The sequence below is a fragment of the Massilia sp. IC2-477 genome, from assembly GCF_020707265.1.
In the GTDB taxonomy this organism is placed as follows: Bacteria; Pseudomonadota; Gammaproteobacteria; order Burkholderiales; family Burkholderiaceae_D; genus Telluria.
The window spans coordinates 1-57,278 of sequence record NZ_JAJFEQ010000017.1 but is presented as its reverse complement, the minus strand read 5'-3'; the positions used below and the strand labels follow the sequence as shown (position 1 = coordinate 57,278).

At 66.6% G+C, this 57,278-nt stretch carries 48 protein-coding genes, 2 pseudogenes and 1 riboswitch (1 of these 51 running past the window's edge); of the genes and pseudogenes, 24 read left to right on the top strand and 26 right to left on the bottom strand.

The features are described 5' to 3' along the window. From LK542_RS23560 to LK542_RS23515, 10 genes are all read left to right on the top strand, one after another. Positions 1-629, top strand: partial view of a PilT/PilU family type 4a pilus ATPase gene (locus tag LK542_RS23560; RefSeq protein WP_227813819.1) — the 3' portion only. Its footprint begins 520 nt before the window's first position; the window shows 629 of its 1,149 coding nt (coding positions 521-1,149); the start codon falls outside the window, past its left edge; it ends in the stop codon at positions 627-629. After that, positions 630-1,514, top strand: a complete 885-nt coding sequence (locus LK542_RS23555) for a LysR substrate-binding domain-containing protein (protein WP_227813818.1) — start codon at positions 630-632, stop codon at positions 1,512-1,514. A gap of 147 nt (positions 1,515-1,661) precedes the next feature. Further along, complete coding sequence (locus tag LK542_RS23550; protein ID WP_227813817.1) at positions 1,662-2,732, top strand: porin; 1,071 nt, start codon at positions 1,662-1,664, stop codon at positions 2,730-2,732. Positions 2,733-2,900: 168 nt separating this feature from the next. Further along, on the top strand, positions 2,901-4,187 hold the full coding sequence (locus tag LK542_RS23545) for an MFS transporter (protein WP_227813838.1): 1,287 nt from the start codon (positions 2,901-2,903) through the stop codon (positions 4,185-4,187). Between the two features lie 33 nt (positions 4,188-4,220). Beyond that, positions 4,221-5,561 (top strand): glucarate dehydratase, encoded by a 1,341-nt coding sequence (gene gudD / locus LK542_RS23540; protein WP_227813816.1) that lies wholly within the window; start codon positions 4,221-4,223, stop codon positions 5,559-5,561. A gap of 146 nt (positions 5,562-5,707) precedes the next feature. Beyond that, positions 5,708-6,634: a tripartite tricarboxylate transporter substrate binding protein gene (locus tag LK542_RS23535; protein WP_227803404.1), complete on the top strand. Its 927-nt coding sequence runs from the start codon at positions 5,708-5,710 to the stop codon at positions 6,632-6,634. Positions 6,635-6,800: 166 nt separating this feature from the next. Further along, a complete protein-coding gene (locus LK542_RS23530; RefSeq protein ID WP_227813815.1) occupies positions 6,801-7,160 on the top strand; it encodes an ArsC family reductase in 360 nt (119 codons plus the stop codon). Next, complete coding sequence (dapE, locus tag LK542_RS23525) at positions 7,157-8,293, top strand: succinyl-diaminopimelate desuccinylase (protein ID WP_227813814.1); 1,137 nt, start codon at positions 7,157-7,159, stop codon at positions 8,291-8,293. Before LK542_RS23530 ends, dapE begins: the two co-directional genes overlap by 4 nt. Positions 8,294-8,315: 22 nt before the next feature. Then, the gene (prmB, locus tag LK542_RS23520) at positions 8,316-9,206 is read left to right on the top strand and encodes a 50S ribosomal protein L3 N(5)-glutamine methyltransferase (protein ID WP_227813813.1); all 891 of its coding nucleotides are present in this window, start codon (positions 8,316-8,318) and stop codon (positions 9,204-9,206) included. Between the two features lie 123 nt (positions 9,207-9,329). After that, positions 9,330-11,309 carry an ATP-binding cassette domain-containing protein gene (locus LK542_RS23515; protein WP_227803408.1) on the top strand — a complete coding sequence of 660 codons (1,980 nt, stop codon included), beginning with the start codon at positions 9,330-9,332 and terminating at the stop codon, positions 11,307-11,309. A 4-nt stretch (positions 11,310-11,313) separates the two neighbouring features. Here the strand turns inward: LK542_RS23515 and LK542_RS23510 are convergent, their stop codons facing one another. The 4 genes from LK542_RS23510 to LK542_RS23495 form a co-directional block, all read right to left on the bottom strand. Beyond that, positions 11,314-11,781: a chemotaxis protein CheW gene (locus tag LK542_RS23510; RefSeq protein WP_227803409.1), complete on the bottom strand. Its 468-nt coding sequence runs from the start codon at positions 11,779-11,781 to the stop codon at positions 11,314-11,316. 71 nt (positions 11,782-11,852) lie between these two features. Further along, on the bottom strand, positions 11,853-12,323 hold the full coding sequence (locus LK542_RS23505) for a hypothetical protein (RefSeq protein ID WP_227813812.1): 471 nt from the start codon (positions 12,321-12,323) through the stop codon (positions 11,853-11,855). A gap of 85 nt (positions 12,324-12,408) precedes the next feature. After that, the gene (locus LK542_RS23500) at positions 12,409-13,035 is read right to left on the bottom strand and encodes an NUDIX hydrolase (protein ID WP_227813811.1); all 627 of its coding nucleotides are present in this window, start codon (positions 13,033-13,035) and stop codon (positions 12,409-12,411) included. 26 nt (positions 13,036-13,061) lie between these two features. Next, complete coding sequence (locus LK542_RS23495) at positions 13,062-15,965, bottom strand: PAS domain-containing protein (RefSeq protein ID WP_227813810.1); 2,904 nt, start codon at positions 15,963-15,965, stop codon at positions 13,062-13,064. Between the two features lie 209 nt (positions 15,966-16,174). Here LK542_RS23495 and LK542_RS23490 point away from each other — a divergent pair, with 209 nt between their 5' ends. Together LK542_RS23490 and LK542_RS23485 are read left to right on the top strand one after the other, a co-directional pair. Beyond that, on the top strand, positions 16,175-16,984 hold the full coding sequence (locus tag LK542_RS23490; protein WP_227813837.1) for a DUF817 domain-containing protein: 810 nt from the start codon (positions 16,175-16,177) through the stop codon (positions 16,982-16,984). A gap of 70 nt (positions 16,985-17,054) precedes the next feature. Then, positions 17,055-17,555 carry a nuclear transport factor 2 family protein gene (locus LK542_RS23485; protein ID WP_227813809.1) on the top strand — a complete coding sequence of 167 codons (501 nt, stop codon included), beginning with the start codon at positions 17,055-17,057 and terminating at the stop codon, positions 17,553-17,555. Here LK542_RS23485 and LK542_RS23480 read toward each other — a convergent pair. Together LK542_RS23480 and LK542_RS23475 are read right to left on the bottom strand one after the other, a co-directional pair. Further along, positions 17,552-19,471, bottom strand: coding sequence for a flagellar assembly protein A (locus tag LK542_RS23480; protein ID WP_227813808.1), 1,920 nt, complete (start codon positions 19,469-19,471; stop codon positions 17,552-17,554). The genes LK542_RS23485 and LK542_RS23480 overlap by 4 nt on opposite strands. Before the next feature lie 165 nt (positions 19,472-19,636). Continuing rightward, positions 19,637-20,026 carry a hypothetical protein gene (locus LK542_RS23475; protein WP_227803415.1) on the bottom strand — a complete coding sequence of 130 codons (390 nt, stop codon included), beginning with the start codon at positions 20,024-20,026 and terminating at the stop codon, positions 19,637-19,639. Between the two features lie 274 nt (positions 20,027-20,300). Here LK542_RS23475 and ompR point away from each other — a divergent pair, with 274 nt between their 5' ends. Genes ompR through LK542_RS23460 form a run of 3 tightly spaced genes read left to right on the top strand, consistent with a single transcriptional unit; the run spans position 20,301 to position 22,985 of the window. Next, positions 20,301-21,002 (top strand): two-component system response regulator OmpR, encoded by a 702-nt coding sequence (gene ompR / locus LK542_RS23470; RefSeq protein ID WP_051306146.1) that lies wholly within the window; start codon positions 20,301-20,303, stop codon positions 21,000-21,002. Next, entirely contained in the window at positions 21,002-22,369 is a 1,368-nt protein-coding gene (locus tag LK542_RS23465) for an ATP-binding protein (protein ID WP_227803416.1), read from the top strand. Before ompR ends, LK542_RS23465 begins: the two co-directional genes overlap by 1 nt. A gap of 10 nt (positions 22,370-22,379) precedes the next feature. Then, on the top strand, positions 22,380-22,985 hold the full coding sequence (locus LK542_RS23460) for a class I SAM-dependent methyltransferase (RefSeq protein ID WP_227813807.1): 606 nt from the start codon (positions 22,380-22,382) through the stop codon (positions 22,983-22,985). Here the strand turns inward: LK542_RS23460 and LK542_RS23455 are convergent. The 3 genes from LK542_RS23455 to LK542_RS23445 are packed head-to-tail and all read right to left on the bottom strand — an operon-like array spanning position 22,960 to position 25,350. Beyond that, on the bottom strand, positions 22,960-24,390 hold the full coding sequence (locus LK542_RS23455) for a TIGR01777 family oxidoreductase (RefSeq protein ID WP_307728997.1): 1,431 nt from the start codon (positions 24,388-24,390) through the stop codon (positions 22,960-22,962). The two genes, LK542_RS23460 and LK542_RS23455, sit on opposite strands and share 26 nt — an antisense overlap. 10 nt (positions 24,391-24,400) lie before the next feature. Further along, positions 24,401-24,814 (bottom strand): DUF393 domain-containing protein, encoded by a 414-nt coding sequence (locus LK542_RS24915; RefSeq protein WP_307728996.1) that lies wholly within the window; start codon positions 24,812-24,814, stop codon positions 24,401-24,403. Further along, positions 24,811-25,350 carry a GbsR/MarR family transcriptional regulator gene (locus tag LK542_RS23445; protein ID WP_227813806.1) on the bottom strand — a complete coding sequence of 180 codons (540 nt, stop codon included), beginning with the start codon at positions 25,348-25,350 and terminating at the stop codon, positions 24,811-24,813. The genes LK542_RS24915 and LK542_RS23445 overlap by 4 nt, the downstream gene beginning before the upstream one ends. A 146-nt stretch (positions 25,351-25,496) precedes the next feature. Here LK542_RS23445 and LK542_RS23440 point away from each other — a divergent pair, with 146 nt between their 5' ends. The 3 genes from LK542_RS23440 to LK542_RS23430 all read left to right on the top strand — a co-directional run bounded on the left by LK542_RS23440 (position 25,497) and on the right by LK542_RS23430 (position 27,316). Then, on the top strand, positions 25,497-26,474 hold the full coding sequence (locus tag LK542_RS23440) for a threo-3-hydroxy-L-aspartate ammonia-lyase (protein WP_227813805.1): 978 nt from the start codon (positions 25,497-25,499) through the stop codon (positions 26,472-26,474). After that, positions 26,474-26,848, top strand: a complete 375-nt coding sequence (locus LK542_RS23435) for a RidA family protein (protein WP_227813804.1) — start codon at positions 26,474-26,476, stop codon at positions 26,846-26,848. The genes LK542_RS23440 and LK542_RS23435 overlap by 1 nt, the downstream gene beginning before the upstream one ends. Positions 26,849-26,944: 96 nt before the next feature. Then, positions 26,945-27,316 carry a DUF4124 domain-containing protein gene (locus LK542_RS23430; RefSeq protein ID WP_227813803.1) on the top strand — a complete coding sequence of 124 codons (372 nt, stop codon included), beginning with the start codon at positions 26,945-26,947 and terminating at the stop codon, positions 27,314-27,316. 14 nt (positions 27,317-27,330) lie between these two features. On the opposite strand, the gene LK542_RS23425 is transcribed toward LK542_RS23430, so the two are convergent. The 4 genes and pseudogenes from LK542_RS23425 to LK542_RS23410 all read right to left on the bottom strand — a co-directional run. Continuing rightward, positions 27,331-30,213 (bottom strand): EAL domain-containing protein, encoded by a 2,883-nt coding sequence (locus LK542_RS23425; protein WP_227813835.1) that lies wholly within the window; start codon positions 30,211-30,213, stop codon positions 27,331-27,333. Positions 30,214-30,376: 163 nt separating this feature from the next. Continuing rightward, positions 30,377-31,165: a hypothetical protein gene (locus LK542_RS23420; RefSeq protein WP_227813802.1), complete on the bottom strand. Its 789-nt coding sequence runs from the start codon at positions 31,163-31,165 to the stop codon at positions 30,377-30,379. A gap of 242 nt (positions 31,166-31,407) precedes the next feature. Continuing rightward, complete coding sequence (locus LK542_RS23415) at positions 31,408-32,256, bottom strand: PhzF family phenazine biosynthesis protein (RefSeq protein ID WP_227813801.1); 849 nt, start codon at positions 32,254-32,256, stop codon at positions 31,408-31,410. Between the two features lie 68 nt (positions 32,257-32,324). Continuing rightward, positions 32,325-32,441 (bottom strand): annotated as a pseudogene (locus LK542_RS23410) (VOC family protein); the annotation flags it as partial. 3 nt (positions 32,442-32,444) lie between these two features. Between LK542_RS23410 and LK542_RS23405 the strand changes: the two are divergent. Further along, positions 32,445-32,588, top strand: a pseudogene (locus LK542_RS23405) (IS1595 family transposase); the annotation flags it as partial. 24 nt (positions 32,589-32,612) lie between these two features. On the opposite strand, the gene LK542_RS23400 reads toward LK542_RS23405, so the two are convergent. Continuing rightward, a complete protein-coding gene (locus LK542_RS23400; protein ID WP_227813800.1) occupies positions 32,613-33,509 on the bottom strand; it encodes a LysR family transcriptional regulator in 897 nt (298 codons plus the stop codon). Positions 33,510-33,615: 106 nt separating this feature from the next. Here LK542_RS23400 and LK542_RS23395 point away from each other — a divergent pair, with 106 nt between their 5' ends. Both LK542_RS23395 and dkgB read left to right on the top strand, forming a co-directional pair. Beyond that, complete coding sequence (locus LK542_RS23395; RefSeq protein ID WP_227813799.1) at positions 33,616-34,821, top strand: MFS transporter; 1,206 nt, start codon at positions 33,616-33,618, stop codon at positions 34,819-34,821. 21 nt (positions 34,822-34,842) lie between these two features. Beyond that, positions 34,843-35,643: a 2,5-didehydrogluconate reductase DkgB gene (gene dkgB, locus LK542_RS23390; RefSeq protein ID WP_227813798.1), complete on the top strand. Its 801-nt coding sequence runs from the start codon at positions 34,843-34,845 to the stop codon at positions 35,641-35,643. 3 nt (positions 35,644-35,646) lie between these two features. On the opposite strand, the gene LK542_RS23385 is transcribed toward dkgB, so the two are convergent. Further along, positions 35,647-36,354 (bottom strand): glutathione S-transferase, encoded by a 708-nt coding sequence (locus LK542_RS23385; protein ID WP_227803431.1) that lies wholly within the window; start codon positions 36,352-36,354, stop codon positions 35,647-35,649. A 349-nt stretch (positions 36,355-36,703) separates the two neighbouring features. Here LK542_RS23385 and LK542_RS23380 point away from each other — a divergent pair, with 349 nt between their 5' ends. Beyond that, positions 36,704-37,660 carry a DUF535 family protein gene (locus LK542_RS23380; RefSeq protein ID WP_227803432.1) on the top strand — a complete coding sequence of 319 codons (957 nt, stop codon included), beginning with the start codon at positions 36,704-36,706 and terminating at the stop codon, positions 37,658-37,660. A 7-nt stretch (positions 37,661-37,667) separates the two neighbouring features. Then, the gene (locus tag LK542_RS23375; RefSeq protein ID WP_227813797.1) at positions 37,668-38,135 is read left to right on the top strand and encodes a hypothetical protein; all 468 of its coding nucleotides are present in this window, start codon (positions 37,668-37,670) and stop codon (positions 38,133-38,135) included. On the opposite strand, the gene LK542_RS23370 is transcribed toward LK542_RS23375, so the two are convergent. Both LK542_RS23370 and LK542_RS23365 read right to left on the bottom strand, forming a co-directional pair. Continuing rightward, a complete protein-coding gene (locus LK542_RS23370; RefSeq protein ID WP_227813796.1) occupies positions 38,098-38,499 on the bottom strand; it encodes a PAS domain-containing protein in 402 nt (133 codons plus the stop codon). The two genes, LK542_RS23375 and LK542_RS23370, sit on opposite strands and share 38 nt — an antisense overlap. Positions 38,500-38,517: 18 nt before the next feature. Next, on the bottom strand, positions 38,518-40,107 hold the full coding sequence (locus tag LK542_RS23365; RefSeq protein WP_227813795.1) for a methyl-accepting chemotaxis protein: 1,590 nt from the start codon (positions 40,105-40,107) through the stop codon (positions 38,518-38,520). A 185-nt stretch (positions 40,108-40,292) separates the two neighbouring features. After that, positions 40,293-40,401: riboswitch (TPP riboswitch) on the top strand. Between the two features lie 94 nt (positions 40,402-40,495). Here LK542_RS23365 and LK542_RS23360 point away from each other — a divergent pair. Continuing rightward, the gene (locus LK542_RS23360; protein ID WP_227813794.1) at positions 40,496-42,625 is read left to right on the top strand and encodes a TonB-dependent siderophore receptor; all 2,130 of its coding nucleotides are present in this window, start codon (positions 40,496-40,498) and stop codon (positions 42,623-42,625) included. Positions 42,626-42,792: 167 nt separating this feature from the next. On the opposite strand, the gene LK542_RS23355 is transcribed toward LK542_RS23360, so the two are convergent. From LK542_RS23355 to LK542_RS23315, 9 genes are all read right to left on the bottom strand, one after another. Next, the gene (locus LK542_RS23355) at positions 42,793-43,755 is read right to left on the bottom strand and encodes an HDOD domain-containing protein (RefSeq protein ID WP_227813793.1); all 963 of its coding nucleotides are present in this window, start codon (positions 43,753-43,755) and stop codon (positions 42,793-42,795) included. A gap of 94 nt (positions 43,756-43,849) precedes the next feature. Further along, positions 43,850-44,392, bottom strand: a complete 543-nt coding sequence (locus LK542_RS23350) for an AAA family ATPase (protein ID WP_227813792.1) — start codon at positions 44,390-44,392, stop codon at positions 43,850-43,852. Then, positions 44,389-44,982 carry a nicotinamide riboside transporter PnuC gene (gene pnuC / locus LK542_RS23345; RefSeq protein WP_227803439.1) on the bottom strand — a complete coding sequence of 198 codons (594 nt, stop codon included), beginning with the start codon at positions 44,980-44,982 and terminating at the stop codon, positions 44,389-44,391. The genes LK542_RS23350 and pnuC overlap by 4 nt, the downstream gene beginning before the upstream one ends. A gap of 88 nt (positions 44,983-45,070) precedes the next feature. Beyond that, the gene (locus LK542_RS23340; protein WP_374040248.1) at positions 45,071-47,212 is read right to left on the bottom strand and encodes a S46 family peptidase; all 2,142 of its coding nucleotides are present in this window, start codon (positions 47,210-47,212) and stop codon (positions 45,071-45,073) included. Positions 47,213-47,331: 119 nt separating this feature from the next. Next, on the bottom strand, positions 47,332-48,162 hold the full coding sequence (locus LK542_RS23335) for a PEP-CTERM sorting domain-containing protein (protein ID WP_227813791.1): 831 nt from the start codon (positions 48,160-48,162) through the stop codon (positions 47,332-47,334). A gap of 135 nt (positions 48,163-48,297) precedes the next feature. Further along, positions 48,298-49,704 carry an efflux transporter outer membrane subunit gene (locus LK542_RS23330; RefSeq protein ID WP_227813790.1) on the bottom strand — a complete coding sequence of 469 codons (1,407 nt, stop codon included), beginning with the start codon at positions 49,702-49,704 and terminating at the stop codon, positions 48,298-48,300. A 9-nt stretch (positions 49,705-49,713) separates the two neighbouring features. Continuing rightward, the gene (locus LK542_RS23325; RefSeq protein WP_227813789.1) at positions 49,714-53,037 is read right to left on the bottom strand and encodes an efflux RND transporter permease subunit; all 3,324 of its coding nucleotides are present in this window, start codon (positions 53,035-53,037) and stop codon (positions 49,714-49,716) included. Then, the gene (locus LK542_RS23320) at positions 53,034-56,132 is read right to left on the bottom strand and encodes an efflux RND transporter permease subunit (protein ID WP_227813788.1); all 3,099 of its coding nucleotides are present in this window, start codon (positions 56,130-56,132) and stop codon (positions 53,034-53,036) included. Before LK542_RS23320 ends, LK542_RS23325 begins: the two co-directional genes overlap by 4 nt. Before the next feature lie 13 nt (positions 56,133-56,145). Next, the coding region (locus LK542_RS23315; RefSeq protein WP_227813787.1) for an efflux RND transporter periplasmic adaptor subunit at positions 56,146-57,278 on the bottom strand (1,133 nt) is incomplete at its 5' end.

Below are 57,278 nucleotides of genomic sequence, written 5' to 3'. Positions count from 1 at the left end.
ACCAGCGCGAGATCGGCAGCGACGCGACCAACTTCGCCACGGCGCTACGCAACTCGATGCGCCAGGCACCGGACTGCATCCTGATCGGCGAGATCCGCGACCGCGAAACCATGGCCGCGGCGCTGGCTTACGCCCAGTCCGGCCACCTGGTGCTGGCCACCCTGCACGCCAACAACAGCTACAACGCGCTGAACCGCATCATCAGCTTCTACCCGATCGAGAACCGCGCCGCCCTGCTGCAGGATTTGTCGTCCGCAGTGAAGGCCATCGTGTCGCAGCGTCTGGTGAAATCGAGCGCCGGCGGCCAGCGCCAGGCCGCGGTCGAAGTCATGCTCAACACCCGCTACATCGCCGACCTGATTGAAAAGGGCGAGATCGGCCAGATCAAGGATGCGATGGACAAGAGCCTGTCGCCGGGCTCGCAATCCTTCGAGACCGCCCTGCTCAAGCTGGTCAAGGATGGGCTGGTGACGCAGGAAGAAGCGCTGGCCAACGCCGATTCGGCCACCAACCTGCTCTGGCTGCTCAACAACGGCCCGGACAGCCAGGTCCAGCCGGAAGAAGAGCAGAACAAGCCGGGGTCCGAACCGCCGGGCACGTCCTTCACCGAATTCACGCTGAATTCCTGAGTGTTCGAACTCAGCCAGCTGCGCTGCTTCGTGGCGGTCGCCGAAGAACTGCACTTCGGCCGCGCGGCCGAGCGCCTGAACATGACCCAACCGCCGCTGAGCCGCCAGATCCGGCTGCTCGAGCACCACGTCGGCGTCCAGCTGCTGGCGCGCAGCAGCCGCAGCGTCCACCTCACCGCCGCCGGCAAGGCCTTCTTCCCGGAAGCTGCGCGCATCCTGCGCATCGCCGAGGAAGCCACCTTCGCCGCCCGCCGCGCCGCCAAGGGAGAACTGGGCAACCTGGCCATTGGCTTCACCTCGGCCTCCGGCTACAGCCTGCTGCCCGAGCTGGTGCGCCGCTTGCGCGAATGCGCGCCCGGGGTCTCGCTCACGCTCAAGGAGCTGGTCAGCACCACCCAGGTGGAGGCCCTCAACGCCGGCGAGATCGACCTCGGCCTGCTGCGCCCCCACCCCATGAACGCCGAGCTCGAAAGCCGCCTGATCGCCACCGAGTCGCTGATGCTCGCCATTCCCGAAAGCGAGGCCGACGCGTGGCCGCTCGAGCCTGCCCTCGCGAGCCTGCACGGCAAGCCCTTCATCATGTACTCGCCCTACGAGGCCAGGCCCTTCTACCTGATGCTGACCGAGCGCTTCGCGCGCGGCGGCGTGGTGCCGGACGTGGTCGAGCACATCGGTCAGGTGCATACCATGCTGGCGCTTGTCAGGGCCGGTGTCGGCGCTGCCCTGATCGCCGAAGGCGCGTCGCGCCTGAAGTTCGACGGCATCGTCATGCGCCGGCTCCAGACCGAGCCGGTGGAAATGGTCTGCGCCTACCGCCGCGACAACGACAACCCCGCCCTGGCGCTGTTCAAGCGTGAAGTGCTGCCGAGCTTCCACTCCACTTAGCCGTCCGAACCGATCACTTCATTGATTCAAACATTGAATTGATCACAATACTCTTTGATTTGGTCGTGAATCGATCCAGGCATATGATCGTTTCAAACAACACCACGCCGCCAAGACGGCTGGGACGACAACATCAACGGAGACAGCATGAGCAAGACCGCACGCATGATGCTGGTCCTGGCCGGCAGCGCAGGACTGGCCTCGACCCCTACCCACGCCCAGACAGCCGTCGAGATCTATGGCATCGTCGATGCCGCCATCGTCGTCGACCGCGGCGGCATGGAGGGCTCGCTGACCAAGATGAGCGGCGGCGCCGCCTCCACCTCCCGCATCGGCTTCAAAGCCAGCGAGAACCTGGGCAAGGGCCTGTCGGCCTTCTTCATCCTCGAGACCGGCATCAGGCTCGATACCGGCGCCACCGATGTCGCCGGCAGCATCTTCAACCGCCAGGCGCTGGTCGGCCTGAAAGGCGGCTTCGGCACGGTCGCACTCGGACGCCAGTACACCCCCTACCACAATGCCCTGGTGCAGATCGTCGACCCGTTCGGTACCGGCTACGCGGGCACCGCCAAGAACCTGTTCCCCCACTCCGGCAGCAATATCCGAACCAGCAATACGCTCACCTGGGCCTCGCCAAAGTTCAACGGGGCCGACGTGGAACTGGCCTACAGCGCCGGTGAACAAAGCGATTCCTCGGCACGGCGCCAGTTCGGCGGCGCCATCGGCTACGCCGGCGGTCCGCTGAGCGTGCGATTGGTCTATAACAGCAAGAACGGCGATGCCGCGACCGGTTTCGCACGCAGCCGCAACACCCTGCTGGGCGCCCAGTACAAGCTGGGCAAGGTGACCCTGCATGCCGGCTACGGCATCGACCGGGGTCCGGAATCGTCCCCGCTCGCCAACACGGGCAATCCGTATGGCGGCATTGCCCCCACCGCATCGAGCGACGGACGCGAAGCGCTGCTCGGCGTCAGCGCGCAGATCGGCCCGGGCAAACTGATGGCTTCCGTCATGCACAAGGACGACCGCAGCGCCTTCAACCAGGACGCCAGCGCCTGGGGCATCGGCTACCTGTACGGACTGTCGAAGCGCACCGGGCTGTACGCGGCTTATGGACATGTCCGCAACCGCAACGGCGCGGGCTATACGGTCAACAACAATACCGACACCGGGACCGGCAACACCGGCTACAACCTGGGACTGCGCCACACTTTCTGATCCGGCGCCGGGAACGGCATTCGGAAGGCGGACGTGGCAATTGCAGCAGATATTTGATAGGAGACAGCTTTGAAACAAGCGCAAGCAAGCCTGGCCGCGCCCCCGGCTACCCCCTTGGACGCCTCGCCTGCCGCCCCGCGGACGCGCACCCGCTGGCTGATTCTCGCCATGTTGTTCGCGGTCACCACGATCAACTACGCCGACCGGGCCACCATCTCGATCGCCGGCCCCGACATCAAGAAAGAGCTCGGCCTGAGTGCGGTCCAGATGGGCTTCGTGTTCTCGGCCTTCGCCTGGTCCTACGTCCTGGCCCAGCTGCCAGGCGGCTGGCTGCTGGACCGCTTCGGCTCGAAGATCACTTACTTCTTCAGCATCTTCCTGTGGTCGCTGTTCACCTTCTTCACCGGCGCAGTCGGCTTCTTCACCGGCGGCGCGGCGGTGGCCCTGCTGTTCGCGCTGCGCCTGGCGGTCGGGGCGGCCGAAGCCCCTTCCTTCCCAGGCAACAGCCGGATCGCCTCGAGCTGGTTCCCGACCCATGAGCGCGGCCGCGCCGCCGCCATCTTCAACTCGGCCCAGTATTTCGCCACGGTGCTGTTCGCACCGATCATGGGCTGGCTGGTCCATGCCCATGGCTGGCACAGCGTGTTCTACGTGATGGGCGCACTCGGCATGCTGGTGTCCTTCGCCTGGCTCAAGACGATCTACAGCCCGAAGGACCACCCTGGCATCAACGCCGGCGAACTGAAGTACCTCCAGGAAGGCGGCGCCCTGGTCGACCTCGAGGGTAGCGCGCGCACTGCAAAGCCGGCACAGGTGAACACCCTGTCCTGCATCAAGGAGCTGCTGTCGAACCGCATGCTGTTCGGCATCTACCTCGGCCAGTACTGCATTACCACCTTGACCTACTTCTTCCTGACCTGGTTCCCGGTCTACCTGGTGCAGGAGCGCGGCATGACCATCCTGAAGGCCGGCTTCGTCGCTTCGCTTCCTGCCATCGCCGGTTTCCTGGGCGGGATCGCCGGCGGCTGGATGTCCGACCGGCTCAGCGCGGCAGGCTACTCGCTGTCGGTGGCGCGCAAGCTGCCGATCGTGCTGGGCATGGTGCTGTCGATGAGCATGATCGCCTGTAACTACATCGAGACCGACATGCTGGTGGTCGCCGTGATGTCGCTGGCCTTCTTCGGCAAGGGAATCGGCGCCCTCGGCTGGGCAGTCGTGTCGGACACCTCGCCGAAGGAGGCCGGCGGCCTGAGCGGCGGCCTGTTCAATACCTTCGGCAATACCGCCGGCATCACCACCCCGATCGTGATCGGCTACATCGTCCAGAATACCGGTTCCTTCGCCGGCGCCCTGGTATTCGTCGGCGCCAACGCGGCTGTGGCGATTGCCTGTTACCTGTTCATCGTCGGCGACATCAAGCGCGTCACCCTGGTGAAGTCGCTCTGCGCCAAATAAACTCTTTCACTCACCTTTCCTATCAGGCTGCATATGAACACTACCGTCTCCGGCGCTCCCCTCGTCACCGACCTGCGCGTCATCCCCGTCGCCGGCCAGGACAGCATGCTGCTCAACCTGAGCGGCGCCCACGGCCCTTGGTTCACCCGCAACATCGTCATCCTCACCGACAGCGCCGGCAACACCGGCCTGGGCGAGGTGCCGGGCGGCGAAAAGATCCGCCAGACCATCGAAGATGCACGCCCGCTCGTGGTCGGCAAGACCCTGGGCGACTACAACAATGTGCTGAACGCGATGCGCAAGGCCTTCGCCGACCGCGATGCCGGGGGCCGCGGCCAGCAGACCTTCGATCTGCGCACCACCATCCACGCGGTCACCGCGGTGGAGTCGGCCATGCTCGACCTGCTGGGACAGTTCATGAACGTGCCGGTCGCCGCCCTGCTGGGCGAGGGCCAGCAGCGCGACGCGGTCGAGATGCTCGGCTACCTGTTCTATGTGGGCGACCGCAAGAAGACCGACCTGGCCTACCGCAGCGAACCGGATGCCGGCAATGCCTGGTTCCGCCTGCGCAACGAAGAAGCCCTCACGCCGGACGCCGTGGTGCGCCTGGCCGAAGCGGCGCGCGAGCGCTATGGCTTCAACGACTTCAAGCTCAAGGGCGGCGTACTGAGCGCTGACGAAGAAATGGAAGCCATCGTGGCCCTGCACGAACGCTTCCCCGAGGCGCGCTGCACGCTCGATCCGAACGGCGGCTGGCTGCTGAAGGACGCGGTCCGCGTCTGCCGCGACAAGCACGGCATCCTGGCCTACGCCGAAGACCCTTGCGGCGCCGAAGACGGTTTCTCGGGCCGCGAAGTGATGGCCGAGTTCCGCCGCGCCACCGGCTTGCCGACCGCCACCAACATGATCGCCACCGACTTCCGCCAGATGGCGCACTCGATCCAGCTGCAGTCGGTCGACATCCCGCTGGCCGACCCGCACTTCTGGACCATGCAGGGGTCGGTGCGCGTGGCCCAGCTGTGCCAGATGTTCGGCCTGACCTGGGGTTCGCACTCGAACAACCACTTCGATATCTCGCTGGCCATGTTCACCCACGTGGGCGCCGCCGCGCCGGGCAAGGTGACCGCAATCGATACCCACTGGATCTGGCAGGACGGCCAGCGCATCACCAAGGAGCCGCTCAAGATCGAAGGCGGCATGGTGCACGTGCCGAAGAAGCCGGGCCTGGGCATCGAGATCGATCTGGAGCAGCTGGAACAAGCCCACCAGGCCTACAAGAACATGGGCCTGGGTGCGCGCGACGACGCCGTCGCCATGCAGTACCTGGTGCCGGGCTGGAAGTTCGACAACAAGCGCCCCTGCCTGGTGCGCTGACGGGACCCTGCGTTGGGGGGGGCGAACACCGCCCGCCCGACGAACCGCGACGCCGGACGCAAGCCATCGACTTCACTTGATAGCAGACTAAAACGCAGGAGACCAAGTTGAAAGCTACTAAATTACTGTTGGGTATGACCCTTGGCATGTCGGTGCTTCTCAGCGCACACGCCGCCTATCCCGAGAAGGCCATCACCGTCGTCGTGCCTTTCCCGCCTGGCGGCTCGACCGATGCGATCGCCCGCGCGATCGGCCCCAGGATCACTGCACGCCTGGGCCAGCCCTGGATCATCGACAATCGCCCTGGCGCCACCGGTGCGATCGGGGCCGCGATGGTCAAGCGCGCGGCTCCCGACGGCTATACCCTGATGGCGGCGTCGATCGGCGTCTACGCCATGAACCAATGGCTGATCAAGAAGATCTCCTACGACCCGGCCAAGGATTTCGACCTGTTGACCGTGGCGGTGCGCGCACCGAACGTGCTGGTTGCCAACCCAAAGGTGCCGGTGAATACGGTGCCGGAACTGATCGCTTACCTGAAGAAGCAGCCGGGCAAACTCACGTTTGCATCGTCGGGCAACGGCAGTTCGGACCACCTGACGGCGGAGCTGTTCTGGCAGAAAAGCGGCACCAGCGGCCTGCACGTGCCCTACAAGGGCGGCGCCCCCGCCATGACGGATTTGCTGGGCGGGCAGACCGACGTTTCCTTCGTCAACATCAATACCGCGCTGCCCTACATCAAGGCCGGCAAGCTGAAGGTGCTGGCAGTGACCGGCGAACGGCGCGCGGCGGTCCTGCCCGCGGTGCCGACCTTGGGCGAGGCGGGGGTCGCGGGCGTGGACATCTACTCGTGGCAGGCGTTTGCCGCACCGAAGGGCTTGCCGAAGGACGTGAAAGCAAAGCTCCACAGCGCGATTGTCGCCGCGCTGAACGACCCGCACATCAGGAACGGCTTGACGGCTCAGGGCTTCGAGGTCGTCGCCAATACGCCGGAGCAGTTCGCACAGTTCCAGCTTGCCGAGCAGGCCCGCTGGAAGAATGTCATCGAAGTCGGCAAGATCACGGCGGACTGAGCCCGGCCGCCATCCTCATCCACGCTTCTGCTTGTCCAGCGGGCCACCCACGCGGCCCGCTTTCCCCTTCTGTGTACAATCTTCGCTTGCGACGCTTGTGCTATCCTCGCGCGTTTCTTAAATTCAATAGACACCCGCACCACGCGGGTGCAAGAACCGACGCTCCATGACTACGACCCTCTTCGGCATCCCCAACTGCGACACCGTCAAGAAAGCCCGCACCTGGCTGGCGGAGAACGGCCACGATTTCACGTTCCATGACTTCAAGAAACAGGGATTGACGCGCGAGCTGGTCGCCGGCTGGCTCGAGCAGCTCGACTGGGAGACCCTGGTCAACCGCAAGGGCACGACCTGGCGCAATCTGAGCGACGAACGCAAGGCGCTGGTAGCAGACAAGGCCAGCGCGCTCGAGCTGATGCTGGAAAACCCGTCCGTCATCAAGCGGCCGGTATTGCAGGGTGTGGGCCCGGTGTCGGTCGGCTTCTCGGCCGACGCCTATGCCGCCAAGTTCAAGGACGCTGCATGAAACCATCGCGTACCCTGCTGCTCACCGAAGAGCTGATCGCCCTCGATTCCATCACCCCGCACGACAAGGGCTGCCAGCAGCGTCTGAAGGAACTGCTGGCGCCACTGGGTTTCATCTGCGAGACCATCGAATCGAACGGCGTCACCAACCTGTGGGCGCGCAAGGGCACGACCTCGCCGGTGTTCGTGTTTGCCGGCCACACCGACGTGGTGCCTTCCGGTCCGGAGCATCAATGGGCATCGAGCCCCTTCACCCCCACCCGCCGTGACGGCAAGCTGTACGGCCGCGGCGCCTCGGACATGAAGACCTCGATCGCGGCCATGGTGGTCGCCTGCGAGGAATTCATCGCCGCCCACCCGGACCATAAAGGGTCGATCGCCTTCCTCATCACCAGCGACGAGGAAGGCCCGGCGGTCGACGGCACCGTGGTGGTGTGCGAACGCCTGGAAGAACGCGGCGAGACCCTCGACTATTGCGTCGTCGGCGAACCGACCTCGAGCCACGTGCTGGGCGACATGATCAAGAACGGTCGGCGCGGCTCACTGTCCGGCCACCTGGTCATCAAGGGCATCCAGGGCCACATCGCCTATCCGCACCTGGCGCGCAACCCGATCCACCAGGCCGCGCCTGCGCTGGCGGAACTGGCGGCCGAAGTCTGGGACGAAGGCAACGAATACTACCTGCCTACCAGCTGGCAGATCTCGAACATCCAGTCCGGCACCGGCGCCACCAACGTGATTCCGGGCCACCTCACGCTCGACTTCAACTTCCGCTTCTCGACCGCCAGCACTGCCGACGGCCTGGAAGCGCGGGTGCACGCCATCCTCGACCGCCACGGCCTGGATTACGAACTGCAGTGGACCCTGTCGGGCCAGCCCTTCCTGACCCCGAAAGGCCTGCTCTCGGACACGCTGTGCAGCGCGATCTTCGACGAGCTGGGCGTGCAGACCGAACTGTCGACCACCGGCGGGACCTCGGACGGCCGCTTCATCGCCCGCATCTGCCCGCAGGTGATAGAATTCGGGCCTCCGAACGCCAGCATCCACAAGATCGACGAACACATCGAGCTGCGCTACATCGATCCCCTCAAGAACATCTACCGCCGCACGCTGGAACAGCTGCTGGCCCAGTAACAGAACACTCCGGGAGAAGGCCATGACCAACACCACTTTCAGCACGCCGCGCGACCTGCTGCGCTATGCGATCACCCGCTTCAACGGGGCCAAGCTGTTCTTCGGCCACGGCAGCGCCGAAGCCTTCGACGAAGCGGCCTACCTGGTCCTGCATACCCTCAAGCTGCCGCTGGACCGCCTCGATCCCTTCCTGGACGCCAGGCTGCTGCCCGAGGAAGTGATCCAGGTGATGGAAGTGATCGAACGCCGCGTCACCGAGCGCGTCCCGGCTGCCTACATCACCAAGGAAGCCTGGCTGGGCGAATACCGCTTCTACGTCGACGAGCGCGTGCTGGTGCCGCGTTCCTTCATCGCCGAACTGATCCCGCAGACTTTCGCACCCTGGGTGCAGGATCCGGACGCCGTGGAAAACGTGCTGGAACTGTGCACCGGCAGCGGCTGCCTGGCGATCATGATGGCGGACGCCTTCCCGAACGCCGTGGTCGACGCGGTCGACATCTCGAAGGACGCGCTGGCCGTGGCTGAGCACAACATCCGCGAATACAAGCTTGGCGGCCGCGTGAACCCGATCGAGTCGGACCTTTACGAGCACGTGCCGTTCAAGCGCTATGACCTGATCGTGACCAACCCGCCCTACGTGAACAGCGTCTCGATGGGCAAGCTGCCGCCGGAATACCTGCGCGAGCCGCAGATCGCCCTGGCCGGCGGCGAGGACGGCATGGACCTTGTGCGCAAGATCGTGGAAGGCGCGGCCGAACGCCTGACGCCGGAAGGCATCCTGGTGGTCGAGATCGGCAACGAACGCGACTACGCGGAAGCCGCCTTCGGCCACCTCGGCCTGACCTGGCTCACCACCAGCGCCGGCGACGACGCCGTGTTCCTGCTGACCGCCGAACAACTTCAATCGCAGTAATCCGTAGGGTGGTCGGCTTGTCCGACCGCGCGTTCGACAACATCGCGCGCAGCCACAGCGCATCCGCAAGTTGAACGCGCGGTCGGCGGAGCCGACCACCCTACCCAACATCAGAAACCCGCAATGATCCGCTTCCAGAACGTCAGCCTGATGCGCGGCACCAAGCCGCTGCTCGAAGACGCCGACCTTACCCTCAACCCGGGCGACAAGATCGGCCTGATCGGCGCCAACGGCGCCGGCAAATCGAGCCTGTTTGCCATGCTGCGGAACGAATTGCACCCCGACCAGGGAGCGATCGACTTCCCCGCCAAGTGGCGCATGGCCTACGTCGCGCAGGAGACCCCGGCGCTGGACCGTCCGGCGCTGGAATATGCCATCGACGGCGACGCCAACCTGCGCCGCCTGCAGGCCGAGCTGGACGAACTGGAAGCGCACCCGGATGCCGACGCCCACGGCATGCGCCTGGGCGAGCTGCACAGCGCATTGGCCGATGCCGATGCCTACACCGTGCAGTCGCGCGGCGAGCAGCTGCTGCTGGGTCTTGGTTTCTCGCTGGAGCAGATGCAGCAGCCGGTGGCGAGCTTCTCGGGCGGCTGGCGCATGCGCCTGAACCTGGCGCAGGCGCTGATGTGCCCTTCCGATTTATTGCTGCTGGACGAGCCGACCAACCACCTGGACCTGGACGCGATCATCTGGCTGGAGGATTGGCTCAAACGTTATCCGGGCACCCTGATCATCATCTCGCACGACCGCGACTTCCTCGACGAGATCGTGAACGTCATCGTGCACATCGACGAGCGCAAGCTGAAGCGCTACAGCGGCAACTACAGCGGTTTCGAGCGCCAGCGCGCGGCAGCCCTGGTGCTGGCCGCAGCGGCCTTTGAAAAGCAGCAGCGCCAGCGCGCTCACCTGCAGTCTTTCGTCGACCGCTTCAAGGCCAAGGCCACCAAGGCGCGCCAGGCCCAGAGCCGCATGAAGGCGCTGGCCAAGATGGAAGAACTGGCGCCGCTGCGCGCCGCCGCCGAATTCTCCTTCGAGTTCCGCGAGCCGCTGTCCGCCCCGAATCCGCTGCTGGTGCTGGAAGACGTCGATGCCGGCTACCCGCTGCTGGACGAGCATGGCGACAAGGTCGGCGGCAAGCCGATCGTCAAGCGGGTGAACTTCTCGCTCCAGATCGGCCAGCGCATTGGCCTGCTGGGCGTGAACGGCGCCGGTAAGTCCACCCTGATCAAGACCGTCGCCGGCGACTTGACGCCGCTGGAGGGCACGGCTACCCTGGGCAAGGGCCTGTCGATCGGCTACTTTGCCCAGCACCAGGTCGAGATGCTGCGCCACGACGAGTCGCCGCTGTGGCACCTGCTGAAGATCGCGCCCAACGTGCGCGAGCAGGAGCTGCGCAACTTCCTCGGCGGCTTCAACTTCCCGGGCGATATGGTGACCAGCCCGATCGCGCCCTTCTCGGGCGGCGAGAAGGCGCGCCTGGCGCTGGCCCTGATCGTGTGGCAGCGCCCGAACCTGCTGCTGCTGGACGAACCGACCAACCACCTCGACCTCGAGACGCGCGAGGCGCTGACCATGGCGCTGGCGCAGTTCGAGGGGACCGTGGTACTGGTCTCCCACGATCGCCACCTGCTGCGCGCGACCACCGACGAATTCATCATCGTCGCCGACGGCAAGCTGCAGCCGTTTGATGGCGACCTGGACGACTACAAGGAGTGGCTGTTCCAGACCAAGCTCGGCAAGGGCACCGCTACCTTGCCCCTGCCTTCCGCCTCGAAGGAGAGCAAGGCCGCCACGCCGGTCGCAGCCCCGGTCGACCGCAAGGAACAAAAGAAGCTGGAAGCGGAAGAGCGCCAGCGCCTGGCCGCGCTGCGCAAACCCCTCGAGAACCGCGTCAAGCGCCTGGAAGAGCAGATGGCCAAGCTGAACGCGAAGAAGGCGGACATCGACGCCCGGCTGCTGGAGCCGAGCATCTACGAGGCGGAAAACAAGGAACAGCTCAAGACCCTGGTGGCCGACCAGGCCTTTGCCTCGCGCGACCTGGAGCAGCTGGAGTCGGAATGGCTGGAGCTGCAGGAGCAGCTCGAAGGGCTGGCCGCCTAAGGCATCACGCCACCTGGCGCGGCTCGGCGGGCGCCAGCGACATCAGGCGCTCGATGTCGAGCAGGATCAGGCGCCGGCCCTTGGCCAGTCCGAGGCCGATCAGGTAGTCGGCCTCGCCCCTGGCGCCGGGCAGCGGCGCCACCTGGTCCGGGCGCAGGCGCACCACCCCGGTCACGCGTTCCACCACCACCCCCACCACCCCGGCCGCCACCCGCACGATGACCACGTCGGTGTCCGGTGCGGGCAGCGACAGACCGGGCGCGAACGCGGCCCGCAAGTCCATCACCGGCATGATCACCCCGCGCGACAGCGCCACCCCGCCGATGATCTCGCCGTCGCTGGAAAAACGCTCGAGCGAGCGATAGACCTTCAGTTCCTGCACCGCGGCGTAATCGAGTCCGTATTCGACGCCGCCCAGGGTGAAACACAGATACTGCCGGGCGGTGGGGAGCTGGGAGAGTGGCTGGGACATGGTGGTTCCTTTCATCGGCACCATCTATCCTAAGGGCGAGCTCCCCGCGAACGGTTGACTGTAGTCAACTGTTACACGGTGCAATGCAGGTCTGCACCGTCCTTGTCCCGATGCTCGTCCTGTCCGACGGCCAGCAGGGCCCGCGTGACCGCACGGTCGTCCCGCACGGCGCGCAGCACGACGTACGCCAGCGCCATCAGGAACAGCGCGGTGGCGACCGCAGCCAGCCAGGAGCCGCCCAGCAGCAGGCTGCCGATCACGAACAGCGGGCCGAACAGGAAGAAATCCAGGACTTGGATCAGGAGTGCGCTCCAGGTGAGCTGCCTGAAGACCACGGACGAAGCCAGGTCGCGGCTGCCCAACACGATGCTCCAGTCGCCCGGTTTGCCGAAGGCGACGGCATACGTGGATCCGGCCCGGGGGACCACGCGGTTGCCCAGGTTGACGCCATACTGCGGGTGGCCCTGCGAGCGGAAACTGAAGTCGCCGCGCGCGGCCTGGACGTCGAACACCTCGTCGAAGTAAATCCGCTCGATATACATATGCTATCTCCAGATTGGACACCTGCTGACTGTACGCCAGGCCGGGCACGCCATGCTTCGGTTTTCTGGAAGCGTCCGGCCGGAGTCAGGAGCGCAGCATGGCCACCAGCGGCGCATCGTTCGGGTTGACCAGCAACTTGCCCAGCTGCGCGCGCGGCACCAGCGACACCGCCTGGCTCTCCCAGCCCATGTCGGAGGGGCAGCCGCCCACGCGCCGGCCCAGGTAGTAGCGGGTCCGGCTGCGGCTGCGCGTGAGGTCGGCCAGGAAGCCGGTCAAGACTACCCGCAGGCCGCTCTCTTCCCAGGCTTCGCGAATTGCCGTGGCCGGTAGCGGCATGCCCGCATCCACCGTCCCCTTCGGGAAGGTGGCCGGATAGCCGCCGAAGGCGTTCGAGGGGTGCACCACCCAGATCCGCCCGTCGTCCTCGAGGATGACGACACCCGCCGCCACCCGCTTGCCCGGCGCCGGCACGAAGGGCGGCTCCTCGAAGCCTTGCTGGCCCGCCAGCCGCGCCCAGCCGGCATCCATGCGCGGGGCCGCGCGCCAGGGCTGGAAGGCGATGCCGTTCAGGCTTGCGGGCAGCGGGCCGGCGGGCAGCACGGTGGCCGTGCGGGCCGGGTCGGTCCAGCTGTCGAGACTTGTGGCCTGGCTGGGAGCATGGAGGGCCAGGCGCTCGCCGTGTTCGTCGGGTTTCGGGTGAAAGCTTGTCATCCCGGCATTCTACGGCAGCTGTCCGCTCACGCGAGCAAGGCCAGGAGCTCGTGGATGTCGACCGGTTTCACCAGGTGCTGGTCGAAGCCCGCCGCCAGCGCGGCCTCGCGGTCCTGGGCCCGCCCGTAACCGGTGACGGCCACCAGCAGTGCGCCGCGCATCTGCGGCAGCGCGCGCAGCCGGCGTGCCAGCTCGTTGCCGTCCATGACCGGCAGGCCGATGTCGAGGATGCAGGCGTCGGGCGCGCGCTCCGCACCCTCGACGTAGTCGAGCGCGCTGTGCGAATGGTGCTCGATGTGCACCTGGTGGCCCGCCCCTTCCAGCATCATCCCCAGCAGCTCGGCCGCATCGACATTGTCGTCGACCACCAGCACGCGGCGCCCGCCGCCCGCCGCCGCCAGGCCCTGCGGGCTGCTGTCCTCGTCCTGCGCGCGCGCCGCCGCCGGCATGCGCGGCAGCGACACGGTGAAGCGGCTGCCCTGCCCCGGCCCCTCGCTGTGCACCGCCACCGTGCCGCGGTGCAGCTCGACCAGGCTCTTGACCAGGGCCAGGCCGATCCCGAGTCCGCCCTGCGAGCGGTCCGAGGTGCGCTCGGCCTGGGTGAACAGGCCGAACACGCCGCGCTGCACGTCCTGCGTCATGCCGATGCCGTTGTCGATCACCTCGAGCAGCACGCGCCCGTCCTCGACCTCCATCCGCACCACGATGCGGCCGCCGTCCGGCGTGTACTTGGCGGCGTTGTTCAGCAGGTTGGCCAGCACCTGCACCAGGCGCTTGCGGTCGCCCTCGACGGTCGCGTCGTCCGGCGCCAGGTGCACCTCGAGCCGGTGGCGGCGCGCTTCGACCAGCGGGCGCACCTGCTCCACCGCGTCGGCCACGGCCAGCCGGGCGTCGACCGGGGCGCAGTCGAGCGCCACCAGCCCGCGCGTCACCCGCGAGACGTCCAGCAGGTCGTTGATCAGGCTCGTCATGTGGCCGACCTGGCGCGCCACGATGGCGCTGGTGCGGCGCACGCCCTCGGCGTCCAGGCGCCCCAGCGCCAGCAGTTCGGCCGCCGCGCCGATCGGCGCCAGCGGGTTGCGCAGCTCGTGCGCCAGCATGGCCAGGAACTCGTCCTTGCGCTGGGCTTCCAGGCGCAGTTGCTCCTGGGCGTTGCGGCGCCTGGTGATGTCGCGGAAGAAGATCGCCAGCCCGCCGTCGAGCGCAGGATACACCCGCACATCCATCCACAGATGTCCACCGTGAGGCAGCGGATAGGCGTATTCGACGCTGCCGGCCACGCGCGTCGCCATGACACCGCGACAGATGCGCTCGATGTCGCTGCCGACCGCCTCCGGGAAGGCCTCCCAATGGTCATGCCCGACAATCTGGTCCGCCTCGCGCTGGATCATCTGCAGCCCGGTGGCGTTCATGCGCGTCACCTTCCAGGAGGGGTCGATCAGGCCGAAACCTTCGGTCATGGTGTCGAAGATGTATTGGGACTGGTCGCGCTCAGAACGGAGCGCGGCCTGGGCCGCGGCGGTTTCGACTGCGGCCCAGGTGCGCTCCGCCATGTCGCGCGCCATATGCACCTCGTCCTCGGTCCAGACGCGCGGCACATCGCTGTGCATGCTCAGCACGATGCGCAGCGCCCCGGCCTTCAGCAGCGGCAGGGTCAGGTGCGCGCGCACGCCGATCGCTTCATACGCGGCCAGGTCGGCGCGCGTGCGCGGATCCTGGGCTGCGTCGGCCACCATGACGTCGCGGCCGTCCCGCAGTTCCCCTGCGATGTCCTGCCCGAACGCACCAAGGGTGGTGACGATGCCCGCGACACTGGCCACGCCGGCGCGGCACCAGTCGCGCCGCACGGTGACGGCGCCACCCGGCTCGGATACCTCGGCGAACAGCACGCGCGCCAGGCCCAGCGTCTCGCCCAGCGCCGCGCTGGCGACGCCGACGATCTCCTCGACGCCGGCCAGCTGCCGCAGGCTGTCGCCCAGGGTCAGCTGGAAAGCCTGCTGGCGCTCGATGAGCGTCAGCTGCTCCACCTGCCGTTCGACCATGCGGCGCGCCAGGTGCTGCTCGGTGACGTCGGTGCCGACCGCGAAGATACCGGCGACTTCGCCGTCCTCGCGGATCGGCTGGTAGATCACGTTGATATAGCGCCGTTCCAATTCGCCGGCCGCGACGCGACGCACCTGGATCGGAATGTCGTAGGCCAGGTATTCCCTGCCCGTTGCATACACCGTATCGAGTACTTCGAACAGGCGTTGGTCCGCCAGCTCGGCCAGCGCCTCGCGCACCGAGCGGCCGATGTAGTCGCGCGGCCCGAGCATCTCGACCATGGCCTCGTTGACGAACTCGAACACGTGCAAAGGGCCTTTCAGCACCGCCATGAAGCTCGGCGCCTTGAGGAACAAGGACTCCAGCCGCGCGACATCGGCTTGCAGGTGCAGATTCGCTTCATAGGCATGGCGGGCGCGGTCGATCAGGCCGGCCTGTTTTGCAAGCATCGCCGCCTGCTCCCCTTCGACGGCTCCGGCCTGCTGGCGCAACAGCTGGACCTCGGTGACATCGATCGGGTTCTGCAGCACCATCTCGACTTCGCCCGATGGGCCAAGTACGGGCGTATGGTTAATGGTCCAGTAGCGCGTCTCGAAGCCGCCGCCCTCCTGCTCCGGACGGGGAATGTCGAAACGCAGCAGTGCCATGGTGTCCGGCTGGCCGGTGTCCAGCACCCGTTGGAAGGAAGCGACCGCCTGTCGCAGGGTGTCCCGGTCGGTCGGGAAGGCATCCCAGGCCCAGCGTCCGACGATGTCGTCGAGTGTGCGGCGGGTGGAGGCCAGGTAGGCCCGATTGGCCGTGACGATGTGCAGCTTCCGGTCGAGAACCAGGTAAAAATTCGGCGATGCGTCGAACAGTGCGCGGAAACTGGGGTCGGAAAGGTCCATGGCCGGTCGAAATGATGGAGGCAGTAGCCATTCTACCGAGGTCTATTCCCGCATGGTTCCCTTACCTTGTGGCACTAACATGCGCCCCTGCATTGATTCATCGGGGCTTCTATGACAAGATCGGCGAAGCTACCTGACCGAACGACAATATGAACAAGACGCCCGGTTCCGCCCCCATCACTCTTGCGCTCGACAACGTCCTGCTCGACATGCGGCCACGCCGGCTTGCCGGGTGGCGCCGCCCACTGGTCGAGTTCCTGTACTTCGGTTTCAAGAACGCGCGCGCCTGCCTGTTCGTCGGCCTGTTCTTCGCCGCCATGATGCTCACCCCGCGCGGCGGCGTGTTCGGCGTGCCGCGCTACGACCTGTTGCTGCTGGTGGCGCTGGCAATCCAGCTGTGGATGGTGCGCTCGGGACTGGAGACGATGGACGAACTCAAGGCGATCTGCCTGTTCCACGCGATCGGCTTCGCGCTCGAGGCCTTCAAGGTCTCGGGCGCGATCCAGTCGTGGAGCTATCCGGATTTTGCCTACACAAAGGTGATCGGCGTGCCGCTATTCTCGGGCTTCATGTACGCCGCCATCGGCAGCTATATCGTGCAGGCCTGGCGCCTGTTCGACCTGCGCATCCGCCACCATCCGCCGCACTGGATGGCGTGGACGATCGCGATCCTGATCTACCTGAACTTCTTCACCCACCACTACATCGGCGACTACCGCTGGTACCTGGCCGCCTGCGCGCTCGGCTTGTACTCGCGCACCACGGTGGTGTTCCGGCCGCTCGACCGCGACCGCAAGATGCCGCTGCTGCTCTCCTTCGTACTGATCGGCTTCTTCATCTGGCTGGCCGAGAACATCGGCACCTTCTGGGGCGTGTGGCGCTATCCGAACCAGCTGGGCGCCTGGTCGGTCGTGCACGTCAGCAAGTGGAGTTCGTGGTCGCTGCTGGTCATCATGACCTTCACCATCGTGGCGAACCTCAAGCACATCAAGCAAAAGATCCACGTCGCGCGCGCCTAGCGCCACATTTGCAGTGTGCAGGCTATCATGGCGCCAGCACGCTTGCGTCCGCTTGATTGAAGGAACCGCCATGAAGCCGCTCTTCCTTGCCCTCCTGGTATCCGCCCTGCTGCCGGCGCTGCCGCTGCACGCCACCGGCTACCAGAGCGAACGGGCGATCGCGGCCGGCGAGGTCGATGTCGAGGCCATGCTGGCCGGGCTGGAACGCCAGCGCGCCCGCGCCATCCTGCAGCGCGACGTCGCCACCCTGCTGCACCTGATGGACCGCCAGTACCACCACATCGACAGCCGCGGCCGGGTGCGCAGCAAGACCGAGCTGATGACGGCGCTGGAGCGCGACGCCTTCCGCTTTCGAGTGTACGAGATCGAATCGAACGAGGTGCAACTGCTCGACGGCGGAACCACGGCCCTGTCCACCGGCATCTTCCGCTCGCAGCAAGTTGGCGCCTCCGCCAGGCCCTTCCGCGGGCGTTACGTGCATGTCTGGGTGCGCCAGCCGGACGGCTGGAAGAACAGCTTCCACCAGGCCACCGCGATCAGGCCGGCGCAGGACAGCTGTTCCTGCGACTAGGCTGCGGGCGGATCCGACGCGGCCGCGGCGGCGTCCAGGGTCGACCAGCTGAAGCTGCCCGTGCTGCCGGCAAACAGCAGCTCGGCGCCGCTGGCGTCGCGCAGCCGCGCCTTGATCTCGCGCGGCGGCAGGTTGTGGATGCTGCTGCGTTCGGCCGCCGCGGTATCCGGCTCGACGTTCAGCGCGCGCACCGTGACGTCGCCGCTGACCTGCCCGATCGACACGCTCACCGCGCCGCTGTGCTCCGCACGCTGCTTTTCCAGGCGCGCCAGCAAGGCCGTGCCGGATTGCTGCTCGGCTTCGATATTCTTGATGTCCTGCGACAGCTGCGACATCTGCTTGAGCGCCGGCGCGGCGCTCGCCGTCAGCTTCTTGAAGGCCGGCTGCTGCTCGGGCGTGAGCACCAGTTCGCCCTTGCGCACGCGCCCCGCCAGCTTCACGTAGCTGGCCACCTCGGGCTGCGCCGCCAGCGCCGCCATTGCAGCGCGGCGCTGCTCGACCAGCTGGCCGAACTGGCCGACGCGCTCGTGGATCATCCCGATCGCCGCGTCGATGCGGGTGCAGTCGGGACGCAGCACGAAGACCCGCATCTCGCTGTGCCCACGCGGCGCGGCGCACTCGATGGCGATGCGCTTGGCGGCGATGGCGCAGCCTTCGGCCTGGCCGAGTTCGACCACGTCGGCGATGATGTCGCAGTTGACCGCCGCTTCCACCTTGACCCGGGTACCGGAGATGGTGCAGTTCTCGGCGCGCTGCAGGCTCACCTCGCCGTTCGCGCTCTGGATGGTGGCGCTTGAAGCGACACCGGCCACGATGATGGGGCCGTCGGCATTGCGCGCGCTGCCGCCGATCAGGTTGCGGTTCAGGCGCACCACGCCGCCGCGCGAGACCACGTTGCCGAACACGTCGGCATGCACGGTGATGCTCTCGCCCTCGACCACGCGGTTTTCCTGGACCTCGCCGAACTCCTCGTAATCGCCCTCGAGCTGCAGGTTGCCGGTGGTCCTGGCGCTGACGCCGTCGTGGCTGACGATCTTGTCGCCCACCGACAGCCGGTTGCCTTCGACGTTCAGGAAACCATCCTGGATCGCGGTCACGAACTCGCCCTCGGCGATGCGGTCGACGACGGTCCCGGGACCGCTCCACTCGTTCAGCTCGAGGTCGGCGGGAATCTCCGGCGCCAGCGCGATGCCGGAGAGGTCGAAGCCGGGCTCGCCCTGCACGCGCGGGAGCTTCTGCAGCAGGCGCACGCCGCGCTGGACCTGCGGGAAGCGGTTCTGGAAGCTCATCAGGTCGAGCTTGCCGTTGGCGAGCTGGCGCGGGGCGTCGCTGCGGTGCAATTCGTTCGATACCTCGACCACGCTCGCATCCTGGCCGGGACGCGGCGGCAGCCGGCGCGCGACCGTCATGCGGCCGGCGGCATTTGACGTGATCGCGCCCGTCACCGCCTCGACATCGATGCCGAAGCGGATGCCCTTCATCCACATGTCGGCGATGAATTCATCGATGTCGAGCCGGGTCGGCTGCTCGACGCCTTCGGCGTCCAGCAGGAACACGGGCTCGAAATAGTATTCGGCCTGGCCGTCGGCGATCTTCACCGCGCGGTACAGGCTGCGGCGCACGGGATCGAAAGGCTGGATGTCATCGGCCAGGCGCACCACGGTCTCGCCGCGCGCATTGCGCGGCAGCTCGGGACCATGGCCGAACAAGGCCTTGATCATGACCGGGTAGTCGAGTCCGACGAAGTACTGGTTCCTGAGCAGGATGCTGTCCACCGCCGCCACCAGCGCGGGACCGAGGGCCGCAGCGTCGCAATACACGCCGTCGGGCTGGCGAACGATGGGGCCATCGGCGCCGGGCGCGACAGCACGTGCCGGCGGCGTCGGCGCAGCGCTGGGTACGACGGAGTTGGACACGGCACACTCTCCCGATTAATCAGTGTGCATTAAGATAGCATGTTGCGCCACGCAAATAAACATATGGCAACAAGATTTCTTTAAAGAAACCTAGTTCGGGGAAGCAGGGTGTCAACGACAACGGCGCCCGCAGGCGCCGTCGATGTGGTGTGAGGCTCGCCGGGCTCAGCGGCGGCGTGCGTTCGGGTACAGGTCCACGCCCGCCTCGTTGATCTGGCGGCGCAGGTCGCGGCGCTCGTCGGGCGTCATGCGGCCGCCGCGGCGGTTTTCCTCGCGCTGCTGTCGCTCGATACGAGTCTGTTCGTCACGGCGCATGGCTTCCTCGCGCATCTGCATCTCGTAGGCGCGCTGGTCGTAGCGCGGCTCCTGCGCACGGCTGTCGAAACGCTCGCGCATCGATTGCTGCTGCATCTCGTCGCGACGCGGACCACGATCCTGTCCGGCTGCCATGGCACCGGCGGCGGTGCAGGCCAGCATGCATGCCACGACACCGTGCCTGACGAAACGCGCCAGCCGGTCGTTTACTGCCTGGTTTTTGGTAAGCACGTTGTTCATGGTGTCCCTCTTCCGTGATGCCATATAAACAGATAAGCTGTGATTTCCACTTGCCGCCAGTGTATGTGCATACCGTCCGGGGAGTAAGACCGATTGGGTAAAGTTTGTAACACAATGTAATGGCTGAGCCATCAGAACGAGATGTTCAACTAATAAGACGTTACCATAGCGACATGCTTCTGACAATTCTGGATTTCATATGAACGCGACGAACAACACAGGCACCGCCGGCAACGGCACTCCGGGTAACCAGGGCGGCCATTCCGCCAAGATCATGGTCGTGGACGACGACGTGCGCCTGCGCGATCTGCTGCGCCGCTACCTCACCGAACAGGGCTTCCAGGTAGTGACGGCGGAAAGCGCGCCGGCCATGAACAAGCTGTGGCTGCGCGAGCGCTACGACCTGCTGGTGCTGGACCTGATGCTCCCCGGAGAAGACGGCCTGTCGATCTGCCGCCGCCTGCGCGGCGCCGGCGACCAGACCCCGATCATCATGCTGACCGCCAAGGGCGAGGACGTGGACCGCATCGTCGGCCTCGAGATGGGCGCCGACGACTACCTGCCCAAGCCTTTCAACCCGCGCGAACTGGTGGCGCGCATCGGCGCGGTCCTGCGCCGCAAGGGCCCGGACGAGATTCCGGGCGCACCGAGCGAAACCCCGCAGACCTTCGAGTTCGGCGACTTCGTGCTCGACCTGGGCACCCGCACGCTCAAGAAGAACGGCGAGACCGTGCCCCTGACCACCGGCGAATTCTCGGTGCTGAAAGTGTTCGCGCGCCATGCGCGCCAGCCGCTCTCGCGCGAAAAGCTGATGGAGCTCGCACGCGGCCGCGAATACGAAGTGTTCGACCGCTCGCTGGACGTGCAGATCTCGCGCCTGCGCAAGCTGATCGAGCCCGATCCTTCGAGCCCGCTGTACATCCAGACCGTCTGGGGCCTGGGCTACGTGTTCATCCCTGAAGGACAGCCGCGCTAGTGTTTGCCCCGTTCTCGGCGGCGCGCCGCGCCGCGCGTTTCGCCTGGTACCGCAGCGGTCTGTTCTGGCGCACCTTCCTGCTCATGTCGCTGCTCACCGCGGCCTCGATGGGCTCGTGGATCGGCATCATCAGCGCGTTCCAGCGCGGCCCGCAGGTGGAACAAACCGCCCAACTGGCGATATCGGCGGTCACCATTACCCGCGCCGCCCTGGTCCACTCGGCGCCCGCGCAACGGCGCGAACTGCTGCTCGAACTGGTCCTCAACGAAGGCATCCGCGTCCTGACGAAGAACGAGGACGACCTGGTCGAGCCGCCCACCAATCCCCTGATGCCGGAGATCTCGGCCATCGTGCGCGAGCGGCTGGGCAAGCAGACCCGCTTCTCGAGCGGCGTGAACGGGGTGCCGGGCTTCTACATCAGCTTCAACATCGACGAAGACGAATACTGGCTGATGCTCGAGCGCGAGCGCCTTTCCCCATCGGGAGTGCAGTGGCTCGGCTGGGCCACGCTGGTCGGCCTGCTGTCCCTGATCGGCGCCGCCTTCATCTCCTCGCTCGTCAACCGTCCGCTGGCGCGCCTGACGGCCGCGGCGCGCGCGATCGCCAAGGGCGAAAAGCCCGCGCCACTGCCCGAAAAAGGCTCGCAGGAGATCATCGAGGCCAACCGCAGCTTCAACCAGATGGTCGAAGACCTGGCCCAGGTCGAGAAGGACCGCGCCGTGATCCTGGCCGGCATCTCGCACGACCTGCGTACGCCGCTGGCGCGCATGCAGCTCGAAGTCGAGATGGCGCATTTGCCGCAGGATGCGCGCGAAGGCATCCAGTCGGACATCAACCAGATGGACGCCATCATCGGCCAGTTCCTCGACTACGCCAAGCCGACCGACGCCGCCACCTTTGTCGCGGTGAATCTATCCGAGATGCTGTCCGAGGTCGGGCGCGAAGCGGGCCGCATCCGCGACCTGCGGGTGCAGGTCGACCTGATGCCGGGCGTGCACGTGATGGGCAACGCGACCGACCTGCGGCGCGTGGTCAACAACATCATCGAGAACGCCCGCAAGTACGGCAAGACCCCTGGCCAGGACTACACCGAGATCGCGATCGTGTTGCGGGTCAAGGCGACCGGCCACGGACGGCGCGCGGTGATCGAGATCTGCGACCACGGCGTGGGTGTGCCGGAAGACCAGATCAACCAGCTGCTGAAACCCTTCACGCGTCTGGACAGCGCGCGCGGCCAGGCGAATGGCGCGGGCCTCGGCCTGGCGATCGTCGAGCGCGTGCTTACCCGCCACAATGCCGAGCTCACGGTCAGCAACCGCGAAGGCGGCGGCCTGCTGCTGCAACTGGCCTTGCCGCTGGCCGGGTAAGCCTGCCGCGATGAGCGACACTGCCGCCGCCTACGACCTGCTTGCCGAGCGCTGGCTCGACGCGGCCTTTGACCCGCTCAACGGCTTGGCGCAGCACGAACGCGCCCTCGCCTTCCTCAACCAAGCTGTCGGCGGCTGGGCGCTGAATGCGGGCTGCGGCTGCAATACCCGCTTCAACGCCGCGATGCGCCTGCATGGCCTGCAGCTCGAAGGCATCGATCTATCGGCGCGCATGCTGGCGCTGGCGGCAGAAGCCGATCCCGACATCGTGCTGCACCAGGCCGACCTCTGCGACTGGCAGCCGGCGCGTACCTACCGCTTCATCAGCGCTTGGGACAGCATCTGGCACGTGGGTCTTAACCAGCAGCGCCCGCTGATGGAGAAGCTGCTGGGAGCGCTGGACGATGGCGGCGTCATGATCTTCAGCGCCGGCGGACTGGACGCGCCGGGCGAACACGTGGACGCGAGCATGGGCCCGCCGCTTCGCTACAGCACGCTCGGGATTCCCGGCCTGCTCGCGCTGCTCGCCGCTGCCGGATGTGCGCTGCGGCACCTGGAATTCGACCAGTACCCGCAGAAGCACGTCTATCTCATCGTCCAGCGGCTGCCTCTCTAGGCGCCTGCCTGAGGCTTTGCAGGGCCGACGCCAGCGTCGGATAGCGGAACACGAAACCTTCGCACTCCAGCCGGCGCGGCACCACACGCTGGCCCTCCAGCAGCAGGTCGGCCTGCTCGCCCAGCGCCAGGCGCATCAGCCAGCCGGGCGTGGGCAGGAAGCTGGGGCGGCGCCAGGTACGCGCCGCGATGCGGCTGAATTCCGCCTGGGTGACGGATTCGGGCGCGGTGAAATTGGTGGCGCCCGCCTCCGCCACCGCCGTGTCCACGAGCGCCCGGCGCCAGCGATGGGCGATGGCATGCAGCGCGTCGTCCACATGGATCCACGACAGCCACTGGCGCCCGCTTCCCAGCCTGCCGCCGACACCCAGCAGGATCGGCAGCAGCATCATGGGCAGCGCGCCGCCCTTGCCGAGCACCAGTCCAAAGCGCATGCATTCGACCTGCACGCCATAGTGGGTCGCCTCGCCCGCCGCCTCTTCCCACTCGCGGCACAGGTCGGACATGAACACCGGCTGCGGCGGCGCGGCCTCATCGAGCTCGGTCGCGTCGCCGATCTTCTGGACGCCGTAGTAGCCGATCGCGGAAGCGTTCAAGAGCAGGAAGGGCTTGTGCTCCGCGCTAGAAATCCAGCCGACGAGCTGGCGCGTGAGCGTGACGCGGCTGCGGCGCAGCGCTTCCTTGCGCGCCGCGCTCCAGCGTGGACCGAGGATGCGCGCGCCCGCCAGGTTAATGACGACGTCGACGCGGGTGGCCGGCGATAGCGCGTCCATGGACGCGATGCAGCGCACCTGGCCATCGAAAGTCCACGCGGCCTGCCTAGGCTGCCGGCTCAGCGCAATCACCTCGTGACCGTCACGCAGCAGCGCGCGCACCAGGTTCTGCCCGATGAAGCCGGTGGCGCCGGTCACCAGCACGGTGCGCTTTTGCGTGTCGAAGGAGGTCACCACTTCCGTGGCATCCTTGCGGCCGGCCCGGTCACGCTGCCACAAGTACAGGAGCGGCGGCACCAGCACCAGCAGCGCGAACAGGTCGATCCACAGGTGCGGCCACACATTTGCGCGCAGCGAGACCAGGATGTCCTGCGGCGCCCACAGCAGCAGCCCGGCCGCCATCCACAGCCAGACCTGCGGCTGGCGCAGGCGGTCCGCCAGGTGGATCAGGGCGATCATGAACAGCGCCATCAGCTGCACGGTCGGCCCGAACAGCGAGATCCACCATACCTGCAAGCCACGCGCCTCGAGCGGCGCGCCGGCCTGCCAGAAGGCGTTCTCGATGCCGCCGTGGTAGGCGCCGAAGACCTGGGCGCCGGCAAACCACGGCAGCAGCGCCCCGACCAGTACGTGCCCTGCGGCGACCGCGTACAGCCAGCGGATGGTCCAGCTGCGTAGCGCATTGTCGTTCATCGTGTTCCTATTATTTCATGAATGGATTGCCGACGCTGCACACACCGTCCTCGCACCTGGCCGGCAGGCGCAGGCCCAGGCGACGCGAGATCGCATAGCGGTGGCGCGCGAACCAGCGGTAGGCGCTGGCAAGCAGCGGACGCAGCGCGCGCACGCGCAGCGGCCACACCATCCAGCCGCGCCCGGCGAGGGTATAGGCGGCGAGCATGCAGTCGATGCCGACCAGGACCTCCCCCGCGCGGGTCATGCCGTGCAGTTCGCGGTTCAGCGCCGCCATATCGGCGCCCAGCGGCGAGGGGTCGAAGCCGGGCTGCGCGATGTCGACGAAGGCGAGTTGCCGCTTACGGTCCCAGTCGTGCAGCCGGCGCATGCTGCCCACGCAGAAGGGGCAACGGCCGTCGTAATAGAGGGTCAGGTCGCTCATGGCTTTTCCTTGCCGGCCGGGAGGAAGCGCGCCAGCGTGCCGCCCATCGCAAGCATGCGCTGCAGGGTCTGCGGCGGCAGGTGCTGGTAGTCCTGGAAGGTGGTGCTGAGCATCTCGAGGAACTCGAGCACGGTCTGCATGCGCGCCAGGGTCGCGCCATCGAGTTCCTTGTCTTCTTCGCCTTCGATGGCGCACTCGCGCAGCACGCTCAGGGTAGGATCGATTTCGCGGCGCTTCCTCTCTTCCAGGATGACCCGGAAGATTTCCCACACGTCCTGCAGGGCCTGGAAATGGTCTCGCCGGTCGCCCAGCACGTGGGTCACGCGCACCAGCTTCCAGCTCTGCAGCTCCTTGAGGCTGTTGCTGACGTTGGAGCGCGCTACGCCGAGCGTGTCGACGATGTCGTCGGCGGTCAGGGGGCGCTCGGCCAGATAGAGCAGCGCATGGATCTGCGCCACGGTGCGGTTGACGCCCCAGCGGGTGCCCATTTCGCCCCAGTGCAGGACGAATTTCTGTGCCGTCGGACTCAGGCTCATGATTTTCTCTTATTTCTGTGATTACAGAAATTAAAGAACAAAATGAAGAAAAACGCAAGCGCGCGTTTGATTCCATGCGGGGAGGATGGACCGTGGGCGTCCCGCGGTTCGCTATACTGTCGGCTTTCGACTTTCGCGAGCCCGCCATGACCCAATCCGCCGCCCTCTCCTACCGTGACGTCGAACTGGCCGCCGAGCGCCTCCTTGGCGCTGCGCACCGCACGCCGGTACTGACCTCGACCACGGCCAACAAACTGTCCGGCGGCACGCTGTTCTTCAAGTGCGAGAACTACCAGCGCATGGGTGCGTTCAAGTTCCGCGGCGCCTATAACGCGATCGCGAAGTTCGACGATGCCCAGCGCGCCGCCGGCGTGCTGACCTTTTCGTCGGGCAACCACGCGCAGGCGATTGCCCTGTCGGCGAAGCTGGCCGGCATCAAGTCGACCATCATCATGCCGCAGGACGCGCCGGCCCTGAAGGTCAAGGCGACCAAGGAATACGGCGGCGAAGTCATCACCTACGACCGCTATACCGAGAATCGCGAAGAGATCGGACGCCGCCTCTCGGAAGAGCGCGGCATGACCCTGATTCCGCCCTACGACCATCCCGACGTAATCGCCGGCCAGGGCACGGCAGCCAAGGAACTGTTCGAGGAAGTCGGCGAGCTCGACATCCTGCTGGTGTGCCTGGGCGGCGGCGGCCTGCTGGCCGGCTGCGCACTGGCCGCGCGCGCACTGTCGCCGAATTGCAAGGTGATCGGCGTCGAGCCGGAAGCCGGCAACGATGGCCAGCAGTCATTGCGCAAGGGTGAAATCGTGCACATCGCCGTGCCCAAGACCATCGCTGACGGCGCCATGGTGACCCACATCGGCGAACACAACTTCGACGTCATCCGCCGCGCCGTGGACGACATCGTTACCGTCAGCGACACCCAGCTGGTGCAGACCATGGCCTTCTTTGCCGAGCGCATGAAGATGTTGGTCGAGCCGACCGGCTGCCTGGCGGCGGCTGCGGCCCTGCACGGCGTGGTGGACGTCAAGGGCAAGCGCGTCGGCATCCTGATCAGCGGCGGCAACGTCGACCTGTCGCGCTTCGCCGAACTGATGCAGACCCTGGACGCCTGATGGACTTCATCCAGTCGCCCGAGCTGCCTGCGCCTGCCGGGCATTATTCGCAGGCCGTCGTCACACGCGGCGGCCTGGTCTTCGTGTCGGGCGTGCTGCCGGCGCGCGAGCTGGCCGATGCCTCGTTCGAGGCCCAGTGCGCTTCGGTATTCGACCAGTGCCAAAAGATCCTGCGCACGGCCGGCTGCGGCTTGAATGACGTGGTGCAATGCACGGCCTACCTGGCGGACGTCGAGTTGTGGCCTGCGTTCAATACCGCGTATGCCGGCGTGTTCGGCGAGCACCGGCCGGCGCGCGCCGTGGTGCCGGTCCCTGGCCTGCATTACGGTTTCCTGGTGGAAGTGCAGCTGGTGGCGGAAAGGCCGCACGGCTGAGAGATTCGCGTGCGCATGGCGCGCACGCGTGAGGCAGCGAACAGAAGCGTGTAAGACGAATTCGGACAATGGAGGCTCCAGTACAAGGAGTCGACCATGAAGCGTCACCTCTGTCTCAGCATCCTCATCGCGGCAATGGCCGCGCCTGTTGCCCATGCCGGTTCGGACATCGTCAAATGCGTTGATGGCGCCGGCCGCGTCACCCTGACCGACCAGCCCTGCGACAGCGGCACGACCATGGTGCGCCTGGCGAGTTCGCCGGCGGACGAAGGCATTACGCGCGCAGACCCGTACCCACTTGCCACCGAACATGGCACCCTGCCGCCGCCACCCGTCCAGCGCCGCCAGCTGCTACCGCGCGTCAAGGCCAAGCCGATGATGCGCGACGTAGCCACGCTCAAGGCAGCGCGGGCGCAGTTCCTGTTGATGGATGCGGGGGCCAGGCGCACCCTGGCGACGCTGGACTAAGCGCGCCCGGCTTTTCAGTGCACGTCCCGCAAGCGCGTCACACTCGCCAGATGCAGCTGTGACGGCGACTCCAGCAGCCTGAGCAGTTCCAGCACATCCGGATGCGTGATGAAGTCCGCAGCCGAGCGCGCTTCCAGCATGCGTTCCGGCGGCTGCGAGCGGGCCACGGCCCAGCCCTGCACGTAATCCACGCCGATCTCCGCCAGCGTCTGCACGGTGGCCGCGTCTTCAGCCCATTCCGCGATCGTCTTCATGCCCAGGTTGCCTGCCAGGCTGACGATCGCTTCCACGATCGCAACATTGGCCGGGTGCGCATTGATGTTCACGATGAAATTACCGTCGATCTTGAGCACGTCGGCCGGCAGTTCCTTCAGGTAAGAGAACGAGGTGTAGCCTGCCCCGAAGTCGTCCAGCGCCACTTTCACGCCGAAGCTGCGCACCTGGTCGATGAAGCGGCGCGTGTTGTTGAGGTCGTGCAGGGCGACGCTCTCGGTGATCTCCAGGCACAGGCGGCTGGCCACGTGCACGTAGCGCCCCAAGATGTCGAAGGTGTCCTGCACGAAACGCTCGTCGTTGAGCGAGGCGCCCGACAGGTTCATGCACACGAAGCGGGTATTGACCAGTTGCTCGGCGTGCTCGGCGATCCAGGCCAGCGTGGTGTTCAGCACCCAGCGGTCGATCATGCTCGCGCGTCCGCTCTTCTCGGCCGCCGAGATCACGGCGCCTGCCGGCACCACGCGGCCATCCGGCTCGCGCATGCGCAGCAGCACTTCGAAGTTCAGCGATTCGCGCGGGCTGGCCAGGGACATGATCGGCTGCATCTCGAGCAGCAGGCCATCGGTGGCGTTCGGGCCGGAGAGGCGCGCCACCATGTCGAGCTCGGCCGCGCGCTGGCGGAAGGCTTCGGCGCCGCGCTCGTACACCACCAGGCCCTCGCCTGCACCTTGCTTGGCTTCGCGGCAGGCACGGTCGGCGGTCGAGACCGCATCCTTCATGGCCATGCCCGGCGTGACTTCGATCAGGCCGACCGAACCGCGCACGTGGAAGGCCTTGTCGCCCACGCGGTAGGGCGTATTGCCGAGGCGGTCGACGATGCCGCGGCAGATGATCGAGGCCAGCGGGATCGCCGTTTCCGGCATCAGGACCACGAATTCGTCGCCGCCCACGCGGCCAATCTGCTGGCCGCCGGCCAGCATGGTGGCCATGCGCTCGCACACCTGCTTGAGCACTTCGTCGCCGGCGGCGTGGCCGAACAGGTCGTTGATCAGCTTGAAGCGGTCGAGGTCGACGTAGGCCAGGGCCATCGGCTTGCCTGCGCCCATGCCGCCGGCAGCCAGCGCGAACTCGCGCTCGATGCCGCGGCGGTTGAAGACCTTGGTCAGCGGGTCGTTGTTGGCCATGAACTGCAGCTGCTCGGTGGCCTTGTGTTTCTCGGTGGTGTCCTGCAGCACGCCCTCGATGCGGGAACGCGCCAGCGTGGCGCTGACCAGGAAGCGCTGGCTGCCGTCGCGGCTGGTCAGCTCCATCTCGGCCTCGGCCTTCGCATGCACCTGCTCGTGCAGTTCGGTCCAGGTGCTTTCGGTGAAGAACTGGCGCCACGCGGTGCGGCCCGGCACGAAGCTGGCAATGCCCAGCATCTTTTGCAGCGCCGGATTGACGCTCAGGAAGTGACCGACCATGTCGAGCGTGAACAGGCCCACCGGCATGGCCTGGTAGGCGTGCTCCAGCTGCTGCTGGGCTTCCTCGCGCTGCACGGTCTCGACCCGCATCTGCTCGGCCACGGCCAGCGCCGCCAGCAGGCTCGAAGCCAGCGCGGCGGTGACGCTGTTGATCACGCCCAGCAGCTCGCGCATGCCAAGCGCCGCCGAGGCGACCTCGGCGATGGTGGCCAGGAAGCTGACCGCGAACGAGGCGGCAAACCAGGACGCAACGCGGTTGCGCGATTCCGCGATGATCTTGAACAGGCCCACCGTCATCACCGACAGGCAGCACACGGTGATGCCCCACAGCAGCGGCAGGTACATGCCGTAAGGCAGCAGGATGGCGGCGGCCAGCATCGGCATGCACAGCCACTGCATGACGCGGAACGGCAGCACGTAGCGCAGCGCCGCAATGTTTTCCTTCAGCAGCGCCTGGTACAGGGTCAGGGTGGCGATGCCGTACAGTGTGATGCCCACCGAACGGCTCAGCAGCAGCCAGTCGGAAGGAATGGTCTGGCCCAGCCACTGGATGTCCCAGCCGGCCGACAGCGCGGCCACGCGCAGGTTCAGCACCAGCCAGCCAGCGAACAGCACGTACATCGGCTGGCGGTTGATCAGGGCCGTGATCAGGATGAAGATGGCCAGCACCACCATGCCGCCGTCGAGCAGGCCCGACTTGCGGTGGTACTGCTCGACCGACAGCTCGTACTGGTCGGCCGGCCATTGCAGCACCGACAGGCGCGCCGGACCGGCAAAGCTTGCCCGGCACAGCAGTTCGGTCGGCAACTGTGCCAGCTTCAGGGCAAAGCCGGCCTTGGACCCTTCGATCGATCCGGTGCCGGACCCACGGATGGCGGCGCCCAGCGGCGCCAGGCTGACGGCATCCCAGCAGGCCACGTCGATCGCATGGCGCGACGGGAATTCGATCACCTGGCTGCCTGCGCGCGGCATCGGCTCGAAGACGAACCAGACCGGGTCTTCGGACAGGCGGGTGTCATGGGAGGTGACGAGGCCGGCCGCGCGGGCGCGCGCCAGCGCGGCGCCGGGGCCGAGATTCGCTTCCTGCTGGACAGTGACGTGCATCGACAGCGGCACGTCGCCGACGGTGCGGTACTGGTCGTGCCAGAACACCAGTGCGATCAGGGAAACGAGCCCGATCCCGAGCGGAATCAGGTAATACGAGAACAACTTCAACACCTGCTCCACCACCGCGTGTGCGGCGGCCAGGAGCGAAGAACGACGTTGTGGTGTTGGAATGGGCATAGGCTGGATCGATGCGGTCGGAAGCGCCAGCCGCAAAGGCGGGCGCATCAAGGCGCAAGGATACAGCTTTAAAGTGATGCCGTCATGCAATATTTGGTCAGATGGCCACGAATTCGCGCGGCTGCAACGCCAAATTCTTTATTTGCCTCGCATACGCGATCCTGGCCAGGAGCGGCGGGGTCGCCGGTCCGACATCGATATCCGGGTGATGGGTATCGAAGAAGAACTTGACCAGCGGATGGCCGGCGTCGCGGTAGCGCTGCTCGAAACTGCCGATCTCGAAGGCCATGACGCGGTGCGGCAGGTTGCCGACATGGCGCAGCGGGATCGCGCCCTGCCCCGGGAACACGTCGGCAAACAACAGCTGTTCATATTGGCGGTCGACCGGCGGGCGGCCGGTGGCCACTGAATAATCGATGGCATTGTCTTCGCAGTACATGAAGCAGGCCTTGATCAGCGCCAGCTTGACCACGCGGCCGACCCGGCCCTCGTCGATGCCCAGGCGCGTCGCTTCGACCAGGCGGCGGCCCTGCAGCCAGTCCGGCAATGCGACCGATTCCTCGACGCCCAGTGGACGATGCAGGTTGGTGCGGATACGCGTGCTGCCGATCGGCGTGCCGTCCAGCTTCGACTCGGCCAGCAGCACGATGCTGTCGTCTTCATAGTCGGCCGCTTCGGGCAGGGCCAGCGAGCGCGCGAATTCCGGCACATGGCGCGCGTAGGCGGCGTGGCGGATGTTGACGGCCTTGAGCAGGTCGGCCTCGGTTTCCACCCGGCGAACGGTGAACGGCAGGCGCTCGATGAAGCGCGCTGCGGCACGCGCTTCACGAGCAAGGCGTGCCGAGTTGCCGGCGGGGTGAGACACGACTGGATCGAATAGCGACATGAAGAACTCCGGATTGAGATTGTGAAACAGAACTTGTCTGAATCAAATTATCAATCTGTTCAGCAACAATCTAATTGCTGAGCTGAAGTGCTTTCTTGCCTCTATTTGTCCTACAGAACTGAAAGACTAGTCCTACAACTGGAGCACGCTCGTACTTAACAATGTCTTCACAATCCGGTCGAGCCATGTCATCAGCCTGTCATACCAAACCATCAGGTGCGGCTGGACCAACGACCAGCGGTCTACATCATGCGGGCGCTGCCGGAGACCCGGATCGAACTGCCGGGCTCGTCTCCGATCTCGGCGCTCAGGCGCGAGCGCATGCCCATGTCCTCGCCCTGCACCACCTCGATGCGTCCGCCGTGCGGCCAGCCGAGGTCGCGCAGATAGCCCGCCAGCGCAGCGGTGCCGGCGCCGGTGGCCGGGTCTTCCAGCACCCCGCCCGAGGCGAAAGGATTGCGGGTATGGAACAGCTGTGGGTGTTCGGCCCAAGCCAGCACGACGGTCACGATGCCGTGTTCGTTCATCAGGCGCCGCCCGGCGTCCAGTTCGTAGGCCATGCGCGCCAGGGCGGCGCGGCTGTTCAGCGCCAGCACCAGGTGGTCGGCGCCGCCGTGGGCCAGGGCCGGTGGGATGCGTTCGTCCAGGTCGACGCGGGTATAGCCGAACAGCGCGAGGAAGGCATCGACCAGGGCGGCGGGCGCGGCTGCGCTGCGGGTCGGCGGCGACTGCAGGCTGGCGGCCACGCGTTCGCCATCCTTCCTGCCCTCGACCGAGATCGCGGCCGCGTTCAGCGCCAGTGCGTAGCGCCCGTCGCCGAAGCGGCGCGCCAGCGCCGCGCCCAGCGCGATGGTGGCATGGCCGCAGAAGGGCACCTCGGATTCGGGCGAAAAATAGCGTGCGCGCCAGGCCTGGTGCTGGCCGGCGGGTTCGGGCGCAGCGAACACCGTCTCGGAAAAGCCGATCGCCTGCGCCAGCGCCGCCATCTCGGTGGCGGGCGGCAGCGCCGCGCCGATCCAGACGCCGGCCGGGTTGCCGCCCTGGTCGCCGTCGGAAAAGGCTGCGATGCGCAAAATGTCGGATGGATGCATGGCGGTCTTCACTTCAATGAGGAGAAACCGCCATCATAATGCGCCCGCCAGCGCCTGCCCACCTCTGCCTACGGACAGCCCTGCTGCATCGCCGCCGCCATCTCCTCTGGGGAGACGTCGCGGATGTGGGTGGCCATCGACCAGCGGTGCCCGAAGGGGTCTTCGACCACGCCGTAGCGGTCGCCCTAGGCTGGCTGTCGCGCTTTCACGGCGTTGCTTCACGCTATCTGCCGAATTACCTTGGTTGGCGCTGGGCGCTGGATGAAGACCGAATTAACGCCCCCGAGCACCTGCTGCAGACGGCAATCGCCGTTTTCCACATCCAACGATGACAGCGCCAAAAGCATGCGCTCGCGCTAACCGTCGAGTACGTCCTTCAAGCGGCGCGCGAGGAAATCCACCAGGGCCGCCACCCGCGGCGCCAGCGATCCCTGCTTGTAGAACACGGCCCACACTGGCTGGGTCCACGGCAGCGTGGCGTCTTCCAGTACCGGAACCAGGCGGCCCGTCTCCACGTCGGCGCGCGTGAGGAAGTGCGACAGCGAGGCCAGGCCTGCGCCGGCCAGCGCCAGGTGGCGCACCGTTTCGCCGCTCGAGGCCGTGACCGCGGGCGTCACCGTCCAGCCCTCCCCGCCCGCGTGGCGCAAGGGCCAGGTATTCAGGGTCGCCGGCGCCGTGAAGCCGAGCGTGCGATGCGCCTTGAGCGCCTCGACGCTTTCCGGCGCTCCGTGCCTCTCGATGTACGCGGGCGCGGCCAGTACGCGCAAGCGGCTCGCGCCGAGGCGGCGCGCATTCAGGGTCGAATCGGGCAGCGCGCCAATGCGGATCGCCAGGTCGGCGCGCTCCTCGATCAGGTCGACGTAGGTTTCGCCGCTGACCAGTTCCAGCTGCACCAGGGGGTAGGCGTCCTGGAATTCCGGCACCAGGGGCGCCAGCAAATGGTCGAGCGCGGGCGTGGCGGCGTTCACCCGCACCAGGCCGGAAGGCTGCGAGCGGCGCGCCGCCGCTTCCGCTTCCGTATTGGCCAGTTCGGCCAGCAGGCTGCGCGCCCGCCCCAGCAGCCAGCTCCCCTCCTCGGTCAGCTGCAGGCGCCGCGTCGTGCGGTGCATCAGCGTCATCCCGAGCGCGTCCTCGAGCCGCGAAATGGTGCGCGACACGCCCGAAGGCGTCTGGCCGAGGCGCTCGGCGGCGCGCGAGAACGAGCCCGTATCTATGACGGTAGAAAATGCAATCAGTGCCTCTACGTCGATCATTCGTGACTCCACGTCAAAAGTGAATTGTACGTCAAGGCATTTTTCCATGCGGGCGGAACGCGCACACTGCCGGTCTGGATCAATCCGGCATACAAAGGAGAACCCCATGCCACTCGCTCTCTGGGCGCTCACGCTGAGCGCCTTCGCCATCGGCACGACGGAATTCGTGATCGTCGGCCTCATTCCCACCATCGCGGCCAGCCTGCAGGTATCGGTGCCCTCGGCCGGCCTGCTGGTCAGCCTGTATGCGCTCGGCGTGGCGGTCGGTGCGCCGGTACTGACCGCGCTCACCGGGCGCGTGCCGCGCAAGCAGCTGCTGCTCGGCCTGATGCTGCTATTTACCATCGGCAACCTGGTCGCCTGGATGGCACCCGGCTATGCCGCCCTGATGGCGGCGCGTGTGCTCACGGGCCTGGCCCACGGCGTTTTCTTCTCGATCGGTTCGACCATCGCCACCAGCCTGGTGCCGAAGGAAAAGGCGGCCAGCGCGATCGCACTGATGTTCACCGGCCTGACCGTGGCCCTGGTCACCGGCGTGCCGCTCGGGACCTTCATCGGCCAGCACTTCGGCTGGCAGGCGACCTTCCTCGCGGTGTCGCTGCTGGGGGTGGCGGCCATGGTCGGCAGCTGGATCCTGGTGCCGGCCCACATCGCGGGCAGCAAGCCTTCCAGCCTGCTGACCCAGCTTGCGGTCCTCAGGAAGCCTCGCCTGCTGCTGGTGTACGCGATGACCACGCTGGGTTACGGCGGTTCCTTCATCGCCTTTACTTACCTGGCGCCGCTGCTGCAGGAAGTCTCGGGTTTCAAGGCGTCGAGCGTGAGCCTGGTGATGCTGGTGTACGGCGTCTCGGTCGCGGCCGGCAATATCTGGGGCGGCAAGCTGGCCGATCGCAAGGGACCGCTGCCGGCGCTGCAGATCGTGTTCGCGCTGCTCGCGCTGGTGCTGCTGGCGCTTGTCTTCACTGCACCCAACAAGTGGCTGGTCCTGGGCACCGTGCTGGCCTGGGGTGCAGTCGCCTTCGGCAACGTGCCGGGCCTGCAGGTCTACGTGGTGCAACGCGCCGAACGGGATGCGCCGCAGGCGGTAGACGTCGCCTCGGGCCTGAACATCGCCGCCTTCAACGTCGGCATCGCGCTGGGCGCCTGGGGCGGCGGCCTGATCGTCGCCAGGCTCGGGCTGATGGCCACGCCCTGGATCGGCGCCCTGATCGTCGCCGGCGCGTTTGCCCTCACTACCCTTGCCCGTTACCTGGATCGGCGCGACGGCCTGCCCGCCAAAGCCTTCGCCCCGACCGCCGTCGTCACTCACTAATCTTCTCGACAAGGAATTTTCATGCACATGCCACAATTCGGCCTCGGCACCTTCCGCCTGCAGGGCCAGCAGGCCATCGACTCGGTCCGCGACGGACTCGCACTGGGCTACCGCCACATCGACACCGCCCAGATCTACGGCAACGAAGCGGAGGTCGGCCTCGCGCTGGCCGACGCCCGGGTTGCGCGCGGCGAGGTCTTCGTCACCACCAAGATCTGGACCGAGAACCTCGGCGCCGACCGCCTGGCGTCAAGCCTCGAAGAGAGCCTGCGCAAGCTGCGCCTCGAACAGGTCGACCTCACGCTGATCCACTGGCCTTCGCCCGGGGAGGCGGTGCCGGTGGCGGAATCGATGCAAGCCCTGCTCGCGGCGCGCGACGCGGGGCTCACCAGGGCGATCGGCATCTCCAACTTCCCGATAGCGCTCATGCGCGAAGCGATCGCCGCGGTGGGCGCGCACAACATCGCTACCAATCAGGTCGAGCTGCACCCCTACCTGCAGAATCGCAGGCTGGCCGCGTTCGCGCACGCAGCGGGCATCCACGTCACGGCCTACATGCCGCTTGCCTACGGCAAGGTGATGCTTGACCCGGTGATCGGCGCAATTGCCGCACGCCTGGGCGCGACGCCGGCCCAAGTGAGCCTGGCCTGGCTGATGGCCAAGGGATACGCCGTGATTCCGTCCTCGACCAGGCGCGCCAACCTGGAGAGCAACCTGAGGGCGCCCAGCCTCGTGCTGGAACGGGAGGACATTGCCGCGATCGATACGCTGGACCGAGGCGAACGGCTGGTCAGCCCCGAGTTCGCACCGGAATGGGACTGAGCGCTATTCGTCCAGCTCGGGATAGTGGCGGAAGATCCCGTTCTGGTTGAACGGGATGCGCCGCGGCGAAGCCAGGTAGGCCGCGATGTTGGGACGCGCCGCCACCCGGTCGCGCAGGGCGCCAAGTGCCGGGTAGTCGCCCTCGAGGCGCTTCATCGCGTTCGGGAAGGCATAGCGCAGGCCCTCGATCACCTGGAACAGCGACAGGTCGGCATAGGTCGGCTTGTCGCCCACCAGCCAGTCGCGCGGCTCGGGGTTGCTCAGCAGGCGCGAGAAGTAGCCGAAGAACTTGGGCAGGCGCGTCTCGATGAAGTCGGCGGCGCGGCGCTGCGCTTCCGGCTTCTGGTCTTCGTAATAGAGCGAAGTGGCGATCGGGTGGTGGGTGTCGTGGATCTCGGTGACCAGGTCGGCGATGGTCAGCTGGAGCTGGTGGGTCCAGAGACGGCCGGCCTCGATGCGTGGCGCCAGGCCGTGCTGTTCGCCCAAATACAACAGGATGTTGGCGACCTGGCCGATCGTCAGCTCGCCCGCGCGCAGGAAAGGCGGCGCGAACGAAGGATGCGCTTCCGTTTCCAGGGCCGACATGAGCAGGTCCATGCCGCCTTCGCGACGCGCCACGTCCACATAGTCGGCTCCGGCTTCTTCCAGGGCGAGCCGGACGAACTCCCCGCGTCCCTGAATACCCGGCCAGTAAAAAAGTTCATACGCCATCGTGCACCTCCGGTCTGCTTCGGTCTGGCGCAATTATCGATGATGAATCAGAAGCGTGTCGCCCCATAAACATGGTAATCTTGATTGCCTGTCAGGCGAAAACAAAAAGTCGCAAAAATCGCATAAAGCCGATCCGAGAGAGAGACAACATGAACGCAAGCCTTCCCTGCGGTTTCATTCACCTATCCATCCTCCCTCCCTATTCCGCAGGCAGTAGTTAGCCTCCCGGCCAATTGCATGGCAGAATGTGATTTTCTGCCGTGCAAGCCCGCAGTATTGGCGGGCATCCAAGATAAAGACAGTGGCGCCATCCCGGCGTCCGCAACTTTACGCCGACTGGAGCGCTCACATGATCTTCGCTCACCTGACAAGACACTGGCTCGCAAGGCGCAGCCAGTACACGCCCGCTTCGTGGATGCTGAGCATCGTGCGCAGCCTGCGCGTGCTGCGCTACTGGCGCGAGCACCAGGCCCTGTGCCGCCTCGACCTCGTGCGCCGTTTCGTGGCGGCCGCTCCCAGCGACGACCTGTTCCACCATCTCAGCCACCGCAGCTACCTGTCGAAAGACCTCACTGCGCGCCAGCGCGTGCAGTGCGTGCTGTCGCATTACCGCTTCGAAGACGCCGCCTTCAGCAACGCCTATCACCAGGCGGTGTATGGCGGCGGCGGGCTCACGTTGTGGCAACACGACACCGGCGAGCACAATTTCGTCCTGCGCCTCGAGACGGCGCCGCGCCACGATGCCGAGGGCGACCTCACCATTTCGCTGGTCGCCGACGGCAAGTACCTGCATCGCCTGTCCTACACCTGGGTCGACGGCCAGCTGGCGGGCAGTAATCTGCCGACCGTGCCTTTCGTCACCCGCAACCAGGGACGCTGGACGGATTCCGGCGCCGCCTTCGACGCCTTCGAAGAAGCCTTTCCCAACAACTCGCCCAGCTTCTTCTGCTTCGCCGCGATGCAGGGCGTAGCGCAGGCGCTCGGCATCGACCAGGTGGTCGCCATCAAGTGCACCTCGCACATCGCCTACGATCCGCTCGACGTCAAGCACTTCGAGAATGCCTACGACGGCTTCTGGCGCATCCTGGGCGGGGTCGAGATGCCCGGCCGCAGCTACCTGATCCGCCTGCCCTTCTACCTCAAGCCGCTGGCCGACATGCCGTCCAAGCACCGCAAGCGCGCCGCCCAGCGCCGCGAATTCTGGCGCGCCATCGGCGACTCCACCCGCACCACGATCCTGCGCCACATGGTGCCTGCCGCCAGCGTGCAGGCGCACGCAGTGGCGGGGGCCACGGCCGAAGCCTGAGAAGCCCATGCGGCTGCTCGGTCCTTCGTTCGGGCTCGGGGCCGTTCTGGCGGGCGCCATGCTGCTCGGCGCTGCGCCGGCAAGCGCCCAGGGACCGACCTTCCCGGGCCTGGTCAGGCTCGACGCCTTGGTCTACGAAGCGGTGACGGCGCAGGCGCCGAGAGGCGTCAGCCGCCTCATCCTCACGCCGATCGAGGGCGGCGCGGTGGCGCTCGACTTCCGCATCGTCGCCCCCAACCCGACGCAGCACAAGGGCCACATCCAGGGGCTTGCCACCCGCGAGGGCATGCGCTACACCCTGAAGGCGGCCAACTTCATCGAAGACGGTTCGCTCGACGATCCCAAGCCATGCACGCTGCTCATCGAAGCGGATGCAAACCGCGCCCGGGTCGTGAGTGCCGAGCACTGCAGCGGCTTCCATGGCGCCGCCGCCAGTTTCATGGAGCAGGGCCAGGACCTGGTCCGGGTGCCCTGAGCGAGGACGTGCTCAGGATGCCGGCGATGCCGGTGACCGCGCCGCCCTGGTCCACGATCGCATGGGCGAAGACGTCGACCCAGCGCAGGTCCGCCCCTTCGACCCGGAAGCGGATTTGCTGCCGACAGTATGCCAGTTCTCCCCTGACCAGAGGGCGGAGCAATTCCCGTTTGCGTTCGCGGTCTTCGGGGTGAACGTAGTCGAAGCAAGACCTGCCGAGGGAGGCGGCGACCGGAAAGCCGGTGAGCGTTTCCCAGGCGGCATTCAGGAACACCCAGTGTCCCGCTTCATCGGCCTGGAACACGACTTCCTGCAGGTCGTCGAGGACGCTTTCGGCACGCGCTTCGTTGGCATGATCGAGCATGTGTAGGTTCATTGGGGTTCACGCCTGGTAAGGGAGTGCCGGTTGGCGCGCCGCATCCGCCTCGTCCAGCTGGAAGATGCCGACCACGGCATTGAGCTGCGCCGCCTGGACGCGCAGCGATTCCGCTGCGGCCGCCGCTTCGTCGACCAGGGACGCGTTCTGCACCGTCATCTCGTCCAGGCCGGCGATGGCGCTGTCCACGCGTTCGATGTCGGCGCGCTGCGAAGCGGTGGCGCTGCTGATGTGGCCAATGATGCCGGTGACGCGATGCACCCCCTCGACCACCCGGCGGATAGTGCCGCCAGCCTGGCCCACCAGCGCGGCGCCGGCGTCGACCTTGGCGACCGAATCCTCGATCAGTGCCTTGATTTCCTTCGCCGCGGCGGCCGAACGGTGCGCCAGGTTGCGTACTTCGCCGGCAACGACCGCGAAACCGCGTCCCTGTTCGCCCGCCCGCGCCGCTTCCACGGCCGCATTCAGCGCCAGGATATTGGTCTGGAAGGCGATGCCGTCGATGACCGAAATGATGTCAACGATCTTTTTCGAGGACGCGTGGATCAGTTCCATCGTCGCGACCACCTGCTCGACCGCCGCCCCGCCCTCTTCCGACACGACCGATGCCGTTCCGGCAAGTTCACTGGCCTGCTGCGCATACCCCGCGTTCTGCTGCACGGTCTCGACCAGGTGAGACATCGAGCTGGCTACCTGGGCCAGCGCGGCGCCCTGCGTTTCGGTACGCCTGGACAGGTCGCCGTTGCCAGTGGCGATCTCGGACGAGGCCGCGGCGATCGCCTCGGTCCCCTGGCGCACCTTGGTCACGATGTCGGACAGTTCGCCGCGCATGGTCGCCATCGCCTGCATCATGCTGCCGGCGCCCGCGCGCGAGATGTCCACCGGATGGTACAGGCGACCTTCGGCAATGGCGCGCGCCACGCTGGACGCCTGCGCCGGCTCCCCGCCCAGCTGGCCTAGCAGGCTGCGCACGATCACCATGCCGACCAGGGCGCACAGGACCACCGACACCGCGCTCAGGCCCGAGATCCAGTAGCGCGCGCCGGCGGCCTCGGCTTCGGTGGCCGCGCTGGTGTCCGCATTGCGCTGCTGCAGGGCATGCACCAGCACGTCGATGTCGGCAACGATCCGGCGGCGCAGGGGACTGCACTCCTCGACCAGGAACAGGCCGAAGGCTTCCATGTCACCGGACGCCCGGTAGGCCTTCGGACGCTCCAGCTCCCTGGCCATGGCCAGCATGCCTTCCTTGACCTTGCGGTACTGCGGCTCCTGGCCCAGCACCGGATCCAGGCGCGCCAGGGCCGCCAGGTAATCCGTCTTGAATGCCTCGACCAGGTCGAGTTCGCGGCGCGCGGAGGCGTCGTCCTTGAAGATGTAGGCGTTGCGCGCGGCGATGCCGGTCTGGGCCAGCGCTTCGCGGGCAGCGTACAAGGGCTCGAGCTGCTCGTTGCGCACCGTGTTCGAGGCATGCAGGGCGCCCTGGATACTGTTGACGCGGCTGATCGAGAAGACGGCCAGGATCAGGGTGATGGCGAGGACCAGTCCGAATGCGAGGTAGAGCTGCCTGGCGATACCGCTATGTTGTAGGAAATTCATGATCGATATGGAGTTGTTTGTTCTGCTCGTCATTTTAATCATATTTGAACAGAGATTTCCAAGCGTCAACAAAATATATCGAATTTATCGATTTACGTTGGGTTTACGCACTGCGATCGGAGTGGCTTCCCAGACGGTTCCTTGTTGCCAGATTCGCCACGGCCGCCATCGTCCGTGGTACACTGCCGCCTCGCTAGGGGTCCTGGTGCGCGTTCAGAACGCGCTGCCGGGTGAGAGATACCCTTCGTACCTGATCTGGATAATGCCAGCGAAGGAAAGCGCAACGCAGTGCCCATTCTTGTTTGCCCTTCCCCCACGTTGGCTCCGGCTTTTTGATTAAAAGCAGCGCGCCATGTTTCGTGCGCGGCGCGCGAAGACGAGCAAACCCATGACATTCAACCTGAAGCATTCCGTCCTTGCCTGCGCCATCCTGCAGGCCTTCTCCACGAGCGCCTCGGCCCAGCAGGACCAGGGCGTGACCTCGGTGGTCGTTACCGGCAGCCGCGGGGTCACCAGCGACCGCGCCAGCATCGGCGGCTTTTCGGAGACGCCGCTGCTCGACACCCCGGCCTCGATCACGGCGATCAGCCGCACCCAGATGCTGGACCTGTCGATCCGCAGCGCCACCGACGCGGCCCGCTTCGACGCCTCGGTCGGCGACGCCTATAACGCCATCGGCTACGCCGAGCAGTTCTCGATCCGCGGCTTCGCCCTCGACAACGCGACCAGCTACCGCAAGGACGGCATCGCGATCCCCGCCGACACCCAGATCCCGCTCGAGAACAAGGAACGCATCGAGATACTGCGCGGCCTGGCCGGCCTGCAGGCGGGCGTGGCGGCGCCGGGCGGCATGGTCAACTTCGCTACCAAGCGCCCGACCAATACGCCGCTCCGTTCGGTGCTGGTGGGTGCGGGCGAGCGCGGCACCGTGCACGGCTCGATCGACCTGGGTGGGCGCCTCGAAGACCGTCGCTTCGGCTATCGCATCAATGCCGCTGCGGAGGACCTGAAATCGTATGTGCGCGGCGCCGACGGCGAGCGCCAGTTCGTCTCCAGCGCCTTCGACTGGCAGATCAGCCCCGATGCGCTGCTGCAGTTCGATGTCGACCACCAGCACAAGTCGCAGATCACCGCGCCCGGCTACCAGCTGCTGCGCAACGAAACCCTACCGACCGGGATCTCGGCCAAGACCCTGCTGAATAATCAGCGCTGGACCAAGCCGGTGGAAACCGACAGCAGCAACCTGGGCCTGCGCTTCGAGTACCGTCTCAGCCCCGACTGGACGGCGACGATCACGGCCAACAAGCACTGGTTCAAGCGCGACGACTACACCGCCTTCCCCTACGGCTGCAGCAACGAAGGCGACGGCTTCTATCCGGGCTACTGCTCGAACGGCGACTACGACGTCTACGACTACCAGAGCGTCGGCGAGCGCAAGAACCCGTGGGGCGCGCAGGCCATGCTGCAGGGCCGCTTCGCGACGGGTGCCGTACGCCACCAGCTGACCGTCGGCGCTTCCATGTCGGAGCGCCACGACAGCTTCGGCGAATACGTCTACGACTACGCCGGCTCCAGCAACATCTACAACAACCAGCTGGTCGATCCGGCCCCGGGCAATCCGCGCACCGGCCCCGTGATGGAGCGCCGCAGCGACCGCGAAAGCGCCCTGTTCGTGCAGGACGTGGCGACGCTGACCGAACAGCTCACGCTGCACGCCGGCCTGCGCTGGACGAAGCTCAAGCGCGACGAGCTGGCCGAGATCGAGCAGGGCTGGGTGCATGCGGACGATTCCTTCGTGCTACCGAGCGTGGCGCTGGTCTACAAGCCGGCGCGCGACTGGACCATCTACGGTTCGGTGAGCCACGGCCTGCAGCATGGCGGCATCGCCGAGATGGGCACTGCCAACGAAGACACCGTGCTGCCCCCTGGCCGCTCCAAGCAGATCGAAATCGGTGTCAAGGGTGTGGTGAACGAGGCGCTGATGCTGTCCGCCGCCGTGTTCGACATCAGGCAGGGCCTGGAATACGTCAACGCCGCCAACCTCTTCGTGCGCGCCGGCCAGCAACGCCACCGCGGCGCTGAATTCTCGGCGCAGGGCAAGCTGAATGCGGACCTGAACTACAGCCTGTCGCTGATGGCGCTCGACGCCAAGCAGACCGGCACCGGCGACGCCGGCGTCGAGGGCAAGCGCGTGACCAACGTGCCGGAATTCCGTTCGACCGCCTGGGTGGAGTATGCGGTGCCGGCGCTGGCCGGGCTGAAGGTGGACGCGCTGTGGCAGTACTCGGGCAGCAAGGCCTTCGATCCGGCCAACCGTGCGGTCGTGCCGGGCTACCACGTGGCGGGCCTCGGCGCGTCCTACGCGCTGCGCCTCGCCGGGATGAACACGATTCTGCGCGCGCGCGTGGACAACGTGTTCGACAAGTTCTACTGGCGCGACGTCACGCAGTCGCTGGGCGGCTACCTGCTGCCTGGCGCGCCGCGGACCTTCCGCGTGACGGCGCAGTTCGACTTCTAAACAGCCGCGCTGTCGTAGGGTGGGCGGGTCTCCCGCCCACGCGGTGATAGTTGGATCATGTGCGGCCGTGCCGAATGATCTTGCTGATGGTCGACCGCGTGGGGTGATTCGGGCCAGTGGCCCGAATCACGAGCCGCCCACCCTACGAAAACTGCGCAAGCCCCGCCTTAGTCCGCCAGGTCCGCCAGCTTGCCCAGGCAACGGCGCTGGAAGCCGTTCAGTCCCGTGGTGACGAAACTGTCGTCATCCTCGATCACGCTGGCATCCAGCAGCAGGCGCAGCTTGGCGATGCGGTCGCCCTGGGCCACCGCCTGCGCCGAGTTCGACGCATCACGTGCGCCCGCCTGCGCGATCGCATCGACTACCTCGGGCGGGAAGTCCCAGTGCCTGGCAATCACCGACGACAGGCGGCGGCTGGCGGCGAACAGCTCGAGGCCGAAGGTACCGGAACCCGGCACCTTGCCCTCGCAAACCCGGTCGGCCACCTGGAACGCGACCTGCAGGCCCACGTTCTGCATCAGGCCCGCCAGATAGGATTCGAACACGCCTGCGGACAGTCCCGGCGCCATCACGCTGGCCGCAAAGGCGCAGCGCTCGGAATGGCGCCACACGTTCGGGGCCACCTGGCGCGCCACGCCCTGCACCTTCACCCGGACCAGCGGACGGATCGCGATGCGCGCCAGCAGCATGCGCAGGCCGTTCAGGCCGAGCATGGTGACGGCGCCGTCGAGGGTCTCGATCGGCGTTGCCGGGCGGTAGTAGGCGCTGTTGGCTTCGCGGATGACTTCCGCCACCAGCACCAGGTCGCGCCCTACCTCGGCGGACAACGCGGCGGTCGAGATGTTTTCGTCGGAGAGCGCGCCCAGCAGCTGGGTTACCAGTTCCGGCACCCGCGGCACCAGCCCGGAGGCATTCTCCGGATGGTCCGCCAGGGCGCGTACCTCGGCCAGGATCTGTTCTTCGACTTCCGGGCTGGCGTTGGTGCCGCTCGAGGCAACCAGCCAGCGGTAAAAGGCGGAGTCGACGTCCGCCGCCATGTCTTGTTCGCTCACCGCCGCCAGGTCGGCAGCAATGACAGCGTCAGTCTCCTTGTCGGCCGAGCCGAGCAAGCGGCCAATCCATTTTTTCACAACACACCGCCATCGTTATTGTAAAGACAGGTAACTATTTTAATACCATTAGGCAATGAATGGTAAATTGAGAAAAGTTTTCTGTCGATCTATATCAATAGCGAGGGTCAATTTCTACCGCGGGACCCAGGAGCGCCTCGGCCTGCGCCATCCGTGCCTCCAGGCTGCCCGCCAGCAGGACATAGGGAATCGCGCGCAGCTCCAGCGTCTCGACCAGCATGCGGTGCACCTTCTGGCGCACCTCTTCGGATTCACGCTGCAGACCGTCCGGTTCCCACGGGCTGTCGGGCGCCGTGACAAAGGTCCAGGCGTAGTCGTGGCGACTGTCCAGACGCGCCAGCTGCGGATCGACGCGGCCCCAGTACTGGCGGCTGTACAGCGCCGTCATCAGGGGGGTGGTGTCGCAGAACAGGAAGCGGGTCGCACGCTTGGCCGCCTCCATCTCGCGCTCGCGCTGGGTGCGCGCGATTGGGTACTGGTCGCTTTCGAAGGGCACGCGCGCCTGGGTATCGACGAACTCGCGCAGGTATTCCGGCACCCAGACGGTAGCGTAGCGGACCGCAAGATGTTCGGCCAGGGTCGATTTTCCGGACGATTCGGCGCCCAGGATCGCCACCCGCGCCACCTGCCCGCTCACGCATCCCTCCGCGCGATGTTGGACCAGGCGCGCCAGCCGGTCCATGCCAGCACGACGAACACCGCATACAGGAACGCGGTCAGCATCAATCCCTTGTACACGTACAGGCCGACGTAGAGCACGTCCACCACGATCCACACCAGCCAGTTCTCGACCTTCTTGCGGCCCAGCAGGAGCTGTCCCACCAGGCTGCCCGCGGTCAGGAAGCCGTCCGCGTGCGGCACGTCGGTGTCGGTCAGGTGGTCCAGGAAGCTTGACAGCAGCACGAAGCCGGCCAGCCATGCGGCGATGGCCCAGCCCCATGCGGCGCGCTTCAGGCGCGTCACCACCAGCGGCTGTTCGCCGGCGCCGTGCAGCCACTGGTACCAGCCCCACACCGAGGCCGCGATGAACACGAACTGCAGGCCCATGTCGCCATACAGCTTGGCCTCGAAGAAGACGGCGGCGTAGGTTGCCGAGGAAGCGATCGAGAACAGCCAGGCCCAGTGCTTCTGGCGGATGTTGAGGGCCACGGTGGTCACCGCCAGCAGGAAGGAAACGAGTTCCAGCGGCGTGGTCGTGAGTCCGGCAAGGGTGAGTGTGTCGTTCATGTGCTCGAATGGGAAGACGCCGGATGGTAACAGCAAAAAGGCCGTGGCGCTTGTTGCCGCCACGGCCTTTTCCCGATCGGGTTCCCGCTTACTTCTTCGGGTACTTGATCGTCATTTCCTTCAGCAGGTTGTCGGCATGGTCGACTTCCTTCATCACCCACAGCATGTAGCGGATGTCGACGTGGATCGCGCGCGTGATGGCGCTGTCGAAGTACCAGTCCTTGGTGATCGATTCATAGGTCGAGTCGAAGTTCAGGCCCACCAGTTCGCCGCGCTTGTTCATCACGGCCGAACCCGAGTTGCCGCCGGTGGTGTCGGCGCTCGACAGGAAGTTGACCGGCACGGTGCCCAGCACCGGGTCCTTGAACACGCCGTAGCGTTTCGCCTTGATCGCGTCGAGCAGTGCGTTCGGTGCGATGAACGGATCCTTGCTGGTCGCCTTTTCGACAATGCCTTCCACGGTGGTGAACGGCCCCTTGACCAGGCCGTCGCGCGGCGCGTACGGCGCCACGGTGCCGTAGGTCACGCGCAGCGTCGAGTTGGCATCAGGGTAGACCGGCTTGCCCTGCGACTTCTTCCAGGCGATGACGGCCGCCATGTACTGCGGGATCACGCGTTCGAGGTTGCCGTCGATCTCGTTGCGGCGGTTTTCCAGGCCCATGCCCGTGTCATGCAGGCGCACGGCGAGCTGGATGAACGGATCGTTCGACTTGCGGAAGGCCTCCGGGTCCTTGCCGATCCAGGCCAGGCGCTTGGCGGTGTCGTCCATGTCGGTCGCCTTGTACATCGCGTTCAGCGCGGTCGGCGCCGGCAGCAGCGCGTCCAGGCCCTGCGGATGCACCCGGGCGTCGATGCGCGCGTAGCGCGCCAGCGCGGCGCCCCAGCGTGCTTCGTCGACCTGCGGCACGAAGGACTGCTCCAGGCGGGTCAGGCGCGCCTTGATGAAGGAGAGGTCGCGTTCCTGGTAGCCGGCTTCGCGCTGGGCGTCCGGCTTCTGGCGCTCCAGCGCCAGGCGGTACAGGGTGCGCGCACTTTTCAACAGGTCGCTGTGGGTCGCCTCAGCCCAGGCGCCCTCCTGGCGCGAGGCCGCCATGTCCTGGGCGATCACGTTGTCCAGCTCGAGCAGCAGGTTCTTCGATCCGCTGCCGCCATGCTGCTTGTGCCAGGCACGGAACTCGGCATCCTGCACGTCCTTGATGGCGGCGATGTCCTTGCGCGCGAAGCCGTCCAACAGGCCCTGGGTCTTCTTGAGCACGTTGTTCAGGCTCTTGGCAACGCTGGCGTAGCGCACGTCCCAGGCCGGGTTGCCCATGGTGGCGGCCGAGATCACCGACAGGTCGGCGGTGATGGCAGCGACCTTGGCCGGGAAATCGACGTCGCGCGCGAAGCGGATTTCGCTCGGCAGCTTATAGCGGCTGGTGCGGCCCGGGTAGCCGGCCAGCAGGATCGGATCGCCGTTCTTCAGGCCTTCGCTTGATACCACCAGGAAGTCCTTCGATTTGTAGGGCACGTTGTTCGGCGACGGATCGGCCGGGCGGCCGTCCGGGCCGACGTAGGCGCGCAGGAAGGAGTAGTCGCCGGTCTGGCGCGGCCACTCGTAGTTGTCGATGTCGCCGCCGAAGTTGCCGATGCGGTCCGACGGCGCGTACACCAGGCGCACGTCGCGGATCATCAGCTGCTTGATGCGGTAGTACTCGAGGCCGCGGTGGAAGGCCGGCACCGAGCAGCGCACCGACTTGTCGGTCTCGCATTCGGCCACCAGGGCCTTGATGCGCGATTCCACCAGCTCGTGGCGCTCGCGGCCCGACATCGACGGCGACAAGCCTTTCAGGACGCGGTCGGTCACGTTCTCGAGCTTCTCGGTGACGTAGACCAGGGTATTCGGGCCGCCCGGCAGCTCCTCGGCGCGGCTCTTCGCCAGGAAGCCGTTCACGATGTAGTTCTTCTCGGGCGTTGCGTTGCGCTGGATGGCGCCGTAGGCACAATGGTGGTTGGTGACGATCAGGCCATTCGGCGACACGAAGGAGGCCGAGCAGCCGCCCAGCGAGACGATCGCGCTCATCGGGTGTTTGGTGAGATCGGCGAGCTTCTCGGCCGGGATGGTGATGCCGATGCGTTTGAGTTCGGATTTGAGTTGCGGCAGCTGGTGCGGTTGCCATTGGCCTTCATCGGCGGCAGCTAACGCCGCGACGCCCATCAGGGCGACCGGCAGGACAAACGATTTGAACAAAGTGGAACCCCAGGTGAATAAAAAGCAGCCCGGAGTATAACTTTCTTATATGTATGTCGGGGTCGTTTTTTGGCGTCTTGACAGGCTGCCGCAGCGTGCGGGCGGCAGCCCTGTCCTGCTTACTTCTGCTTGCGACGACGGGCCGCGAAACCGAGCGCACCCAGACCGAGGAGCGCCAGGCTGGCCGGTTCCGGCACCTGGGCGCCGGCGGTCTCGAAGTTGAAGTTCATGGTCTCTTCGCCGGTGAAACCGATGCGCACGTTGTCGACAAAGCCGCGGAAGGTTCCAGCCCAGCCGGAGCCGATGCCGAACTCGATGCCGAGGATGGCGGTCGATGTGCTGAGCCTATCGAAAGGCTGGGGAGTCGGCGTCACCGGCGTGGTGCCCGCTGCCCAGGCGTCCAGCGTCATGTCGTAGTCTTCGACAGTGGTGCCGACCGGCGAGAACTTACGCTGCCACCAGTAGTCGTCCTCCAGATCGCTGGAGACCCAGGCGTTCTGGATGGTGGCTCCATTGTAGACCTGCTCCCAGATCAGGTAGCCGCGGTCGCCGGCCGTGTTCTGGTTTCCGTCGGCGTCATACCAGAGGCGCATGGCGGGAGCCAGGTGCGGCGCCGAGCTGCCGGCGGCGCGGAACCAGTCGAGCCCGACCACATCCACATTACCCAGCGTGCGGCCGCTCACGAAGCCCCAGGAATAGGCGAAGTCGGCCTTGCCGCTGCCATCCGTCGACGACATTTCGACCGAGCCGTTGCCGTTGCGCGGATTGGCATTGGTGATCCCGGCGAAGGTATTCGAGGTGTAGCCATTGGACGTACCCCGGAAATTGGTCAGGTACCAGCTGTTCGCGGTCGGCATGGTGCCGACGCTGGTGACGGTGATGGTGGCAGCCTGGGCGGCGCCTGCGCCCAGCAGGGCGAGGACAACGGCGGAACGAAGCAGCGATTTCATGACATCTCCCTTGTTTTGATTGGAACGCAAGGGGATATGCAAAATGGATGCCAAGGAAACTTTATTGAGACATATCAACAACTTAACTGAATTGTTGGTGTAACAGAGTGACCGACTGTTAAATTTCCCGACAGCTCATCCTTGCATCTGGTCGGCGTTCCAGCCGCCGCCGAGCGACTGGATCAGCGCCACCGCCGCCGCCTGGCGGTCGGCCTGCACCTGCACCAGCGAACGGCGCGCGTTCAATGCCGTGGCCTGGGCCTGCACCACCTCCGAATAGCTGACCTGCCCGGCGCGGTAGCGGTTCATGATCTGCTGCTCCACCCGGTCGGCCGCCTCCGAGGCCACGCGCCGCAATTCCTGCTGCTGTTCCAGCACGCGCACAGTGGTCAACTGGTCTTCGACGTCGGCAAAGGCGTTCAGCACGGTCTGGCGGTAACGTGCCACGGCCGCCTGGTGGCGTGCCTCGGCGCCGGCCACGCTGGCGCGCGTGGCGCCGGCGTTGAAGATCGCCTGCGCCGCCGACAGGCCGAAGGACCAGGCGGCGTTCGAGGCCGAGAGCAAGTCCGAGACCCGGCTGCCGCCCGTGCCCAGCGAAGCGGACAGGCCGATGTTCGGGAAGTAGGCCGAGCGCGCGATGCCGATTTCGGCGTTGGCGGCGGCCACGTCGCGCTCGGCGGCGGCGATGTCGGGGCGGCGCTGCAGCAGCGTGGACGGCACCCCGACCGGGATCGCCGGCACCGTCACGCGCCACTCGGGCAGCGCGGCAAGCGTGAACTCGGCGGGCGCCTTGCCGACCAGGACCGCGATGGCGTGTTCGAACTGGGCGCGCTGGCGGTCGAGGGACAGCGCGTCGTTGCGCGCATTGGCCAGCTGGGTCTCGGCCTGCAGCACGTCGGTACGCGCGACGATGCCAACCTTATAGCGGTTCTGGGTGATCTGCAGCTCGCGCTCGTAGCCGGCGATGGTGCGGGCGAGCAGCGCACGCTGGGCATCGAGCGCGCGGATGGTGAAGTAGTTGGCGGCCAGCTCGCCCTGGGCCGACAGGCGTGCGCTGGCCAGGTCGGCAGCCGTCGCCTCGGCGCCCGCCTGGGCGCTGGTGACGCCGGCGCGCAGGCGGCCCCACACGTCGGGCTCCCAGCTGCCGCCCAGGTTCAGGCGGAAGGCATTGTCCGCACCCTGGTTGCGTACCCCGGAGCGGTCGCCGCTCAGGTTCAGGTTCACGCTCGGGAACAGCGCGGCACGCTGCTGTGCCACGGCGGCGCGCGCCTGCGCGTAGTTGGCGACCGCCACCGCCACGTTCTGGTTCGAGACTTCGACCGCGCCCGCCAGGTCGTTCAGCAGCGGATCGTTGAACAGCTGCCACCAGGGCCCGCGCTCGAGCGCGTCGGCGGGCGCCGCCGGCACCCAGCCCTGGGCTTCCTTGAAGGCCACGGGTTCCGGCGTCGACGGCCGCTGGTAGGCGGGACCAACGGCGCAGCCAGCCAGCAGGCTGGCGGCAAGGGCGATCAGGTGGAGGCGAGATACGGTATGGAGTCGCATGGCTGTCATTTATTTTGCTGGAATCGGATCGGCATCGGCGTGGCGGGTCAGCTCGTGCTCGTCCGCCTTCCTGGTGCGCAGCTTGTCGAGCAGGACGTAGACCACCGGCGTAGTGAGCAGGGTCAGGAGCTGGCTGGCGATCAGGCCGCCGATGATGGCAATGCCGAGCGGGCGGCGCAGCTCCGAGCCTTCGCCGAAGCCGATCGCCAGCGGCAGCGCGCCCAGGGCGGCGGCCAGGGTCGTCATCAGGATCGGGCGGAAGCGCAGGATGCAGGCCTCGCGCACCGCTTCCATCGCGGACAGACCACGGGCGCGCTCGGCCTCGAGGGCGAAGTCGATGATCAGGATCGCATTCTTCTTGACGATGCCGATCAGGAGGAAAACGCCGATCAGCGCGATGATCGAGAACTCCATCCGGAACAGCAGCAGCGCCAGCACCGCGCCCACGCCCGCCGAGGGCAGCGTCGACAGCACCGTCACCGGGTGGATCAGGCTTTCGTACAGGATGCCGAGCACGATGTAGATGACGATGATGGCGGCCAGGATCAGCATCGGCTGTTCCTTGTTCGATTCCTCGGCGGCGCGCGCCGTGCCCTGGAAGCTGCCGCGCACATTGGTCGGCATGCCGATCTCGGCTTCGGCGCTGCGCACCGCCTCCTGCCCGTCTTCCAGGTTGAAGCCCTGGGCCAGGTTGAAGGACACGGTGGTGGCCAGTTCGCCGTCCTGGTGGTTGACCGAGGTCGGGGTCGAGCTCTCGGCGAAGCTGGCGATCGCCATCAGCGGCACCATGGTGGTGGCACCGGAGGACAGGGCTGATCCGCTGGAGGGGTCGCGCGCCGCCGTCAGGTTGGTCGGGGCGGAGGGGGTGCCGCCTGCGGCGGTGGCGCTGGTGGATGTGCCGCCGGTGGACGCACCGCCGGTGGAGGTGCCGCCGGTGGAGGTGCCGCTTGTGGACTGGGTGCCGGACTGGGCTCCCGCGCCTCCGTTCCCGCGCGCCGGCACATAGACGTCGCGCAGGGCTTCCGGCGACTGCGCGTAGCGCTGGGCCACGCCCATGATCACGCGGTACTGGTTCAGCTCATCGTAGATATTGGCCACCTGGCGCTGGCCGAAGTTGTTGTACAGCGCGTTGTTGACGTCGCGCGTGCCGATGCCCAGGCGCGCCGCGGTGTCCTTGTCGATGGTGACGAAGGTCTCCACGCCGTTCTCGGCCTGGTCGGTATCGACGTCGACCAGGGCCGGCTGGCGCTTCATGGCTTCGGCCAGGCGCGTCGCCCATTGCTTCAGGTCGGCCGCGTTGTCGCTCTTGAGCGTGTACTGGTAAGTAGAGTTGCTGGAACGCCCGCCCATGCGCAGGTCCTGCACCGGATTCAGGAAGATCGACACCCCGGTCACGCGCGCCAGCCTGGGGCGCAGCCGGGCAATGACGGCCTGGCCGGTATCGCCTTCCGCGCGCTCGGCCACGGGTTTCAGGTTGATGAACATGAAGCCGCCGCCGGCGCGCCCGCCGCCGGTAAAGGCGACCACGGTATCGACCGCCGGGTCGCGCTTGATGATGTTGACCAGCTGGCGCAGCTTGCCCTGCATGGCCTGGAAGGAGATGCTCTGGTCGGCGCGGATGCCGCCGTTCAGCTGGCCGGTGTCCTGCTGCGGGAAGAAACCCTTGGGCGCGGCCGCGAACAGGTAGACGTTCAGGCCGACGACAAAGGCCAGGATGATCATCACCAGCAGTTTGCTGTCGAGCGCCCAGTCGAGCGCGTGCTCGTAGCCGCGCAGCACCTTGCCGAAGCCCTTTTCGGACCAGCGTGCGAGAACCCCGGGCTTCTTTTCCTTGTTTTCCTTGCGCAGCAGCCAGGCGCACATCATCGGCGTGGTGGTCAGCGAGATCACCAGCGAAATCATGACGGCCGCCGACAGCGTCACCGCGAACTCGCGGAACAGGCGTCCCACCTGCCCGCCCATGAACAGCAGCGGGATGAACACGGCCACCAGCGAGAGCGAGATCGACAGCACGGTAAAGCCCACTTCGCGCGCGCCCAGCAGCGCCGCCTTCATGCGGTCCATGCCGGCCTCGATGTGGCGTGCGGTGTTCTCCAGCACCACGATGGCGTCGTCCACCACGAAGCCGGTGGCGACCGTGAGGGCCATCAGCGACAGGTTGTTCAGGCTGAAGCCCAGCATGTACATGACGCCGAAGGTGCCCAGCAGCGATACCACCGTCGCGACCGCGGGAATAATGGTGGCGCGCACGCTGCGCAGGAAGACGCTGACCACCAGCACCACCAGCAGGATCGACAGCACCAGGGTGAATTCGATCTCGTGCAGCGAGGAGCGGATCGAGTTGGTGCGGTCCGAGGCCACCTGCAGGGTAACGTCACCCGGCAGCTGGGCCTGCAGCGTGGGCAGCAGCGCGCGCACGCCGTCCACGGTCTCGATCACGTTGGCGTCCGGCTGGCGCGTCACCAGCACGATCACGGCCGGCTGGCCGTTGAACAGGCCCAGGGTATTCACGTTCTCGACGCCGTCGATCACCTCGGCCACGTCGCGCAGGCGGATTGCCCCGCCGTCGCGCCAGGCCACCACCAGGTCACGGTATTCGGCCGCCTGCGGCCGCCCTTCTCCCTTGGCCGTGGTCGGCGCCGAATAGATCTGGAAGCGGTTGCCGCCGCCTTCGATCGCGCCCTTGGGGCGATTGGCATTGGTGGCCTGGATCGCGGCGCGCACGTCTTCGCTCGACAGGCCGTACTTGTTCAGCGCATACGGCAGCAGCTCGACCCGCACCGCCGGCAGCGAGCCGCCACCGATCTCGACCTCGCCCACGCCCTTGACCTGGGCCAGGCGCTGCTGGACCAGATTCGAGACGGACTCGTAGATCTGGCCGGGCGAACGGGTTTTCGAGGTCAGCGCCAGGATGATTACCGGCGCGTCCGACGGGTTGGCCTTGCGGTAGGTGGGGTTGCTGCGCAGCGTGGACGGCAGGTCGACGCGCGAGGCATTGATCGCCGCCTGCACTTCGCGCGCGGCGGAATCGATCTTGCGATTCAGGTCGAACTGCAGGCTGACCCGGGTCGAGCCATTGCTGCTGCTCGAAGTCATCTCGTTGACGCCCGCGATCACGCCCAATCGGCGCTCGAGCGGCGTGGCCACGCTCGAGGCCATGGTCTCGGGGCTGGCGCCGGGCAGCGACGCCGACACGGAAATGGTCGGGTAGTCCACCTGCGGCAGCGGCGAAACCGGCAGCACGAAGAAGGCCGCGATGCCGGCGAGCGCCAGCCCGATCGTCAGCAGGACGGTCGCGATCGGGCGCTCGACGAAGGGGCGTGACAGGTTCATGCGCCCACCTGCTCCGGCTTGTTCGGCGCCTTGCCGGTCCTGCGGCGCGCCAGGCGGTCGAACGCCAGGTAGATCACCGGCGTGGTGAACAGGGTCAGGAGCTGGCTGACAATCAGGCCGCCAAAGATGGCCAGGCCCAGCGGGCGGCGCAGCTCGGCGCCCTCGCCCCAGCCCAGCATCAGCGGGACGGCGGCGAACAGCGCGGCCAGGGTCGTCATCAGGATCGGGCGGAAGCGCAGCAGGGCGGCCTGGCGGATCGCGTCCAGCGGCGACTTGCCCTCGTCGCGCTCGGCCTCGATGGCGAAGTCGATCATCATGATCGCGTTCTTCTTGACGATGCCGATCAGGAGGATGATGCCGATGATCCCGATCACGCCCAGGCCCTGGCCCGTGATCCACAGGGCCAGCAGCGCGCCCACGCCGGCCGAGGGCAGCGTCGACAGGATGGTCAATGGGTGGATGTAGCTCTCGTACAGCACGCCCAGCACGATGTAGACGCAGACCACCGCCGCCAGAATCAGCCACAGCTGGTTCGACAGCGAGGCCTGGTAGGCGCCCGAGGCGCCCAGGAAGGTCATGCTGACGGAATTGGGCATCTTGATCTCTTCGCCCGCCTCGCGAATGGCGTCGACCGCGGTGCCCAGCTTGACGCCGTCGGCGGTGTCGAAACCGACGGTGGCGGCCGGGTATTGCGCCACGTGGGTGATCTGCAGCGGCGCCTCGGCCTGGCGGATGGTGGCCACCGCCGACAGCGGCGTCGGCTGGCCGGAGCCCGTGCGCAGCTGCAGGCGGCTCAGGGCTTCGATCGACATGGCTTCGTCCTGCTGGGCCTCGAGGATCACGCGGTACTGGTTGGTCTCGGTGAAAATGGTCGAGACGATGCGCTGGCCAAAGGCGCTGTACAGCGCGTCGTCGATCGAGGCCGCCGTGATCGACAGGCGCGAGGCGGTGTCGCGGTCGATGTCGATGTAGGCGGCCGAACCCACCGCGCCGGCATCGGTGGTGACGTTGCGCAGCTGTTTTTTCGTTGCCATCTGGGCGACGAGCTTGCGCGCCCACTCGTTCACGGTGGCGCTGTCGGCGCCTTCGATCGACAGCCGGTACTGGGTCGGGCCGCTCTCGGCGTCGATGGTGAGATCCTGGGTCGGCTGCAGGTACAGGGTCACGCCGGCCACGCTGGCCACGCGATTGCGCAGGCGCCCCATGATCTCTTCCTGGTCCCCACGCCCCTCGCGCTTCAGGTTGATCAGCATGGTGCCGGTATGCAGCATGGTGTTGTTGGCCGCGTCCACGCCCACGTAGGAGCTGACCGATTCCACCGCCGGGTCCTTCAGCACTTCGGCCACCGAGGCCTGCTGCAACCTGGCCATGTCGGCGTAGGAGATCGACTGGCGGGCCTGCAGGCGGCCCTGCAGCTGGCCGGTGTCCTGGGTCGGGAACAGGCCTTTCGGGATGATCATCCACAGCAGCGCGGTGAGGACCAGGGTGCCGAGGGCCACCAGCAGGGTCAGGCCCTGGCGCGCCAGCACCCAGCCCAGCGCCACGTCGTAGCGCTGGATCACACGGTCGAAGAAGGCCTGGGTGCGCTGGGCCAGGCGGCCCGGACGTTCTTCTTCGTGGCTCTTGAGCCAGCGCGCGGACATCATCGGCACCAGGGTCAGGGACACCACGGCGGAAATCAGGATCGTCACGGCGAGGGTCACCGCGAACTCGCGGAACAGGCGTCCGACCACGTCGCCCATGAACAGCAGCGGGATCAACACCGCGATCAGGGACACAGTGAGCGAAATGATAGTGAAGCCGATCTGGGTCGCGCCCTTGATTGCGGCCGCCATCGGCTTTTCGCCCTCTTCGATGTAGCGCGCGATGTTCTCGATCATGACGATCGCGTCGTCGACCACGAAGCCGGTCGCGATCGTCAACGCCATCAGCGAGAGGTTGTTCAGGCTGTAGCCCATCAGGTACATGATGCCGAAGGTGCCGATCAGCGAGATCGGCACCGCCAGGCTGGCGATCACGGTGGCGCGGATGCTGTGCAGGAAAGCGAAGATCACCAGCACCACCAGCACCACGGCCAGGATCAGTTCCATCTGCACGTGGTGGACCGAGGCGCGGATGCCGGCGGTGCGGTCGCTCAGCACGTCCATGCGCACCGAGGCCGGCAGACCCGCCTGCAGCTCGGGCAGGCGTTCGCGGATGCCGTCCACGGTGGCGATCACGTTGGCGCCAGGCTGGCGCTGCACGTTGAGGATGATGGCCGGCTTCAGGTTGGCCCAGGCGCCGATGCGCACGTTCTCGGCGCTGTCCACCACCTGGGCCACTTCCGTGAGGCGCACCGGCGCCCCGTTGCGGTAGGCGACGATCAGGTTCTTGTAGTCTTCCACCGTGACCAGCTGGTCGTTGGCATTGATCGCATACGAGCGCGTCGGGCCGTCGAAATTGCCCTTGGCGCTGTTGGCGTTGGCCGCCGTGATGGCGCTGCGCAGCGTGTCCAGGCCCAGGCCGTAGGAAGCCAGCGCCTCGGTATCGGCCTGGATCCGCACCGCGGGACGCTGGCCGCCGGACAGGGTCACCAGGCCCACGCCCGAGACCTGGCTGATCTTCAGCGCCAGGCGCGTATTGACCAGGTTCTGCACTTCGGTGAGCGGCAAGGTATCCGAGGTGATGGCCAGGGTCAGCACCGGCGCGTCGGCCGGGTTGACCTTGGCGTACACCGGGGGCGCCGGCAGGTCCGTCGGCAGCAGCGAGCCGCCGGCATTGATCGCGGCCTGTACCTCCTGCTCGGCCACGTCGAGGGTCTGGCCGAGGCCGAACTGCAGCGTCACCACCGAGACCCCGGCCGCGCTAGTGGAACTCATGCGTGTCAGGCCCGACATCTGGCCGAACTGGCGTTCCAGCGGCGCGGTGACGGTGCGCGCCATTACTTCCGGGCTGGCGCCCGGGTACAGGGTCTGCACCTGGATGGTCGGGAAGTCCACCTGCGGCAGCGCCGACAGCGGCAGGAAGCGGTAGCCGACCAGGCCCGCCAGCACGATCGCCAGCATCAGCAGCGCCGTGGCGACCGGTCGTTTGATGAATGGCGCGGAAGGACTCATTGGCCGGCCTCGATCATTGCTGCTGTCCCTGGCGTTGGCGACGTCCCTCACCCTGCCCCGCGCCGCCCTGTCCGCCGCGTGCGCCCTGCGGCCGATCACCCGGCAGCGTCACCTTGGCGCCGTCGCGCAGACGGTCCGCGCCTTCAGTAATCACCTGCTCGCCGGGCTTCAGGCCGGTGGCGATCTGCACCTTGTCCACCGTCGCCTGCCCGCGCGTGACGGCGCGCTGCGACACCGTCTTGTCCTTCGCATTCAGCACATACACGAAGTCGCCGTTGGCGCCATGGCGCAGCGCCGTCACCGGCACCACCACCGCGTTCTCGATGGTGTCGAGCACCAGGCGCAGGTTCACGAACTGGCTCGGGAACAGCTTGTTGTCCTGGTTGGTGAAGCGCGCCTTGGCGCGCACGGTGCCGGTCTGGACGTCGACCTGGTTGTCGAGCGCGATGAAGCTGCCGTTGGCGAGGACGTCGGTGCGGGTGCGGTCCAGGGCCGTGGCCGGCAGCTTGGCACCCTGCGCGATGCGCTGCTGCATGGCAGGCACCTGGTCTTGCGGGACCGTGAATTCGACGTCGATCGGCGACAGCTGGGTGATCACCGCGACGCCGTTGGCGTCGCCCGTGCTGACCAGGTTGCCGATATCGACCGTGCGCAGGCCCACCCGGCCCGAGATCGGCGCCTTCACCTGGGTGTAGCCGACATTCAGCTGGGCCAGGCCCTCGGCCGCGCGGTCGGTCGCGACCGTGCCCTCCAGCTGCTTGACCAGCGCCGCCTGCGTATCGACTTCCTGGCGCGCGATCGACTCCTGTTCCAGCAGGGTGCGATAACGGCTCAGGAGCAGGCGCGCATTCTCGAGCTGTGCCTCGTCGCGCTGGCGCTGGCCGCGTGCCTGCAGCAGCGCCATTTCGAAGGGACGCGGATCGATGGTGGCCAGCACCTGGCCGGCCTTGACCGCCTGCCCTTCGCTGAACAGGATCTTCTGGACCACGCCCGCGACCTGCGGCCGCACAGTGGCCGTCGCCGCCGGCACCACGGTGCCGAGGGCATCGATGTTGACCGGGATGTCGGTCTGTTCGGCGGTCGCGACGCCAACCGTGGTGGCTGGCGCGCCGCGCCCGCCGAACAGACCGACATCCCGGTCAACAT

Excerpts from the sequence above, each read along its gene's own strand:
- LK542_RS23550 (WP_227813817.1), top strand. The coding sequence starts at position 1,662 with ATGAGCAAGACCGCACGCATGATGCTGGTCCTGGCCGGCAGCGCAGGA.
- LK542_RS23545 (WP_227813838.1), top strand. The coding sequence starts at position 2,901 with ATGTTGTTCGCGGTCACCACGATCAACTACGCCGACCGGGCCACCATC.
- gudD (WP_227813816.1), top strand. The coding sequence starts at position 4,221 with ATGAACACTACCGTCTCCGGCGCTCCCCTCGTCACCGACCTGCGCGTC.
- LK542_RS23535 (WP_227803404.1), top strand. The coding sequence starts at position 5,708 with ATGTCGGTGCTTCTCAGCGCACACGCCGCCTATCCCGAGAAGGCCATC.
- LK542_RS23530 (WP_227813815.1), top strand. The coding sequence starts at position 6,801 with ATGACTACGACCCTCTTCGGCATCCCCAACTGCGACACCGTCAAGAAA.
- dapE (WP_227813814.1), top strand. The coding sequence starts at position 7,157 with ATGAAACCATCGCGTACCCTGCTGCTCACCGAAGAGCTGATCGCCCTC.
- prmB (WP_227813813.1), top strand. The coding sequence starts at position 8,316 with ATGACCAACACCACTTTCAGCACGCCGCGCGACCTGCTGCGCTATGCG.
- LK542_RS23515 (WP_227803408.1), top strand. The coding sequence starts at position 9,330 with ATGATCCGCTTCCAGAACGTCAGCCTGATGCGCGGCACCAAGCCGCTG.
- LK542_RS23510 (WP_227803409.1), bottom strand. The coding sequence starts at position 11,781 with ATGTCCCAGCCACTCTCCCAGCTCCCCACCGCCCGGCAGTATCTGTGT.
- LK542_RS23505 (WP_227813812.1), bottom strand. The coding sequence starts at position 12,323 with ATGTATATCGAGCGGATTTACTTCGACGAGGTGTTCGACGTCCAGGCC.
- LK542_RS23500 (WP_227813811.1), bottom strand. The coding sequence starts at position 13,035 with ATGACAAGCTTTCACCCGAAACCCGACGAACACGGCGAGCGCCTGGCC.
- LK542_RS23495 (WP_227813810.1), bottom strand. The coding sequence starts at position 15,965 with ATGGACCTTTCCGACCCCAGTTTCCGCGCACTGTTCGACGCATCGCCG.
- LK542_RS23490 (WP_227813837.1), top strand. The coding sequence starts at position 16,175 with ATGCGGCCACGCCGGCTTGCCGGGTGGCGCCGCCCACTGGTCGAGTTC.
- LK542_RS23485 (WP_227813809.1), top strand. The coding sequence starts at position 17,055 with ATGAAGCCGCTCTTCCTTGCCCTCCTGGTATCCGCCCTGCTGCCGGCG.
- LK542_RS23475 (WP_227803415.1), bottom strand. The coding sequence starts at position 20,026 with ATGAACAACGTGCTTACCAAAAACCAGGCAGTAAACGACCGGCTGGCG.
- ompR (WP_051306146.1), top strand. The coding sequence starts at position 20,301 with ATGGTCGTGGACGACGACGTGCGCCTGCGCGATCTGCTGCGCCGCTAC.
- LK542_RS23460 (WP_227813807.1), top strand. The coding sequence starts at position 22,380 with ATGAGCGACACTGCCGCCGCCTACGACCTGCTTGCCGAGCGCTGGCTC.
- LK542_RS23455 (WP_307728997.1), bottom strand. The coding sequence starts at position 24,390 with ATGAACGACAATGCGCTACGCAGCTGGACCATCCGCTGGCTGTACGCG.
- LK542_RS24915 (WP_307728996.1), bottom strand. The coding sequence starts at position 24,814 with ATGAGCGACCTGACCCTCTATTACGACGGCCGTTGCCCCTTCTGCGTG.
- LK542_RS23445 (WP_227813806.1), bottom strand. The coding sequence starts at position 25,350 with ATGAGCCTGAGTCCGACGGCACAGAAATTCGTCCTGCACTGGGGCGAA.
- LK542_RS23440 (WP_227813805.1), top strand. The coding sequence starts at position 25,497 with ATGACCCAATCCGCCGCCCTCTCCTACCGTGACGTCGAACTGGCCGCC.
- LK542_RS23435 (WP_227813804.1), top strand. The coding sequence starts at position 26,474 with ATGGACTTCATCCAGTCGCCCGAGCTGCCTGCGCCTGCCGGGCATTAT.
- LK542_RS23430 (WP_227813803.1), top strand. The coding sequence starts at position 26,945 with ATGAAGCGTCACCTCTGTCTCAGCATCCTCATCGCGGCAATGGCCGCG.
- LK542_RS23420 (WP_227813802.1), bottom strand. The coding sequence starts at position 31,165 with ATGTCGCTATTCGATCCAGTCGTGTCTCACCCCGCCGGCAACTCGGCA.
- LK542_RS23415 (WP_227813801.1), bottom strand. The coding sequence starts at position 32,256 with ATGCATCCATCCGACATTTTGCGCATCGCAGCCTTTTCCGACGGCGAC.
- LK542_RS23400 (WP_227813800.1), bottom strand. The coding sequence starts at position 33,509 with ATGATCGACGTAGAGGCACTGATTGCATTTTCTACCGTCATAGATACG.
- LK542_RS23395 (WP_227813799.1), top strand. The coding sequence starts at position 33,616 with ATGCCACTCGCTCTCTGGGCGCTCACGCTGAGCGCCTTCGCCATCGGC.
- dkgB (WP_227813798.1), top strand. The coding sequence starts at position 34,843 with ATGCACATGCCACAATTCGGCCTCGGCACCTTCCGCCTGCAGGGCCAG.
- LK542_RS23385 (WP_227803431.1), bottom strand. The coding sequence starts at position 36,354 with ATGGCGTATGAACTTTTTTACTGGCCGGGTATTCAGGGACGCGGGGAG.
- LK542_RS23380 (WP_227803432.1), top strand. The coding sequence starts at position 36,704 with ATGATCTTCGCTCACCTGACAAGACACTGGCTCGCAAGGCGCAGCCAG.
- LK542_RS23375 (WP_227813797.1), top strand. The coding sequence starts at position 37,668 with ATGCGGCTGCTCGGTCCTTCGTTCGGGCTCGGGGCCGTTCTGGCGGGC.
- LK542_RS23370 (WP_227813796.1), bottom strand. The coding sequence starts at position 38,499 with ATGCTCGATCATGCCAACGAAGCGCGTGCCGAAAGCGTCCTCGACGAC.
- LK542_RS23365 (WP_227813795.1), bottom strand. The coding sequence starts at position 40,107 with ATGAATTTCCTACAACATAGCGGTATCGCCAGGCAGCTCTACCTCGCA.
- LK542_RS23360 (WP_227813794.1), top strand. The coding sequence starts at position 40,496 with ATGACATTCAACCTGAAGCATTCCGTCCTTGCCTGCGCCATCCTGCAG.
- pnuC (WP_227803439.1), bottom strand. The coding sequence starts at position 44,982 with ATGAACGACACACTCACCCTTGCCGGACTCACGACCACGCCGCTGGAA.
- LK542_RS23335 (WP_227813791.1), bottom strand. The coding sequence starts at position 48,162 with ATGAAATCGCTGCTTCGTTCCGCCGTTGTCCTCGCCCTGCTGGGCGCA.
- LK542_RS23330 (WP_227813790.1), bottom strand. The coding sequence starts at position 49,704 with ATGCGACTCCATACCGTATCTCGCCTCCACCTGATCGCCCTTGCCGCC.
- LK542_RS23325 (WP_227813789.1), bottom strand. The coding sequence starts at position 53,037 with ATGAACCTGTCACGCCCCTTCGTCGAGCGCCCGATCGCGACCGTCCTG.
- LK542_RS23320 (WP_227813788.1), bottom strand. The coding sequence starts at position 56,132 with ATGAGTCCTTCCGCGCCATTCATCAAACGACCGGTCGCCACGGCGCTG.